Genomic DNA, 57,671 nt, shown 5'->3' with positions numbered 1-57,671 from the left:
CGTTGTAGGTTAAGGTGTCGCCCGCATCGGTATAGCCCAGGTTCTGGCCACCACCTTCATCCTGCGTATCTTCTACCTCGAAGCCCGACTGACCGCTGAAGTGCTCAGCTTCAATGCGTCCTGGAATGGCGGCATAAAAGATTTCAGTGGCAACTTCGTTGGAGGCGTAACTTTCTTCACCATTGTCGGCGGTTACCATGTAGTAGTAAGTCACGCCTTCCGTGGTGGTATCGTCGAGGTACATTTCCGATTCCAGGCCTTCTGCAAGCAATTGATAGTTGCTGCCTGACGAGGTAGTGCGGTACACGTTGTAGGTTGCATCGCTCACCCCCATCCAAACCAGACTCATTCCAGCGTCAGTTTTTTCCAACGTGAGGGCCTCGGGGGCATCGGGAAAGTTAAAAATATCAGCCGGCTCATCAGACACCAATGCCTCATACACGCCTTGATTAATTTCATATTCCACCGTCGACATGCCTGCAAAATAGGCCTCGATGGTTTCTTTGGAATCGTTATTTAAATCGATTTTTGCCATCGCTGCGGCGCTGATGTCCTCGCCATTTATTGGTGGTTCAGGAAGTAGATAGATTTCTGCCCACATATCAGAGGAATTCACATCGGCAAAGGTGCCGCTGAGTAAATACGACTCGCCACCTTTGAGTTCAACGGCTTGATAAACACCGCCGTTTGAAAAGCCATCTGTTGCAGAAAGGCGCAGTACGTTTTCATCACCATTGGCGAAACCGAGCTCTACCGACAAGTTATCATCCTGAGGACTGGTATTCGTACCACTCCATTCGGTCCAGCCTGCATCGGTATCGAATGCGCTGTTTGTGAGGATGTTTTCACCGCTTGATTGTGCGGTGAGTTGCAGGTTGTCGAACTGCACATCATGCTGTCCACCCAAAGCACCCGATTTCACAATAAGATAAAACGTTTGATCGGTGTCTGTTGGGTTCACTATTTTCGCTGGGGTTTCACAGGCTTCGGCGAGGGTTGAATCCCAACCATCACAACTCCACGTGGTGGCTTTTGCCAGCAGACGCTCTCCTTTGTTGGTGACATAGCCCCAGGTGCCATTCCCCTGACCGCCGTTAGTGCTTAGTACCTTGTAAGACCAAGCGGTTCCAGCCCAACTCAGCTCGTTGTATCGGTCGAAGGTGGCACGGGTGATGGGACCGCCAAGCTCGCCTAAACCCGCCCAAGGTTGCATTTCACCTATCAGGAACGGGGTATCCAATTCGCGAATGCGGGCGTCCCATTCGCACACACCCGTAGTGCCATTTTGTCCGCAAGTCAGCCAGTCGCGATGCACGTCGTAGCCAATTTCACCCCAGCCGAAAATGCCCGGATAAAAGTGCATTTCAAACGCAACATTGTTCATGCCGGCGTCTTCAGGATCGCCGTAAGCATCAATGCCGCTGTTGTGCCCAGGTAAAATAACCACGTGACTGGTATCGACTTCGCGAATGGCGGTATAGAGCTCGGTTACGTTTGCCGCCAGCGTTTCGGCATCCGTGCCCCAGGGTTCGTTCAGTACGCCGTAACCGGCAATGGCGGGCTCATCTTTGTAGCGCTCAGCAATCTGCTGCCATAGCCAGCGGGTGCGGGCCTGATTGTCTGCTGCATTGGGGCCATCCCAATATTCATTTTTACCTGCGCAACCGCTGTGATGTTCCCAGCCCTGGGCGCCCGCCGCACCGTGTAAATCCAGTACTACCCACATATTGCGGGATTTCGCTTCTTCGATGGCGTAATCCAGGTATTGCCATGCGTCATCGCGAAGCGTCATTGGGTTGTTGGCGTCTTCAATAAGCTGGTAAGGGAAAGGCAATCGGATGAGATTGAATCCAGCTTCCTGCATGATGTCCCAGTCTCGCGTAGTAATGAAATTGTCGCGGTACACGTCCATCAATCGGGCTTTTTCATCGGTACCGAAGCGTTCTTCCAGTTTTGCCTCAAAGGTACATTGGTCTTCAATGCCTTCACCCACAGGGTTATCGCCACTGTCGAGCATCCACATTTCCAGCATCAGCCAGTTGCCGAGATTCACCCCACGAAGAGAAACGATTTCGCCCTGGGCATTCATCCAGCGTTCGCGATCTTGCTTTAACAGGCTGTATTGCTCAGCGCCGGTTGTGGGTTTAGGTGGGGCAAAGTCGTATACCGTTACACCATTATTGCTGTCAGCATCACTGGCTTCGTCCAGGCCGCCACAGCCAACTAAATTGAGTGCCAGGCCACTCATAGCAATCAATTGTGCGAGTTTGGTAAGCGTAAACTTATTCTGTTTATGGGTTGTTTTCACCGGTTCTCTCCGAATAGCTCCATTGGGTTTGTCGATGCGCTTGATTCAACAAGTTTGCAACAATCAGTTAACCAAAATCTGTCGCAGGAAGATTCCGCATCGGCGCGAAAAGGCCAATCAGAACGTTCTGATTAAGGTCAGAACGCGATTTTCGAATGAAAAATAGGCAGAACCTTTTGTGGTTTGGGCGAAAAAGGTTAGCGGTTAAGGGATTGCATGAGCAGGCTGCGAAGTTGCCGTGCCTGGTTGTCATCGAGTTCTCCCAGCATGCCTTTGGCTGCGGTAGGAATATGTGAAAAACGCTCGCTGTCGTTGCTGAATATGTAGTGAGCGAACATGTTCTGCCAAATCCGCTTTTCGTGTTCTGGTAGGCTGGCGATGCTTAGCAACGCATGTTGCAGTGCATGAATGGGCGCATCTGCAAAAGCCGGTGTGGTGCGCCACCAATAATTTACTAACATATTGAACGGTGCCGTGGCTTCTACCTCATGCCACCACATACTGGGAATAAATAACGCGTCACCCGGTGTCAGCGTGGCAATTTGTGCTTGTGCGAGTGCTTCACTGAAAGCAGGGAAGCGCTGGTGGTCGATGTGGTGCAAGTCAACCAGGCTCACTGGCTGGCCTGAGGGAGTAAACTCCAGCGGACCGACATAAAGGTTGTTAGTTTGTGAGGGGGGAAAAAGGGTAAACTGTCGTGCTCCTGCCACACAGCAAGCAATGTTGAGGGGCAAATCCTGATGAATCGCTACCCGAGACTGATTGCCTACCCACAAACCATTGCGTACTTGAGAAGCCGGGATGGGAACAGGTAGATTTAGCGTACTGAAATTCGGCAAATAATGTTGCAAATGGGTGCCGCCGATGAACATGGCGGGCGGCGATGTGAGGTCCGCGGATTCAATGAGTTTTGTGAGGATGAGATCAAGACCGGCGGCCACCTTTTCGAAATTAAAGCCGCTCATATCGTGATTGTAAAAGAAACGACCTTTCACTTCGGGTTCGGCAAAGAAGAACCCCAATGGCTCGCCGGTGTAGTATTCAAGCAAGTGATCGCAGAGTGCCTGTGCACTTTGTTGTGCGAGGGTGACTGCAGGCCAATGACTGACATAGTTACTCAGTTTCACCGGCTGCTGGCTGGCAAGTAGCCAGTCTGGAAGTGGCGCGCCCGGGGCCAATGACACTTCCTGACAGTGCGGTAAATTGTGGCGATTACTCACTTTGTCGGGCCCGTTTTTTGTCGATAAGTTCGGCAAAATTAGCCTGACTGGCTAACACGAAATGAATTAACGCCAGCATGCCGGTTTTGTGTAAATGCAGCACTTGTGCGTCGGTTAGCGTGCGTAACTTATCTTCGTTTATCGTGTAATAACCATTGAGGCGGTGTTTACTGTCGTTACCCATGTCCACGTCGAGATAGAAACTTTCCAGTAATTCGTATTCGGTGAGCGTATTCATGAAAGCGCGGGTTTCCTGTTCTCTTTCTTGGATCGCCGACAGAATATCTGTCACTTTTTGTAAGTGAGCACTGTGTCCACCGTGGGCTAAGAACAGCGGTTCTCCTTCGGTGTGACTAAGTTTGGGACTATCGGTGTCGACCAATAAAACCGTTTGGCGCTCTCCATCGTCGTTGGCTGGGTGTTGACCAATTAAAAACGGCTGACGCTGTACCATAAGCGGAATATAGCTGGCGTCCCAACCAAACTGGTTTACATACAAGTTTTCGTTTTGCTCTAATCCTAGTAAAACAACAGCATGAAATTGTTGCTTATCGTCTTTATAAAACACAATCGGGTATTCATGCTGCAAGCTTCTAAATTCAAACGGCAGCGCTAACGCAATCATCAGCGACTCGGTGTTCTGGCTGTTATGAACCGGATTTATTTTTAGATCTTTGTGCGTAACGTTGTTCAGTACTACGGGGTTAGGCATGGTATTACCTCGTTAAACAGTAGGTTAAAACGCAAAAAAGCTGCACGAAGAGCGGGATGGTTGGGAATGCTCTTCGTGCAGCGCTGGGCTCATTGCTATGGCTTAAAAGGTGTAACGCATACCGAGGTTATAGCGCGGCGATGATTGTCTGAGGTTAATCAGCATTTGTTCATGTCGGCCGTGCTGGCGCTGGTACTCGTTGGTCAGGTTAATGCCTTCCGCAAAAACGGTAAGGTTTTCGGTAACGTCGTAACTCATGTTTACGTCCCACTGGCCGTATGCCTCGGTGTAAACTGGGTTGTCGCCAGAACCATCCCCAATCCAGGCAAGGAATTTGTCTCGCCAGTTATAGGCAACACGAATAGACAGCTTATCGTTCTCGTAAAAAGCGATGAAGTTTGCCGAGTCGCTCAAGCCGGTAAGGGCATATTGCGGCTCCATCGACGCGTTGTCGTAGTAGAGGTCGCCGTCAACCATGGTGCCGTTCACGTTCACGCCAAATCCAGAGTCCCAGAACATGTGCTGAATCGCTACTTCCCAGCCATTCACGTTGTTATCGCGCTGGTTAAAGGGAATATTGATTTCGAACTGAGCCAGGTCGTCTTCCGGGCTGGCGTCAATCACCACGTCGCCGTGCTCGTTTAGGTACACATTCGGATCGCTGTCGAGATAGTTATCCAGAATGTACTGACGAATTTCAGCGTTGCCAGTGAAGCCGGCGGCTCGTGCTGCATCAGCCCTTGGCCCTTGTGCCGGGTTGCGCAGATCAAACGCCGTTTCGGTTATGGTGCGACGGCCGACAAAGTTGGTTACGTCTTTATTGAACCAGCCCACTGCGGCGTAGCTGGCTTCGTCGTAATACCATTCCAGCGATAAGTCGTAGTTGGTGGATTCCAATGGCAATAGGGCGGGGTTGCCCCGTGAACCACTACCTTGAATGGTAGTAATTTGTCCGCCCAGGGTTTTACCACCCTGCATATCGCCGTAACTTGGGCGGGAAATGGTTTTACTGAATGAAGCCCGGGCAACCAAATCGTCTGTCAGATCAACTTTAAAGTCGATGCTAGGTAGCCAATTACTGTATTCACCGTATTCATCGGTAAAAACCGATTCGCCCGTGGGCTGCAGTACTAATTCATTGGTGCTGCTCCAGGAAATACCGTCGTAGCTAGGTACCAATGCTGATGCATGGGTTTTGGTTTTCTCGTACCGCACACCGGTGATGATTTCTGCCGGCATGTCGCCAATATCGAATACCAGATTAGCTTGCACATAAGCGGCCTGCATTTTTTCATCAGTATACCGGTCTGTGGTGTAATTGGTGCCGCCACAGAAGCGTGGGCCACAAGGCCACTCAATATCATTCTCGTTGTAAAAGTTGGCTGCGGTAAACTCGGCAATTTGTTCGAAGTCCCAATCGATATAGTAAGGTTCTAAATCGGGGTCACTATGCCCTGGAATATTGTCAAACATATCGCCAAGTGAGCGCTGGGTGAACCAGCTGTCTTCCCAGTCTTCGGGCTCGCCCACACCGCTCCAGGTGCCGCGTGTTGCGCTGGCATATTTAGAGTGATTATTGGTTTCTGTTTGTGAAATACCAAAATCAATACTCTCAATAATGCCGGCGTCAAAATAATACTTACCACTGGCCTGAATTTGCTCTAGATCGGTGCGCTCGTGGTTGTTTCCGAAGTTACTCCCTGCGCCAATCATGTCTTCTGGCTCAAATCCATCAACGCCTTCAGGATATTCGATGCTGAGCACAGGTAATACCTGAGAAAAATCCACCGTCGTACGGATACGGTTGTTGGAAATCATTGCCAGTGAACCCCAGCTACCGTATGGGCTGTTTGGTTCATGTTTAGCCGAGGCGTCGTGATAATCCAGTTCTACCATCAGGTTATCATTCACCTGATACTCAAGATTAAGACCCACTGAGTTATTGGTATTTTTAGTGGAGGAGAATCCTCTACCAGAGTTAATGCCAGTACCCGCACCACGAGCGGCATCCGCGCTGAAGTTATCGGTATCCTGATATTGGATGGGATAAGAGATACCTTCTTCATTGGGATCTGACCACACCATGGTCGCATTGTTGTAGTTGAACGAGAACCAGGTCGACATATCGGTGAGCTCTCGGTCGATACTGCGCTCTGAGTAGGTGTAGTCCAAACGGGTTTTCAGTTTGTCGGTAGCCTGATATTCCAACGTAAGCTGGCCATTCACCCGGGTGCGATACGCTTCATTAAACTGGTACACCAGGTTCTGAGGTACAGCGTAAGTCACGCCATCGGCAGGCTTATTCAGATACGAATTATCAGGGTCTTCTGCGGGAAGATTACCCCAGCCGCCTTCATCCTGACCGGATATAAACGAACGCCAACCCGAGGCAACCGAGGCATTGCTGTTGCCGCTGTCACGCTTTTGGTAGCTGCCGGTTAGTGCGATGCCGAATTTATCGTCCATGAAGGTTTCAGAGTATAGACCGGAAAGTTCCGGTGTCCACTTGTCGCCTTTCTGCGTGGAGTCGTCATTCACGGCTTTAAAGCCAAACGTTGCCTGCCGGCCTGGGTTTGCCAGCGGTCGGGGAGTGATAATGTTTACTGTGCCACCAAGGCCGCCAGTCGCGATAGAAGCGCGTCCGGTTTTATATACTTCTACTGTACTCACCCCTTCAGATGCCAAATCGGCAAAGTCAAAAGAGCGGGTTGGGGTTGGCATTTGTCTGCCGTTTAGCAGTACTAGGTTGCGGTCGGCACCGAATCCGCGAATGGTGACGCGGCTACCTTCACCGTCAGAACGGTCTATAGAAACACCGGTAATCCTTTGCAGTGACTCGGCCAGGTTGGTGTCGGGGAATTTCCCGATATCTTCTGCTGATATGGCTTCGACGATACCATCCGCTGAGCGTTTCAAATCCATGGCGCGAATCATACTGCCACGAATACCACTGACTTCAATAACCTCAACGGCATCGTCAGTGTCTGCTTCCTGAGCGTGTGTGCTGGTGATCATCGCCGAACCTAAAATCAGCGATACCGAAAGGGCAATCCTGTTTTTATTAAAGGGGCGAGTTTTCATTATTTTCTCCCTGCGTAAGCCTATGTGTTGTGCCCGTGTTGCACTCAATTTTTAAACCTTTCATTAACATTTTTGAAAAGCATGGCGGAGAGTACGCTTGCGCAAAAAATAAGTCGTTTTAATGGTGAAAAATCCGCGAATACGAACGTTCTGATCAGGGAATAGAACGTTCTTTTTTCAATATTGCTAAGCCCGGGTCTTTAAATACACATGGTGGGGAGGGAGGTGGTTGACTGTGCGATCAACGTTCCCTTTGATATGACTAAGAAATTCCTTGAGTTCCTGTTCACTCATCATATCTGCAATGGGATGATAGCCCTCGGGTAATAAACCCTGACCAATCATTACTTGTTGCCAGGAATCATCGAATAGCTCATTGGCTTTTCGGTGGATTTGACCGCTTTCTCGGAAAATTTGTAGGCGCTGAGCGAGCGTTTCCGGTATATCCATGTGTCGGCAATGTCGCCAGAATGCGGAATCAGTTCGCGCTGTCACGTGATAGTGAAGAATAATAAAATCGCGAATATGCTCGATTTCATCCACACTTTGACGGTTAAACTCATCCACGATGGCTGGCCTGATTTCGTCGTGGGGAAACATTCTGAGAAGCCGCACAATACCCTGCTGAATAAGGTGGATGCTGGTCGATTCAAGGGGCTCGATAAAACCGCTGGCCAGGCCTAACGATACGCAATTACGGTTCCATTGTTTTATGCGTCTGCCTGGCCGGAACTTAATCACCCGCGGCGGGTTAAGAGGTGCGCCATCAATATTGTCAGTAAGCCGCGTGATCGCATCGCGCTCAGAAAGATACTTACTACAAAATACTAAGCCGTTACCCACTCGTGTTTGTAGTGGTATGCGCCATTGCCAGCCATCTTTATGGGCGATACTGCGGGTATAGGGCAACGGTAAGCTAACACTTTCTGTTTGCACGGCAACGGCACTGTCGCAAAGCAACCAATGCGACCATTCTTCGTAGCCTGTGTGTAGGGTTTCTTCGATTAGTAAGCCACGAAACCCGGTGCAATCAATGAATAAGTCCCCTTCTATTTTTTCTCCATTATCCAATTGCAGATGACGGATGTAGCCATTGTCTTCTCGCGTTGCCACTTGTGCTATTCGGGCATCGAATCGTCTGATCCCAGCTTGCTCGGCGAGGTTGCGCAGGAACATCGCGTATTTACTGGCATCCAAGTGATAGGCGTAGTTAAGGCCGTTTTGAGGTAAATGCGCAAATTTTCCCTGTTCTGCAGCAACACGCTCTAAACAGTATGCGCCGAAGTCATCGCTTAGGCCCAGCTGCCTCCCTCTTGTCCAGAAATGTTGGAATCCGGCTGCCCAGCAATCTTTTCCCGTTGCGCCAAAGGCATGCAAGTAGGCGTCGCTGGTGGTTTTCCAGTTTTCAAAATTGATCCCAAGTTTGAAGGTGGCATTGGTGGCGGCCATAAAGGATTTTTCGTCAATTTTCAGCAGGCGATGAAAGAACGTTAGCGTTGGGATGGTGGCTTCGCCCACACCAACTGTACCAATGTCACTGCTTTCTATCAGGGTAACCTCTACCCGATTATGTAATAAGCGAGAAAGGGCTGCTGCTGCCATCCAGCCTGCAGTGCCTCCGCCGGCGATAACAACGCGCTGTTTCTTATTATTGTTCATGGTGTTTACCTGAAGTTACTGCAACTTGTGTTAATTGACTGAGAAGTGCCCGGTTGCCTGGCAATCCGGCCAGATACTGTTGAAGCAATTTATGCTGCTCTTGTTGTTTAAAGGTTTGCTGTTGGTGATGTTGAAGGGCGCCGACAGAATGCTGGAAATCCGTTGTAAACCCCATGCCATAAAGCACATAGAGGTAACTGGCTGCGGGAAATATTTCCTCTCGAAAGCTAAAGTCAGCAGCACTGGGCGAACGGGTTTTCCATAACGTCAGCCAGTCACACAGCTGTTCTGAGCAGTCACTCATGTTGGTTACTTTTCGCCAATATTCGCTGTCTCTGCGTTCGCTTAACACATAATGCAGCTTGAGGAAGTCGACTATACGCGGCCATTTAGTACTGAATTCCCGATTAAATTGTCGCGCTGCGGCCGGCAGTTGATAATGGTATCGGGGAAGACGTTCAGCGAGGTGCGAGGCGGCTAACTCTGTCATGACCAGCGCAGAGGCTTCAAGGGGTTCGAGAAAGCCCGAAGCGGTACCAATAGCAATACAGTTTTGTATCCAGGGGCGTTGGCGATAGCCAGGTTGAAAACGAAACAGGCGGGCTTGTTGCGCAATGTCATCCCTTGATTTAGGTGCTAAAGCGCTATCCGCTAAAATGTATTTTTGCAGCGCATTAATGGCGTCATCTTCAGAGCTGTATTCGCTACTAAAAACATGACCAACGCCGCGCCGGTTTGTTAGCGCAATGTCCCAAATCCAGCCGTTTGCTTGTGCCGTAGAGCGAGTAACCGATGGGATGTCTGTATTGCTTTGTGTATAGGCGCATTGCAAAGCGACAGCGCTATCGTTAGGCAGTTGTGCCTTACAAGATAAAAGCGGCTCTCCAAAATGCTCGCCAATTAATCGTGCTGAAAAGCCGCTGCAGTCTACAAATAAATCGCCTTTGATCTGTTTGCCAGATTTCAACGTCAGTCCCTGTATGGCGTTGCCTGGCGCAGCAATAATACGCTCGACATGATCAACAACATGGGTGACACCCAATTTTGAAATGGCGTGAATTTTCAGTAGTTGTGCAAACTGGCTGGCATCCAGGTGATAACCGTAATTCAATACACCGGCAAAAGGCGGCGTTTCTACCTGCTTGGGCGCCAGGAAATGATCGCAAACCGTACTTTGGGTGGTAACCGCATGGGCGAAACTGGACTGGCTCGCTTCTCGCTGCCACCATGCTGCGCAATCGGTGTCAAAGTAATTAAAAGGCAGGCTGAAAGGATGGTAATACTCGTCGTTGCTGTTGCCCGTCCGCCACTGGCGAAAGTGTGTTCCCTGTTTGAATGAGGCGTGACATGCGTGAAGAAAAGTGACCTCGTCGATGCCTATTTTTTGTAGGGTACCACGCATCGTGGGCCAGGTACCTTCGCCAACACCAAGTAAGGGGACATCCGGAGACTCAACGAGTGTAACTTGTATATCGGCGCTGTGTTGTGCGGCCAACAATGCGGCGGTAAGCCAGCCTGCACTGCCTCCGCCAACAATAACAACCGATGTAATTTGGGTGGTGTCCTGCATCTTACTTCCCTAAAACTGCTGCACAGTGTCAGGGGAGTGATTCAGTTACACTTATTCCTTAGCTATGCACTTTGCCTGGCCAGCCTGAGTTTGCATTCACTGCGATACTGACTCGGCGTTTTATTAAATTTTTTCTTAAACAGCGTGTTGTACACCGACTTGCTGTTGAATCCGGCATCGTAAAAAATATTGGTGATGCTTTTGTCATTTTCTGCCGGATCTTCAAGCATCCTGCGGGCTTCCTGGATGCGATAATTGTTGATGAACTCGTAAAAATTCACTTCGTAGTGCCGGTTTATGGCGTTTGAAAGTTCCTTCACCGGAATATCCAGCTTCTCTGCCAGCCGCTCAAAAGAGAGGTTCTGGTTCAGATAGGGCCGCTCCGTTTCCATGGTGCTTTCAAGGCGTTCAATAACGGCTTCACTTACCGGCTCTTTATTTACGGTTTTTACTTTTATTGGCTGTGTTCTCAGGAAATGAGACGCCGCCATAAAAATTACTGCGTTGAACAACACGAACTGCATGTAATACGATGCCAGCCCAATGAACTCCACCAGTTCGTAGTAAGGGAACCCGTACATAGCGTGATATACCTTGATACCGCTTAGCATGGTTTCCCAAGCCATGATGCCCGCAAGTACCATCAACACTTTTGGTAGCCAGTCTGGAATATTAAATCGCTCTTTTACTTGCTCATCGGCCCTGCTTACCACTGCCACGGCATAAAGACTAAAGCCGACCCGGGCGATTTTGGCGATTAAGTCCACAAACACGTAATCAAAGTCGGCAAAACTGTAATTTCTGATCAGTGTGACCTTGGTCTCGTGGGGCAGAGCGTAAAAATGCAGATAGATAAATATTCCAAATATCAGCACCGGTAATAGCAACGCACTGTGCCATCGCTGCAACGTAAATTTCTTTTGTGTGATGGCGCATGCAAAAAGAAACAGCAAAGGGCCATCGAGCCAGTATGCAAAGTTAAGCGTAAAAAAGTAGTTTGGTGAAGATTCAAGTACCCAGTACCTCACTGAGCTTCCCCAAAGCACAAGTTCATGCAGTGCAATACAGGCGTGCACAACAAAAAATGCGATTAGCAAACTGGTAGGGAAGCTGCCTTTGGCGCGATTAAATCCAATGTAAATCGCTACCGCCAGACATTCGAAAGCGATAAGGAGAAGCACCAAATCATGCAGGTTGAAGAGCGTTTTATCCATGACTCTCTGATTATGACTGTTGTAATAATATTGTTAATAAGTCATAGGGATAGTAACGAGTGCCTGTTACTAAATCAATCGATAAAAGTGCCTTCAGGCGTTTAACCGAACGTTCGGTTGCACGATGTGGCGAGTAGTTTCCCTGCTTTCAGACTTATGCCCCTGTCAGTTGTACTAACGTCTTGCCAGGTGAATAAAAAACGAGAATTCAGTTGGTTACAAGTTCGTACCGGGATCAGAACGTTCGGATAAGCGTTTAGGCGCAGAATGAAGCGAACCTTAAATCTGCAAATGCAATCGTATCAGTGAGTTACGGTAATAGGAGAGAATAAAGGGAGTGGTGATAAAAGTTACAATTATGTTGCATTTATTGTGTTTTTCGGTGAGGGCGTATGCAGGCCAGTGACGTTGTTGGCAACATCACCGGCCCAATTTCAATGCTATTTTAAGTGCATCAGAACTGATATTTCACGCTTACGCTGTAGTTAACTGGCGAGCCTGGCATGGTCCATAATGCATGATAAGAATTCTCGAAATATTCCTCATCAAACAGGTTGTTCACATCAAGCTTCACCGATAGCTGATTGGTGAGGTTTACCGAACCTGACAAATTCACCAACGTGTAAGACGGCAGAATGTAGTCTGGGTCGGTGGTTTGTCCAAGGCGGTCGCCCACGTAACGCACTGTTACACCAACGAAGGCGTCTTTCGCCATGACTTCGGTATAGTGGTTCAGCGAGATAAAGCCCGAGTGCTTAGCAATGTTTATTAGTCGGGAACCTTTTGGGATCGGCACGCCCCAGTCAAGATTGTTCACTTCGTTTGCGGTTTTTGCGTCGGTATACGCGTAGGACACATCAATACGAGTGGACGCGGTTAAATCGGTTGTCATCTGGAACTCGACGCCCTGACTTTCAACTTCACCCAAGGTGGCGGAGAAACCCGTATTCGGTTCTGCTGTTAGCATGTTAGTTTTTTCGGCGTTGAAGATTGCCAGACTACCGGAAAACATGTCGGCGACATTTTCCCATTTTGCCCCCACTTCATACGACGTGGTTTCTTCCGGGTCAAAGGCATTTCTGTCGGAATCCAGACCTGGATTCGGACGGAAGCCTTCGGCATAGCTGGTATACAAATTCAGATTTTCGGTAACTTCGTAGGTAAAGCCAAAACGTGGGGTAAACGCGGTCTGATCCTGCTTCTGCGGCTCTGGCGTTTCGGCGAGGAAGTTAGTAATTTCCTGCTCGAACTTATCTACACGGAAGCCTATCAATAAGGTAGCTTTTTCGGTGAGTTCAATTAAGTCTTGTGCATAAAAACCAAGACCTTGCTGCTCTTCAGCCGTAAGCGTGGTGGGAGATACTTCTGGCCGGAAAATAGTGTAATCCGGGTTGTTCGGATCAATGCTGTAAGTGGTATCGCCAGCACCCCAGGCCGTGCGCCATCTGCGATAGTCTGTGTCGATATCGTAGTTGTAATAGTCCAGACCGAACAGCACATTGTTCACTAAGCTACCGGTACTGAACTCGCCGCTTAGCTCCAATCGCAGAGATAAATCCTGCGCTTCGTAATCTCGGGTACGGCGTTGTCTGGATAAAATATTCGGATCAGTAAACAACAGCTGACGACCGCTAGACAGCTCGGTATCAGAAGACTGACCTTTCATCGAAGAGTCGCGGAATGCGACACCACTCAGCAGGTGCCAATCGGGATTCAGTTCATGGTTAAGTACTAACTGGTGTCCAAACGCTTTCACTTCATGGGCGCCGTCGCGGATGTCGCCATAGAAGCTTTCAGGTTCAACGGCATCAAAGTCGCCGTTAAATACAAAAACGCCTCGATCCAGTGGTTTTTCCTGGTCGAGAATCTCCATCTGATAGCTCATGCTGGTGGCTTCAGAGATATTCCAGATGAAAGACGGATTAATGTTCAGATTTTTGAAGAATACATGGTCTCTGTAGGTGTCCGAATCTTCATAGGAACCGTTCAGGCGGTACGCCATGTCGTTGTTAAGGGCATTGGTGTAATCGAACTCAACTTGCTTTTTATTGTAGTTTCCAACGGTACCTTGCACGTAACCTTGTTCTTCAAACTGCGGCTTTTTCGTGATCACGTTAATCGTGCCGCCGGGTTCTCCCTGGCCGTATAACGCAGAGCCAGGACCTTTCATCACTTCGATAGTTTGAATATTAACCGTGCTGCGATTGCCGCTGTAGCCGCGGGTATTAAATCCGTTGATCAGGTAGCCAGTAGGGTTGTTCTCATCACCAGAAAAACCGCGCACGGCAAAACTATCAAACAAACCGCCCGAAGCGTTTTGTCGAACGATAGTAGGGCTAAAATCAAGTGCGTCGAGAAATCGGGTAATACCTTCATTATTCAGCGTTTCCGCGCTTATGCGGTCGATTGCCTGTGGTGTGTCGATAAGCGGCACGTTACCGCGATAGGGCTGGTAGTGCTTTTTTACTTCAACGTGCTCGATGTCATCGTTTTTTTGTGAAGTGCTCTGTGAAGTGTTTTGTTGCGCCGCTACGCTGGTTGATACGGCGAGTAATGAAAGTAAAAACTGCTTTTTCATATATTAAGTTTATCTTAGCCAGGGAATGAACGGCGAAAGATGTTATAACATCACATAATTGGGGGCAAGTGCAAAACAAGTCTGGGTTTAGTGGTCGGCTCACAGCGCTAATTCGATTTCGATAAACAGTGAAAATCTCATCAAGTGTTCACTTAATCGTCATGGTCCGGTCATATTTTGCTCCCAACATGACTGTCGAAAAAATATTAAGGAGACAGAGCATGGGCGTGAATATGTGGCAACTGCTGTTGGTATTGCTAGTGGTTATTTTGCTGTTCGGTCGGGGTCGCATTCCTACACTGATGGGCGATGTCGCGGCAGGCATTCGCAACTTCAAGCAGGGCATAAAAGACGAAGAAAACGCTACGCTGGCAACCAATCAGAATGCGGAAAAAGCCACAGCCGGTATCGATGAAATAAACACGCAACCCGCTTCGGTAGAGCAAAAAAATGCTTGATTTGAGTTGGACCGAACTGTTCTTCGTGGCTGTGTTGGCCCTTATTATCATTGGGCCAAAAGACTTACCTGAAATGTTCCAGTTGTTCGGTCGATTCACTGCCAAGATCAAGCGGATGTATGCTGACATGCAAGGCAGCATGAACCAGCTCACAAAAGAAGTGAACATTGTGAACGGAAAAGCGCAGCCTGGTGATGAAAGCTGGAAAGCCTTTCTGCCCGAGGAAATAAGAAACTTACCGACGGATTACACGCCGGGTTCAATGACCGCAGAGCAACATGCAGAGCGTCGTAGCAGAATTGACGATGCACGCAGGCAGGCTGAAGAAGCGCGCGCTGCGAAGGAGTCGGGCAATGAATGACGAACAGATCAATAAGTCTACGGCTCCCTTACTCAACCACCTCATCGAGCTTCGCACGCGACTGCTTTATTGTCTGGCGTTTTTTATGGTGATGTTCGGTTTGGGTTACTATTTCTCTGCTGACATTTATCACTTCTTGCAGCAGCCTCTACTTGAGCAATTCGGTGCAAACAGCCAACGCCGTATGATCTATACGGGGCTACAAGAAGCCTTTTTCACCTATCTGAAGCTGGCCTTTTTTACTGCTCTATTTTTCTCCATACCGCTTATTCTCATTCAGATATGGCGATTTCTTGCGCCTGGTATGTATGCCCACGAGAAAAAGAGCTTTATGCCGCTTTTCCTGATGACACCTGTATTATTTATTGCCGGTGCAGCGCTCGCCTTTTACGTGGTTATGCCCATGGCGTGGCAGTTCTTTATGAGTTTTGAAACTGCCGGCGGCAATGAGGCAATCAGAGTCGAACTTGAAGCGAAAGTGAGCGAATACCTTTCACTGGTGATTAAACTGATTCTGGCATTCGGATTGAGCTTTGAACTACCTGTATTTCTACTCATTTTGGCAAAAACTGGCATTGTGACTGCGCAGACGCTGCGGCACTACCGACGTCATGCCATCGTGATGATTTTCCTGGTGGCCGCGTTTATAACGCCGCCGGATTTAATATCGCAAATAGCACTGGGCACACCCATCGTGCTGCTTTATGAAATCTCAGTTTATCTGGTGTCGCTCACCGAGAAAAAAGCCGCAGAAAATGAAACAGTAACTGCGTAGCTAACTCCCTAACACATTTTTTATTCGGTGTTTTTTTCTGAAGGTTGCGCTGTGTAAGCAAGTAAATCATCTGTCATTATTTGTTCTTTTAATCGTCAATAAAATGACGACGAAGTGTCATTTTTCCACCTTACCTTATTGGCTGGCAAGACCGGGAAGTTGTCCCCGTAGAGGTTCGGGGTTCCAAACATTAAAAACCAAATTATACAGGTGCAAAAAATGTCTAAAGATACAACCGGGATGAATGCTATCCAGCCGGCGGTCAATCGTCGTGATTTTGTTAAAGGTGGTTCAGTGGTCGCAGCAAGTACGGCGCTGGCGTCGTTATCTGCAAAGGCGGCAACGCTGCCGTTTTCTTCATCGTATGGGCCGCTCACGCCAAAGGCATGTAAAGCAACAGGTTTAGAGCTGTTGGCTCTGCCTGAAGGCTTCGAATACACCTCTTATGGTTGGACAGGTCAAATCCAATCTGACCGCAACCCTACACCCACTGATCACGATGGCATGGCTGTTGTGGCTGCAAAGCAGAACATTGTGTGTCTGGTACGCAACCATGAATTGAGCGAAGGCGAAGGCCACAAATGTGACCCATTACGTGGTCGTGGTATCTACAACTCAGCGCAGTACGGCGGCACCACAAACGTACTTTTCGACGTAGTAAACGGTCAATTCTTATCGTCTTACAACAGCCTTGGCGGCACAATTCGTAACTGTGCTGGCGGTGCAACGCCTTGGGGCACCTGGTTATCTTGTGAAGAAACCTATCAGTTTGCGCAGGATATTCCTCACGGCTACATCTTCGAAGTACCAGGATTCGGTATTTCAGACGGTCAACCTATTCGTGAAATGGGTCGCTTTACTCACGAAGCGGTTGCGGTAGACCCTGCCACAGCCTTCGTTTACATGACTGAAGACACAGGTAGCTCCGCTTTTTATAAATTTGAACCTGCTGGCGCATGGGGCGATCTGAAGTCTGGCGGCACACTGTACGCCATGGTTGTGAACAACACACCTCGGGTTGATTTGCGTGGTGGTTTGGTTGAAGGCGCTACTTACGATGTAACTTGGCAGGAAATTCCTGATCCTGACGCTTTCAATGAAAGCTGTTTCAGCCAGGCAACCGACGCTGCGATTATTCTTCGCGGTGAAGGTTGCTGGTATGACGATGGCAAAATCTATTTTGTATCCACCTCTGGCGGTGCCGCAGGTCTGGGTCAGATTTTCTGCTTCGACCCCCGCCGTCAGTTACTTACCGTGGTATTTGAATCTACCAGCACCTCCGAAGTTGATGGTCCAGACAACATTGCCGTTAGCCCTCGCGGTAGCATTCTGATGTGTGAAGACGGTGGTTCTGATCCTAAGCGTCTGGTGGGTTTAACGCAGGGCGGCGAAACCTTCACCTTCTGTGAAAACCGTATCGCGTTGGACCAAGGCGACTTAGCGGTAATTGACGAAGTGTATCCGGGCGTTGCATCTGGTTTTACCGACAGCGTAGGTGAGTCATTTGATGGTTCTGCACGTCGCAGCTTTACCAGCCGTGAATGGTGTGGTGCATGTTTTTATGGTCGCTGGTTGTTTGTAAACATCCAGTCGCCGGGCGTGACGTTTGCCATTACCGGCCCGTGGGAAAACGGCGCGTTATAAGCTTTTTAGCAAATTAAAAATCCGGGGGCAGAGTCAGCCCCCTTTTACACTTAAGGAATAGTCATGAAAGTTTTAGTATTACTCGCGTCTTTGCTGGTAGCTGTACAAGCCAACGCCGCCATTTTGTCTCTTGACGTACCAGGAACGGCAACCGGCTCTTTTTCTGACGAAAGTGGCTGGTTAAACGGCGATACCGCAGAAATTGATTTTTACACCTTCGAGCTTACTGCAGATACCGATGTGAGCTTCTCGCTGGAAACCGTTTTCACGTCGATGGGAATGAGCTTATATACCGGCGAGATTATGATGGATCCGGGCTTTCTTTTTGATAACAGCGGTGACTTCTTCGATTTTGCCGGTACCGCGTTAACCTATGTAACCGGAACGGACGCGTTACTGCCTGGCGCTGGTGACAACGAACTGGCAGCGGGTTTATTGGATGCAGGCTGGTATACGTTGGCAGTAGGTGGAAATGAAGGTTTCAGCTTTGGTGCGTTTGATTATACGCTGACTGCAACAGCAGTTGCGACTACGGTGTCTGAGCCTTCTACCTTTGGTGTTGTGCTAATGATGTTAGCCGGTCTGGCGTACAGCCGCCGCGCGCAACGATAAGCAACAGCTTAAAATTATAGAAGAGGGCCGTGCAGGCCCTTTTTTGTTTGCATCAGCAACCCGACAAATCCACAATAATTTCAGGCGCTTTGTAAGCATCAACATATGTTTCGTAAGACACGTAGCATCCACTTCCTGCAATTTGCGTGTGCCCCGCACCACTGGCCATGCGATTTCTGGTGGTGATATACATTTCCCGGGTTAATTCGCCGCTGATTGACTGGCCGTTGAAGTTTTCGGCAATGGTAAAATCGTTGGAGCCATATTCAACCAGCTCCAGAATTTCAGGCACGCCGTCACTGTCTCCAAAGGATGTGCCAAGAGGATAGCCTTTATCGAAGTACACGCCGTCAAAATCAAATCCATTGGTAAAGCCGCCATTTCGACGGGCAATAATGGCTTTGGTGTGAGCAATGTTAGCGGTTGAGCGAAGGGTGCCTGCCATTGTTTTCAATACGGCAGCATTGGCTTCACCCGAAAGATCGACAAATCTTGGCAGGGCTGTCACAGACAGCACACCCAGCAGGATGATCACCAGAATAAGTTCGATAAGCGTGAAACCCGATTGCTTCGTCATCGCCGAATTTATTACCTTCTCTCGAAAAGTTTCCCTGAACACATCTATTTAACCCGTTCAGTCTAAAACAAACCCAGCACTGTGTGGTTATGCTTACACATACTCAGTTAGTCTGCTTTTTACCCGATTTGTAGTTAAGCTTTCTTCATCATTAACGGCTGCAGCGCGGGAAACCTGAAGCGAATAGGCAAAATAGACTGGAATATCTGTAGGTTGATGACGGAATTTTAATCGAATTAATAGTGACAAAGTCCAGGGTTCTCGCTATTTTTTAATTAATTGTTAATAAAGTGGGAGACGAACAATGAAGTTTGTAATTGCTGGGCTTTTAGCCATAAGCACATCAGCTTATGGAAGCTACACCACTGATGAAGCAGAAATCATCGCTTTACTTGAAAAGGAGTCGACGAGTTGGCGGCTAGGCGATTTAGAGGCGCATGCCGAGTGCTGGAACATTCAACCCTATAGCCGAATTCTTGTGTCGGAAGTGAATGGTGCCGTCAGAGATATTCCTCCGCAGATAATGGTTTCGCCGCCCCCGGGTGCGGCAGGACAGGGAGGCACGTTTGAACATTCAGATTATCGCTTTAGTGTGGTGGGCGATTCTGCGTGGGTAAGCCACAACGAGGTATCTACTGCGGCCGATGGCGACAAAACCTATACCTATGAAATTCGACTGCTCGAGCGTTTCGACAATGAATGGAAACTGGTGGGGCAGTCCATCCACGTTTATGACTATGACTGGGATGAAGATTTGATGATGCCGGACTGATTTTTTTTCTGTAGATTAATGATGATGCATTATTAATTCAGGGAAAATCGTGAAATCTACTCTTAAAGTTATTATTACAGCACTTTGTTTATCTGTGGCATCTGTAGCGGCAAGTGCATCGTCCGGGCCTGTATACTTTCCAAAATCAACAGGCGCACCTTATTCGAAAGCCGTTCAGGTGAACAATACGCTATATATTTCTGGCCTGCTGGGGATGGGGAAAGGCGGCCTTTCTGATGATTTTGGTACTCAGATGACGCAGTTGATGACGAACCTGTCGTCTACACTGTCTGAATTTAATCTGACCAGCGCCGATGTGTTTAAATGTACGGTGATGATTGACGACATGGCTAACTGGCCTGCGTTCAACAAAATCTATGTTTCATTCTTTGAGTCTGATCGTTTGCCAGCGCGTAGCGCTTTTGCTTCAAATGGTTTACCTGCAAATGCGCTTGTTGAACTGGAATGTCTGGCGTATATGCCGAAGAGGGAAGAATAGCCCGATAAAGCGATGAAAGGATGTGTGAGCCGAAGGGGAGACGTATAGCTCACACATCAAACTAGCAGAAGAATTTACTAAGGCGTAGTACGCAGGTACTCCCGGTATTCCGGTTTCCAGAAGTTGGCTTCGATGACAGCACGCAAGTCATCATCGGAAATCGGCGAACACAGGTTTTGCATCTGTGCGACTTTCGCCACATTAAATGCCATTTCTTTACTCAGTGCTTGCAGCTCCGTTAATGGCGGCAGCAGTGCTGACTTATCCTTGATGGTGCGGTTAGACCATTCTGCCAGCGTATCGGCAGCGGTAAGTAGCATTTCATCAGAGATACGATTAATGCGTGCAGACACCACACCCAAACCAATGCCCGGGAAAATGTAGGCGTTGTTACACTGGCTTACTGTGCGTTTCTCACCATCATATTCTACTGCTGCGAACGGGCTGCCGGTGGCAACAATGGCGCGGCCTTCAGACCATTCGTAGATGTTTTCTGGCGTCGCTTCTACCTGAGAAACCGGGTTACTCAGCGGGAAGATTATAGGGCGTTCGTTCACGGTGCTCATGGCGTGAATAACTTGCTCAGGGAACAGGTTAGGCTGACCAGAAACCCCAATCAAAATGGTAGGTTTCGCACAGTTAATGACATCCAGCAGCGTTGGGTATTCGCCGCTATAGCTCCACTCGGTAAGACCTGCTTCTTTACGCGCCAAGGGCAATTGGAAGTCACGTAAGTCAGGGGTGGATTCGGTAACAAGACCAAAGCGGTCTACCATGTAGAGGCGATCCCGAGCTTCTTCTTCGCTTAAGCCGTTCGACACCATGTAGCTGATGATTTGTTCTGCAATACCACAGCCAGCACTTCCGGCCCCGGTGATCACCACGCGCTGGTTCTGCAGAATTTCTTCTTTACTGTAACAGGCAGCAATCAGTGTGCCCAGCGCCACAGATGCGGTGCCTTGAATGTCGTCGTTGAAACAGCGATAGGTGTCACGGTAACGTTTCAGCAGTGGCATGGCGTTTGGCTGTGCAAAATCTTCAAACTGGATCAATGCGTCAGGCCAGCGACGGGCAATGGCTTTCATCGCCAGATCCACGAAGTCGTCATAGGGTGCCTGATCGATACGCTCATGACGATTACCCATGTAGAAGGGGTCGTCCAGCAGCTTCTGGTTATTGGTACCCACGTCCAGCGTGATAGGCAGCGTGTAAGCCGGGCTGATACCACCACAGGCGGTGTACAGTGAGAGCTTACCGATAGGAATGCCCATACCGCCAATACCCTGATCGCCAAGACCAAGAATGCGCTCGCCGTCGGTGATAACGATCACTTTTACGTTTCGTTTTGGCGCATTGCGCAGTACTTCGTCAAGGCGGTCTTTGTCGCGATAGGCGAGGAACAGGCCGCGGTTATGGCGGTAAATATCAGAGAAACGCTCACAGGCTGCGCCCACGGTAGGCGTGTAGATGATAGGCATCATCTCGTCCAAATACTGGTTCAGCAGCGAGTAAAACAAGGTTTCGTTACGATCCTGAATAGCACGCAAGTAAATGTGCTTGTTAATCGGGTCGCTGAAACTGGAGTATTGCATGTAGGCCCGACGTGTCTGTTCTTCAATCGACTCGAAACGGGGCGGGATAAGGCCGGTGAGGTTGAAGTCCCAACGTTCTTTTTCAGAAAACGCCGTGCCCTTGTTCAGCAACGGGATTTCCAGCAGATTAAAACCCGCGTAATGGGTAAACAGTCTTTTTTTACTGTTTGATTTGGTAGTCATGATATTTCCAACAGAATGAGTGACGAGAAGGGGGTCGAAAGACCCCCATTAACGATTTATCAGTGCAGCATCTCAGGCAGGAAGAGTGAGATGGCCGGAATGTAGGTGATCATGGCCAGGAAGATAAGCATCAGACCTAACCACGGCGCACAGGCCTTGATGGTCCACAGCATACTCTTTCCGGTAATACCTGACGTTACGAACAGGTTCAGACCCACCGGCGGTGTTAGCATGCCCAGCTCCATGTTCACCACCATGATGATACCAAAGTGGATTGGGTCGATACCCAGTTGCATGGCAATCGGGAACAGAATTGGTGCCATGATCATAATGATCGCACTTGGCTCCATGAAGTTACCGGCAACCAGCAGCAGAATGTTCACTAAAATCAGGAACGCCCAGGCTGGCAGACCCCATTCAACCAATGTAGAGGCGATACCGTGAGGAATTTGCTCGGTGGTCAGTACGTAAGCGAACAGCATCGCGTTAGCAATTACGAACAGCAGAACCACACTTACACGGGCAGATTCTTTAATCATCTTGCCCACTTCCTGATCGAACGCAGATTTCACGATGGCAACCGGCAGAGCGATAATGTTGCGCACCAGGGCTACGCCCAGGTTTTCACCTTCGTTGCGCCACTTCACGCCTTTCAGCGGGCCCACATCACGGTAAACCCATACGCACACCAGGTAAGCGTACACGGCAGCAACCGCAGCGGCTTCAGTTGGACTAGCAACACCGCCATAGATAGAACCCAGTACCAGGATGATGAGCATTAATCCACCCATTGCGCGGGCACCGGTGCTCATTAGCGTGCGAACACCTGGGAACGGCTGAGAAGGCAGGTTCTTTTTAATCGCTACGATGTAAATAACCACCATCAGGCTCAGGCCCATCAACAGACCAGGAATAACACCGGCTTCGAACATACGTGCTGCAGATACTTCAGTGGCAGACGCGTACACCAGCATTACGATAGAAGGAGGAATAAGAATACCCAGCGTACCAGCGGTAGAAATAGTACCGGCGGCAAAATCCAGAGGATATCCGCTACGCGCCATACCCACCAGTACGATTGAACCGATAGCTGCTACCGTTGCTGGTGAAGAACCCGATACCGCAGCAAACAGCATACAAGCCAGAACCGATGCCATTGCCAGGCCACCGCGAACGTGACCAACAGAAGCGATGGCGAAGTCGATAAGACGACGGGCTACACCACCGGTTGAAAGGAACGAAGAAGATAAAATGAAGAACGGAATAGCAAGCAGTGTGTAGTGCTCGGAAACCGACTCAAACATCTTCAGGGCCACAGAGGCCAGTGAATCGTTAGTGAAAAATAAAATAGTGAGTAGTGACGACAAACCCAGCGAAATTGCAACAGGTACGCCAATGAACATCAAAATAAATAAACAGGCAAACAGGGCGAGGGCAGTCATTACTTCATCTCCTCAGATTCGTTGAATGCTTTGCTGACATCATTAGCTTGATGCACATGGAAGGTGTCTTCTTTGCCGCGGATGATGTTGAACAGGATTTCCAGAATACGGTAACCCAGTAACACGAAGCCGATGACCATGACTGAGTAGGCAATCCACTTTGGTACCGGAAGGTCGTCGAGTTCCAGCCCAATTAACTTCATCTTGCTTAAGTACACGTAGCCGCCGTAGCCAATTAGTACGCAGTAAGTCAGGCTCGCCAGACAGCCGATAGCGACTATCCAAGGACGAACTTTCTCAGAGAATTTTTCCAGCAGAAAATCAACGCCGATGTGAGCACGTTCACGCAGCGCCCATGAGGCACCTAGCAGAACCATCCAACCCACTAATATGGAAGTCACTTCCTGCGACCAGTGTAAACCTGTGTCAAAGCCGAATCGCAATACGACTTCGATAAACACTAACAATGTTGTCAGTACAAGCAGGATGCCGATGAGTGCATCTTCCGCTTTGTTTATAAATTGCCTCATGTTGTTATCTCATTAACGAAACGTAACCTCCTATGGCAAAGAGGATGCCAGAATGTTAAATGATGTTAACGCAATGAAAGATATGGACTTTATTTTAAAGGGTGAAAATTGAGCAATTGAAATGGGTGGACAACCACACGTTTAAAAAGGCAAATGTGTGGTTGTCGGTACATACGTTGAGCCGGTGACCCGGCGCAATGCATGGAAAATGTTACTTAAACTGGCTTTTATCGATGTCGAATTTTTTCATCTTTTCGTACAGGGTTTTACGTCCAATGCCGAGACTGGCTTGAACATCTTTAAGTACACCATTATGGCTATTGAGGGAGTTTCGGATCACTGATTCTTCAAAATGGTCCATTTGTTCGGTAAGTGTTAAATGCCCACCCGAAAAATCGCTGCTGTCCGCCATTTCACCAAAAGCCCTTGATTCGCCTAACAGAGTAAAGCAGTCGGCCACGTTGCGCAGTTCACGCACGTTACCGGGCCAGTCGTTATTCTGAAGGGCATGAGCATGGGCTTCCGATAAACTCGGCATCTCCGCGCCATAACGGTATGCGGCCATGGCCATGAAGTGTTCGAACAGCAAGGGTATGTCAGATTTGCGGTTGCGCAGGGCTGGAATATCTACCTGAATCACGTTCAGACGATAATACAAGTCAGAACGGAACTCACCTTTATCGGAAAGCTCACGCAAATCTTCTTTGGTGGCCGCAATAATGCGGATATCCAGCGGAATTTGCTTATTCGAACCTAGCGGCTCGACTTTACGTTCTTCCAGCACCCGCAACAGTTTGGTTTGCAGGTTCAGTGGCATGCTCTCGATTTCATCCAGCATCAAGGTGCCGCCGTTGGCGTACTCAAATTTCCCTACACGCTTCTTATTCGCGCCGGTGAATGCGCCAGGTTCGTGTCCGAACAGCTCACTTTCAATAATCGTTTCCGGCAGAGCACCACAGTTAATCGCCACGAAAGGCTTCTGACGACGTTTGCTGTGATGGTGAAGATAACGGGCGACCAACTCTTTACCGGTGCCGGTTTCGCCGTTAATGAGTACGTCTGCCGGGGTGTCTTTTACTTTATCCAGCAACGCCCGCATTTTTACCACGCCGGAACTACGGCCAATAATTCGCGGGCCAGGTAATTCCGAGGCTTCCAGTTCCCGGCGCAGGCTACGGTTTTCCAGGGTCAGAGTGCGCTTTTCCACTGCCCGGTGAACCGTTTCCAGTAGAATGTCGACAGAAAAAGGCTTCTCAAGAAAATCGTAAGCGCCCAGTCTCATGGCTTCTACGGCCAGCGACACATTGCCGTGACCGGTTAGCACAATCACCGGAATATCGCTGTCGATGGCCTGAATGCGCTCAAGTAACTCTACGCCATTCATGTGCGGCATGTTAATGTCGGTAATGACAATGCCTTCCCAGTTCGCTTCAATAATTTTTAGTGCTTCCTGCGCGCTTTCGCAGGCTTCAATATCAAAATCTTCCAGGGTAAGTGTTTGTTGAAGTGATTCACGAACGTGCTTTTCATCGTCAACAATCATTACTTTTAACGCACTCACGTATTATCTCCATGCAGCTCTTTGAGAAGTGTGATGGTAAAGGCGGTGCCGTTTGGCTCTACCGCTTTTACAGTAAGGGTACCATTTTGTGACTCAACAATACGCCTTGATATAGTTAACCCTAAACCGAGACCTTTCTCTTTGGTGGTAAAAAAAGGTTCGAACAGGTTTGCCATTACATCGCTGTCCATACCGGGCCCGTTGTCAGTAACCGTGATCAGCATCCATTCGTCACAGTCTGAAATGTTAACGACAATGCGTGCATCAGGTGCTTCTTCCAATGCTTGCGCCGCATTCGATATCAGATTAACCAATACCTGACCAATCATTACGGGCTCGCAGTTTATCATCTGGTCAGTGGCTTGATTATCGATCTGGTAATCAATCTGTTGTTTCTGAATTTGCGGCATGATGATCGCCGATACGTTATCCAGAATTTCGCCAATGAACGCTTTGCGGCTGTCTGGCTTGGCGCGGCGGGAAAAAATCTTAAATTTGGCTACGGTTTCTGCCATCGTAGCGGCAATGTTGGCAATTTCTTCTAAATTTTTCTCTGCCAGCTCAATTTTATCGCGCTCGATGAACTTCTTACCATTCTGAGAATAGGCGATGAGCGCTTGTAGCGGCTGGTTCAATTCGTGGTTTATCCCTGCGGCCATTTCACCTAATACCGCCAGTTTGGCGGTTTGAATCAGTTCAGACTGGGTGTTCTCCAGCTCAGTCTGGGTGCGTTTATAGTGATCAAGCGACAGCTCCAGCTCTTCATTTTTACGGGTAAGGTTAGCCGCCAGCTGCTGAACCCGGATCTCCAGAGAATTATTCAGTGCAGCAATTTCCTGATGATGACGTCGTCGCCCGCGGTACACCATTAAGAAAGCCGCGATGGCGAAGTAGGTCAGCATGGTTATGCCGGTCATCTGAGCGACAAACATCACGCGGTATTTATAGTCTGAGATACTCATCACCGACCAGGACAGCCCCGGAATGGGCAATTTGTATCCACTAAAATAGGCCTGAGTTTTACCTGACTTCAGCAGCATGCCTTCGCTTAAGCCGGTATTTAAAACCGGTTGATTATGGATAACTTCGATAGGTTTATCGTTAAATCGCTGTTCATAATCAAGCTGCGTTATATCTTCATCGCTAAGCGTTGATAACCCTTTTTCTTCAAAGCGCCCAGACCCAGAATAGAAAACGATGTTTTTCTCGTCGAGGAACAGTAAGTCGGTGGTTTTCTCTACCTGTATGGTAGACAGGAAATCGATATTTACCTTCAGTGCCACACCACCGATGATATTGCCGTTCTCTCTGACGGGGGCAGAAAAATAAAAGCCCCGTTTGCGGGTTTTTATTCCCACCGCCATGAAGCTCCCGTTGTCACCTTTAATGGCGCTTAATACATAAGGCCGGAAGCTGTAGTCGTCATCAATAAAATTTAATTCGTTATAAAAATTGCTCGCCGCCAGTACTGTGCCATTTTCATCGAACACGTAGGCAAAATTCACGCCCAGCGTGTCGGTTAACTGCAGAAGAAAGAAGTTAGCCGCATCCTGTTTTTTCTGATCGGGTGCCGTGAGTAACTCCCGAACAATAGGATACTGGCCAATAACCTGTGGCAACCCCTGGAAGTGGCTACTCCAAAGATAGACCTCCCGCTGTATACGGTTAGTTTGCGTGTTCAGCAGGTCTCGCTGGCGTTCGGCGGAATATAACCAGAATCCGCTGAGGGCCAGTGAAAGGACAACCACACCCATAATGATGAGATTGCGCCTGTTAATGTTAGCAACCAAAAGCGTTTCAATGTCGCGATGTGTCAGTTTCAACCCATTTCCCGTTTATCTATGTTTCACAATCCACTCATAGAGGGATTGGTTAAGGGTGATAGTTTGTATATCTCACTGTTTTACTTGATTTAAATCAAGTTGGCACACGCTGTGCCTATAGAGTGTTGTAAATGAATCATTTCATTTCGGTTAATTGCCAGTTTTATTTTAACCAGTAATTAAAACATATAACGAAAACCTTCTGAGCGTTAAAGGAAATAGATAAATGTTTAACAAAATGATCGCTTCACTCTTGCTGACTGCCGCTGCCCTTACACCGGTAACCAGTATAGCCCGTCCGGTTGAAATTAAGTTTTCACACGTTGTAGCAGAAAATACGCCAAAGGGACTGATGGCTGAAAAATTTAAGGAACTTGTTGAAGAACGTATGCCAGGGAAAGTAAAAGTCAGCGTTTACCCTAACTCACAGTTGTTCAACGATAACAAAGTTCTGGAAGCGATGCTTCTAGGTGACGTGCAAATGGCTGCACCTTCACTGTCTAAGTTCCAGAGCTTCACTAAGAAACTGCAAGTTTTCGATCTGCCGTTCCTGTTTAAAGATATCGACGCGGTAGACCGTTTCCAGCAAAGCGAAACAGGTCAGGAACTGCTGGGTTCACTGAAAAAGCGTGGCCTGGTAGGTTTAGGTTACCTGCACAATGGTATGAAGCAACTGTCTTCTAACGAGAAAATCGTTACCCCTGATCAAATCGCCGGTAAGAAATTCCGCATCATGACTTCTGACGTACTGCAGGCGCAGTTTGAACAAGTCGATGCGATTCCACTGAAAAAGCCGTTCTCTGAAGTATTTACCCTGCTGCAAACCCGCGCTATCGACGGTCAGGAAAACACTTGGTCAAACACTTACTCGAAGAAGTTCTACGAGGTTCAGCCTTTCATTACTGCTTCTAACCACGGTGTACTGGACTACATGGTTGTGACTTCTGCAGAGTTCTGGATGACCCTGCCAGATGACCTGCGCACTGAAATTAAACGTGCGATGGACGATGCCATTGCTTACGGCAACGCTATCTCTAAAAAGAAAGCAGACGAAGACCGTCAGTTAATCGCCGAATCAGGCGTTACTGAAATCATCGATCTGACAGACGCACAGCGCCAGGCATGGGTAGCTGCGATGAAACCAGTATGGAAAAAATTCGAAAGACAAGTTGGTAAAGACGTTATTCAAGCCGCTGAAGCTAGCAACGAATAATTCCTACAACCGTCGTAGCAAATAAGAAGATTAATTATGAAAAATAGCACACTGAAACTTGCCTTAATGAGTGCTGGCTTATTTTCAGCAGCCAATGTAACTGCCGCCGCCATTCCAGATGCCTACGTACCCAATGTTGATGTGTACGGCTCTATTCGCCTCGGTGCCGACTATATCGACGCCGGTGTAGAAGATGATGGCGCGAACGGTCGTGACTTTCTTAGCCGAATTGGCGTGAAAGTAAGTGGCGAAGTCAGTCCGGGCCTGACAGCTGTGGGCGTGGTGGAATACGGTATTCGTGAAGAGAATATTGTTGATTTCGTCCAGAACAAAGGCCCTACGCTTCGTCTGGCTTTCATTGGTCTAAAAGGTAACTTCGGTGAAGTGTACTTTGGATCGCAAACCAATGTGTTCCACAAGTACCTGCGTACTTCTTATTTCTCCGACGGTCTGGATACTATCCGTCAGGGATCGGTTCGTGATGACGACTTACTGCAGTACTATTACAACGAAGGAAAGTTCTCCTTCGGTGCGAGTGTAATGATGGAAGGACAAGATGGCGATTCCTTCGATCAATATCAGTTAGGTGGTCAGTATAATGATGGTCCCATAAAGCTTCAGGTTGCCTGGTCTAAAGACAATCGTGGCGAGAACAAAGGAAACCTTTACGGTATCCGTGGTTGGTGGAAGGTTACTGATAAAATTACGTTGTCAGCTTTCCATCACTATGCGGACGACCAGTACGATATCTACGGCGGAAGTCTGACAGGTACTGTACGTTTACGAGACGCGGAATTTGAAGGGAATAAAAATGCCCTGAATCCGTGCCGCACTGAGTCTCGTACCAGTTCTGCCATTTACGCAGGCTACCGCACTGGTCCTCACCAAATCCACGCTAAATACGCGCTGGATGCCTGTGATGTATCGGGTGACGTTAAAGCTGTGAAAGTGGAATACGCTCACCACTTCAGCAAGCGTTTCCGTATGTGGACAGCGGTTGAAGCCTTCAATAACGACGAAGGCCGTGCACCGACTACCGCATCAGGTAAAGACTTCACTCAGGTTCAGGCGGGTGCCCGTTTCGATTTCTAATCGAACAACACACACATTCCTCAACACTTAAGCAAAAACCCACCTAAAAAGGTGGGTTTTTTATTTAGATCCCTTTTTTGTCCTGTGTGCTATTCGATGGAAAACTCATCAAAAAGCATAACTTCAGAATCTAGGTCGCTCGGGTCGAAAACATAGCTTTTCACTGTTCCAGAGCCAGTATCAAGCACAGAGAACACGGATAACACATTGCTCGCTACAAATGGCAGGTTCGGATAGTCTTCATTCTCAGCACTCATAGGGCTGAAATTGGTAGGGAAGGCCATCACACGACCTTGTGGATCGCCATTAGGCGGGTAATCCGTTTCGGACCAACGTGGGTTGGCAGAATACACGTCTTCCCAAAAGTCGGCTGTTGCCGGTCTGCGGTTATCTTCGTATGCACCGGATGCATCATCATAGTAAGCGCCGTAACTGTTGCCTACATTAGAACTCTCCAGGTAGTGGAGGTTTTCAACCTGTGCGCGGTTCCACAAATGTGAATGGCCGATATGAACCAGGTCCACACCGTTTTCCAGCAGCAGTGGTTCAATATCATTTAACCAAACATCTTGGTCTAATGGGTACTGATAGCGTATTTCAGTGGCCGTTTCCAGCAGAGGCGCTATGGTTTCTGACCATGTAGCAGGCTCAATAGGGAAGGTATATTCTGAAACGGTTTCAGCGCCTGAGCCATTATCCTGCACTACTTGCAACACAGGCTGTGACAATACAGGAACCGTGTTGTCACCCAATCCAAACACGCCCTGATGGGCCATAACCACTTTATATTTGGCATTTTGGAATGCTTCAGACTGCATCACCTCTGTAAGCCAGGCATATTGCTCTGACTCGGCATCGAAGCGTTCAAACAGAAACTCACCAAAGCCCCATTGTGTTGGGTCGGTATAGTTTTCTGCGTTTTCGACGAACTTGGTTTTGTTGTTCGGCGTGACGCTCCATGAGCGCCAGATACGAGAAACGTTCATTGAAATCAGGAATACGTCACCAAAAGACACGGCGAAATATTCTTCACCACGAGGACCATCATTTGGGAAGGAGAAGATATCCAGGAAGCTCATCTGGTTGTGTGAATGGTCGGCAATCCACTGCGCTTTTACTGTTTCGTCGTCAGAAGGATTTACCTCGGCTTTCACTTCTTCGTACGCCACTTCTGCAAACCAGGCTGGTTGAGGATCACCAAAGCCACCGTTCAGGGTGTAGCTTTCGCTATCAGGGGTATAACGCCCCATGACTTCGTGATTTCCGATAGTGCCGAAAACCGGCGCGTGCTGGAGTATTTCCCCGCCATTGTATGCAAAGCCGGGCATGTATTTCTGATAGTGGCCCTGCAGCGCAGGGAAAAAGGCTGGGGCACTGTCTTTCGCCTGATCGAACCATTCAGATGCACGGTCGGGAACGTTAACAAAATCACCCGCAAAAAAGACGGCGTCAGGAATACCGACGGTCTCTACCACTTTCTGATAATTCGCCACCACGTTTTTCTTCGACTGAAGATCGGATGTAAGCAGGATCATGAGCGGTTGGTCTGCTGCCGGAGAAGGTGCCAGCGTGAACGTCTCGCTGGTAAAGGCGAAACCATCCTCATCGGTACTGGAAACTGAGTAATTGACCCTTTCACCCTGCGTTAGGCCAGTTGCCGTTGCTTCGTGACGATATACATCACGGTAGGTGATACCTTCATAAGTCTGCCCTGTTACTGCGGAACTGGCATCTTCCATCATCCGGTCAAGTTTGGTTGTCATTACGTCGGTCACAGTTTGATCGGCAAAAGTCAGGGAATGACTACTGCCTTCAAAATTTGTGAACCAGACAACGTTAACGGTAGATTCGGTGGGTAATTGTAAGAATGGGTCGGTGAGCATAGTATGCTCAGGATTAACGGTGACGGGGACTTCTACGGGTACTTCGACTTCAATGGTTTCATCGTCGTCACAGGCCGTAAGAGTAAGTATTAGTCCGGCAACACCTGCAACACGTAACTTCCACAACATGGATACATTCCTTTTTAGAATAGAGAAAATGGGAAAAGAGGGTACTGCAAAATCCACTTTCTCAGCTTCGTGTGACGGGAATGAGTTTAAAAAATGACAGTGTTGTGAATACTTTCGAACGACGCTCTAACTACTTATTAGAGCGTCGGTTTTGTACCGTAGAAAAAGCCTATTTTGTTAAAGCATTTACCAGTTCACCCAAATCCTTCACGATGTAATCCGGCTTTTGTGCTAATGGATACAAGGCTTTGCCTGGTCTGGCGACAAATGCGGTTTGCATACCGGCTGCTTTTGCACCGGCGACATCCCAACCGTGGGCGGCCACCATCAGGGCCTCTTCGGGTTTCACGCCGAGTTTGGCAAGAGCCCACTCATAAGCGCGGAGGTCGGGCTTATAAATTTGAATATCTTCGATACTGTATCTGGCTTCAAAAAAATCTGTTAACTGCGCGTTCTCGAACTGCGTTTTAACGCCGTAATTGGATGAGTTTGTCAGGCTAACCAGCTTATAGCCCTGCTTCTTCAGGGCAGTTAATCCGGATTTTACATCGGCATGAGGCGGCAGGCTGAGGAGCGGTGTAACAATGGCTTCTTTGGCTTGCTCTTCAGTAATATCGATATTGTTATTCTGCGCAACCATCATCAGTGCTGCGACACCAATTTTACCGAAATCCTGATATTCGCCCGAAACGGTTGAAACTAAGGAATAGTGCAACATGGTGGAAAACCATAACGGTAACAGTTCTTCCTGGCCGTTTAATGCTTCGCCCACGGAGTCACGCATATTTTCCAGGTCGAGTAGGGTTTCATTAACGTCAAACACAATGACTTTCGGTTTCACGGGCATGGTTTCTGCCTCCACATTATTCAGTCCGGTAGCGATAAGGACTATCGCGGTCAAACACAGATTTCGAAAATTCATAAATTACCTACGTTCTAAATGATGAGTTGATCTTATTTGTTTTGATTTTTTAAATGAAGTGGCGGATATTGAAACCTGTGTTTAAGTTTCTTAAATGATGTTATGTACAACCTAAGCGATCTTGAAACCTATATTGCGGTAGTGGAAAACCGGGGGATTAACGCCGCTGCGCAAATGCTAAAAGTATCCCCTGCCACTGTCAGCTTGCGCTTAAGTAAGTTAGAGCAAGCGCTATCAACGGTATTGGTGTTCCGTGATAGTCGAAAGCTGAAATTGTCGGCAGAGGGTGAAGTTTTCTATCAGCAGGTAAACACTATTCTTGAGGCACTACGGGACGCAGAATTTCAGATTGGTGCTAGACGCTCATCGGTGAGCGGCGTATTACGAGTCACCATGCCGCCTTGGGTGTTTTCTAAATTTGTATTGCCGGCATTAATGACATTCGAGCAACAATATCCAGATCTCAAACTGGAATTCCTGGTAAACGATCAGTTCGTTAACGTGGTCGAAGATAAGCAAGACGTCGCTATTCGGGTGGGCAAGCTGCCAGACTCCGGATTGCTGGGGCGCAAATTAGTGAGCAACCACCGCTTGTTGTGCGCTTCCCCCGACTACCTTGAACGCTTCGGCACGCCTGAAAACTTAACAGCATTACGCCAGCACCGTTGGGTAGTGCTACCTTGGCAGCGTCAGTTAAAAATTCGCGAAGCTAATAAGGTGGTAACCTTTCATACTGATGCCCGGTTTACGGTGTCTAACTCTGACAACATGACGCAGGCCGTGCTTGCTGGTCATGGTTTGGGGATCAAGTCGTTCATTGCGATTAGGGAAGAGCTGGAAAGTGGCAAGCTCGTGGAGGTTTTGCCCGGTGTGTTAGCCGATGACGGTGCGCCGGTGTGGTTTCTAAAACCGCAAAACAGCCTCACCACCCGTAAAACCGAAGTATTTTTCGGGTTTATGAAATCACTGTTTGCCCAATAAAAAAGGCAGAAGTACATCTCTTCTGCCTGATGGTGTGTTTCCGGTTAGATTACGAATTACCGAAAGAAATACCACATTATGCTGTGCTCTGAACCCATGCTCCACAGCGCTACAGTAATGATCAGTAAGGCTTCGAGGATCAACACGCCCATACACAGAGTAGAGGTGGAGAGAATGAATCCTTCTTTGTCATTAATGCCTAAAAAGCTCGGTGTGCCTGTATACAGTAAGAAAGCGGTGTAAACCACGCCTGCGCATACCGCAGCAACACATAGCCAGAACACCGGATAGATGGCAAACACGCCGCTTAAAAACAGTGGTGTGGCGGTATAGCCGGCAAATACGATGCATTCTGCTCGTGATGGGCGCTCTGGGTATCGCCGTGCCATCCAATGGATAACGCTCCCCACTGCAGCGACTGCTAATAGGATTAATCCGTAAAAGGCTGCGCCTAATATTAATCCGCTAGTTGGTGAAACCTGAAATACTTCTTCGCCACCGAACGTCCAGCCTACGCGGGTAGTGCCGATATACGAACAGACGACGGGAATTAATGCGTACCAGAGCACATGGTGTGTATACAGATGACTTACTGTTTCATGCTCTTCGTTAATAGAACGCCACTCTTTATCCGGGTGATGGATCAAACCCCAAATGTGATTGCTCATAAACAACACTCCTGCTGGTCAAAGAACGAACACTTTCATTATTAACATAAAATAAACATTTGGCTATAACTTTTAACATATAAGCAAGTGGGCTGTAGTAGCTTTATGGAATAAAGCCGCGTTGAGGGCAAAAAAATAGCAGCTCAAAGGCTGCTATTTGCATTGTGGATTGAAACTTCGTATCGGTTAGTCTTCGAAGAAACCTTCATTAGCGCGCACGGTCATCGGGTGATAACCGGGCTTCGCTTCTTCAAACGCTTGCTTCGCAAATGCTTTACCTTCCGGTGTTTTCACCAATTCACGATAAAGTGGTCTCACCAACTTATTGCGGCCGATGGAAACCAGATAATCATGTAAACGGTTATAAGCAGGCTTGTATTCGTTCTGCACTGCAATCATCAGCCAGCTATGCGCGATTTCGTTGTTGTGGCTTTCGGTTAGGCCAAAGGCACTGTCTAGTTCAGCCAACTGTTCGTCAGACAACGACGACGGCATGTTGTTGAGGAAATACAGCCACTCATGGGTGGTCCATGCGGATGTATCGATGTCTGCGGCCGCCTCTTTACCGTTTAGCCATGCAGTGCGAGATGCATCGACTTTATCGAAGGCATCAGACTCAGGCTTAGGTGCGCCTTCAGGCAGACCCGGCTCAAACACCCACTCATTGATACGTTCTTTGCTTAATTTTTCCGGATACTGCTTCAGCAGCGTTTCATCCAGGTAAGTCAGGAAGGTATCGGTGGTAATGCTCTGGAAGCTGAACTTTTTGAAGTAGCTCATAAGGAACGCGTCAAAGTTTTCACGTCCCACTTTCTGTTCCAGCTCGCGCAGGAACAGCGCCCCTTTTTCGTAAGGAATATCGCTGAACACGTCGTCTGCACCGCGACCACGCAGGTCAATGGCGAGGATTTGATCGTTTTCAGGCAAGGCGGCAATATCTGCTTCCAGACTTTGGTAACCCAGCACGGCTTCCATATTGAAGCGGTCTGTACCGTACAGCATTTCCATAATGCGGTAGGTCAGATAAGTGGTGAAACCTTCGTTTAGCCATAAATCCCGCCAGGTAGCATTGGTTACCGTATTACCCGACCAGCTATGCGCCAGCTCGTGGGCGATCAATGAAACCAGGCTCTTATCACCAGCAATAACCGTTGGCGTGATGAATGAAAGACGAGGGTTTTCCATACCACCGAACGGGAATGAAGGTGGCAGGATCAATAAATCATAGCGATCCCAGCTGTACGGGCCGTAGGTTTTCTCGGTCAGTTCCAGCATGCTTTCAGTATCTTCAAACTCTGCCGCAGCTGCATCGAGAATTTCTGGTTCTGCGTACACGCCGGTGCGCTCACCCATGGCTTTAAATTCTAAATGCCCAATGGCCAGCGCAATAAGGTAAGAAGGAATAGGTTGTGGCATCTTGAAGCTGTAGTCGCCATCACGAGCGGTGTCAGGATCGTTCGACGCACTCATTACCGCCAGCAAGTCGGCTGGGGTTTTAATATGGGCGTCGTAGGTTACGCGAACTTGTGGAGAATCCTGCAGGGGAATAAAGCTACGGGCGTGAATGGCCTGCGCTTGGGTAAATAAGAAAGGATATTCTTTACCCTGAGTTTGTGCCGGTGTTAACCATTGTACGCCGGAAGCGTCTTCAGAGGTGGCGTATTCAATAGTTACGGAGGAAGCGGCGTCGGGTAACGAAATCGATAGCGCGGAACCCAGGTTCTCATCTTCTGCAGCCAGCTTAAATTCAACCGGCTTACCTTCTGCAGTCACCTGTTTGATATCCAGATCGCGGGTATCAACAACCAAGGTATCAGCACCGTCTTTAATGCGGTCGAAGTCCAGCGTCACAGAACCAATCAATTGATGCTTATCGAAATCGGCGGTGAGATCGAGTTCAAGGTGAGTAACGCGCACTTCATCCGGATTAGACAGTGAATGATAGTCGGTTCCTGAAACAATCGTGGCTGGTTTTCCAGCCGCAACTGCTGGTTTTTCTGTCGTAGGTTTGTTGTTTTCTGCCGGCTGAGAACAGGCGAACAACAAGGGTGCTGATACGAGCACCAATGAGAGTTTATTCATTGATTTCCTTCACTCTTCAAATTAGTCTGGGCCGGGAAAGTCATCTGTTTAACCCGGGTGACGTACACAATAGCAGGCAGTCGTCGCGTGGAAAACCCAAACGCCGTAAATCGGTGGTGGCAGGCGTTCAGAAGCAGTAGTGTGAAAAAGCATTACGTCTGTAGGCGCAATACGTAACGACTTCATTCATCGTTTCAGGGAGCAAGTTATGAAGAAAGTTCTGGTTATTTTGTTGCTGGTAGTCGTGGTTATTGCTGGCGCAGTGGTTTATTTGGCGAGTGGCGCAAACGACTTTATTCGAGCGCAAATAGAGTCGCAGGGAAGTAAATACCTCGATACACCGGTAACAGTAAGCGCGGTTGATTTGTCCTTCACCGAAGGCCGTATGACCATTACTGATATTGATGTGGAAAACCCAGATGGGTTCAGCGATGAAGATGCGTTTAGCCTGGAAGGTGTAACACTGGATTTAGCTGGTGCAACTGAAGAACCTTATCGCATTCAAGAAATTACCATCAACGCACCGGAAATTCTGTATGAAGTAAATGCGGCTGGTGAGGGTAATTTGCTGGCGCTAAAAAATAACCTGATGGCCAACCTGCCTCAAGGCAATGAACAACCTAGCGAAAGCTCAGGTGCAAGCCCTAAGCTGATTGTAGATAAAGTGACGGTGAGCAATGCCAAACTGATGCTGAACTTTGAGCAATTAAACACCGGCGAGTTGCAAATCGACAAGAAAGCGTACGAGGTTACGTTGCCAACGTTCAACGCGGGCTCTATAGGCCAGCCTGACGGACTTCCAGCAGACCAGGTAGGTGCTGCTATTGTGCAACAAATGTTGGACAACGCTATTAAGCAAGCAAAAGCTGAAGCGAAAAAAGTACTGGCTGATAAAGCCAAAGAAAAAGTACAGGAAAAGATCGATGAAGAGAAAGAAAAGCTGATGGAAAAAGGCAAAGACAAACTCAAAGATCTTTTCAATAAAGACTAATTTTTTACAAGGAACATGGCAATGAGTATGGCTGATGTATCGACCCATACCGCGGCAGAAGATGCCCGTAACGACGACATTCTGATTTACGTAAACGGTGACATTGTTCACCGTGACGAGGCTAAGGTCTCGGTTTACGATAGTGGCTTTATGCTGGGCGACGGGATCTGGGAAGGCATGCGTTTGTATGATGGCAAATGGGCATTCCTAGAAGAGCATATGGATCGCTTATTTGAAGCTGCCAAAGTGGTTGATATGGATTTAGGTATGAGCCGTGAAGAAGTGATAGCCGCGCTGGAAGCCACCCGTAAAGCGAATGACATGCATACCGACGTCCATGCCCGTCTGATGTTCACTCGTGGCAAGAAAAAGAAGCCATTTCAGCATCCGGCGCTGTCGGTTCATGGCCCTACGCTGGTGATTATCTGCGAACATTCTAAGCCTGCCATTGCCCGTCCAATTAAGCTTGCCACTGTGCCCCATTTACGCGGGCTGCCGATGACGCAAGATCCTAAGCTTAACTCTCATTCTAAGCTGAACTGTATTCTCGCGTGTATCGCCGCTGAAAAAGCAGGTGCTGATGAAGCCTTGATGTTGGATGTTCACGGTTTTGTAAACACCACCAATGCATGTAACTTCTTTATCGTGCGCAAGGGGGAAGTATGGACTTCCACCGGCGACTACTGCATGAATGGCATTACCCGTCAGAAGGTCATTGAAGTGTGTAAGCGTCTTGGCTTAACCGTACACGAACGCAACTATTCGCTGGTAGAAACCTTTGGTGCAGACGAAGCGTTCTTAACCGGCACTTTTGGGGCGCAAACGCCGGTGTCACACATCGATGGTCGCGCCATCGGCACCGAGCATCCAGGTCCGGTGACGCAAAAAATTCGAGAAGCCTACTATCAATTAGTTAAAGAGAGCCAGATGATTAAGGAGGCGCAATAATGCGTATCGCAATGTGGTCTGGCCCAAGAAACCTCTCCACTGCAATGATGTACGCATTTGCTGCAAGACAAGACTGTGGGGTAGTGGATGAACCTTTCTACGCGGCATTTCTAAAAGCCAGCGGCGAAGTGCATCCGATGCAGGAAGAAATTCTTGCATCGCAGCCCCAAAGCGCCGATGACGTTATTGCGCAATGCCTGGGTGAGGCACCGAATGGAAAGTCCGTGTTCTATCAAAAACACATGACACACCATATGATGCCCGATTTTCCGATGGCGTGGACAGATAACGTCATCAATGTGTTTCTGCTACGCCACCCAGCACGGGTTATCGCCAGTTACCATGAAAAGCGCGAGAAGCCGGTGCTAGACGATATTGGTATTCGTCAGCAGGCGGTGCTGTTTCAGCGCCAGTTAGACAAAACCGGCACGCCGCCGGTGGTTATCGACAGCGATGACCTATTAGTGAATCCCGCAGCAGGCTTGCAGGCGCTGTGCGAGGCAATTGGCATTCCTTACGATGAAGGTATGTTGCATTGGCCTGCTGGTGGCAACGAAGCCGATGGTGTTTGGGCCAGTCACTGGTATAACGCGGTGTGGGCAAGTACCGGCCTGAAAGCTTCGCCAATGAAGCCACTACCTGAACTAGACGACGAGTTGCAGCTAGTGTGTGAGCAAGCGCTTACTTACTTCCGAAAGCTTGAGCCCTTTAAGCTTAAATTCTGAGCTTGCGTATAGTATCAGTGTGGACTTGTATCGCAATTAGCGGTACAAGTGTTCTATCAGATAGTCTATGAGAAGCCGCACCTTCGTCGACACATGGCGGGTTTGCGGATACACCGCCCAGATCCCGTCATCATCAACCTGCTCGCCAGGTAACACGGTTTTCAGGGTGCCGTTTTCGATGTCTTCCGCCACGTAATAATCCGGCAGCTGAATAATGCCGAGGTGCTTAAGCGCGGCATCACGGATGCCAATACCGCTGTTACAACGAATACGCGGATTAGATATGCGATGGGTGGTTACTCGCCCAGACACCTTGAACTGCCAGTGCGCCGAAGTACCGGCAATACACTGATGCTGGTTCAGGTCCGCAACAGTTTCCGGTATGCCGTTTTCTGCGAAGTATTCCGGCGAAGCACAGGTATAAAGGGTGCGGTAACCCAGACGCCGTGCAATCAGCGATGAGCTTTCCAGATGCCCCAGACGTATAGCTAAGTCATAGTTATCCTGCACCAGATCCAGGATTTGGTTGGTAAGATTCAGTCTTACTTCAATGCGGGGGTGTTCTGCAAGGAAGTCGTTAATCACTGGCGCAATGATGCGTTCACCATAGGTAACCGGCGCAGTGACCATCAGTTTTCCTGAAGGTGCCAGTTGCTGGTCGGAAACAAAACGCTCGGCATCTTCCAGCTGATCAAGAATATGACGACACTGATGATAGAACTGCTGACCCACGTCAGTAGGGGTGACAACCCGGGTCGTGCGATTAAGTAATTTCGACGACAGGCGGGTTTCAACAAGGTTAACCTGGCGGCTGACTTTGGCGGTGGAGATCCCCAGCTTTTTCGCTGCCAGTGTGAAGCTGCGCTGTTCAACCACGGCGACAAATTCAGTGATACCTTCCCAGTTCATGGTCATGCTCCGGTGTTTAGCTTTATTATTGCAAATATGAAAAAGTGATTTTCAATTTGCCTGTATTGTTTCATAACTGTAACTGGTTAGAATAGTAAAAACATACATAGAATTAAGGATTACACTCATGGCAGATGTTATTACCTGTAAAGCGGCAGTTGCGTGGGAAGCGAAAGCGCCACTGTCCATCGAAGAAGTTCAGGTTGCTCCACCTAAAGCGGGCGAAGTTCGTGTAAAAATCATGGCGACCGGCGTATGTCATACTGATGCCTTCACCCTGTCAGGTGAAGATCCTGAGGGTGTATTCCCGGCTATTATGGGTCACGAAGGTGGTGGTATTGTTGAGTCTGTGGGCGAAGGCGTTACGTCGCTGAAAGTGGGCGATCATGTTATTCCGCTTTACACCGCAGAGTGTGGCAAGTGTAAATTCTGTCTGTCCGGTAAAACTAACCTGTGTAGCGCAGTACGTGAAACTCAGGGTAAAGGTCTGATGCCTGACGGCACTACCCGTTTTACCTGTAACGGTAAGCCAATCTATCACTACATGGGCTGTTCAACGTTTTCTGAGTACACTGTGCTGCCTGAAATTTCACTGGCAAAAGTAAACCCGGAAGCACCGCTTGAAGAAGTGTGTCTGTTAGGTTGTGGTGTTACCACCGGTATGGGCGCAGTAACCAAAACGGCAAAGGTTCAGAAAGGCGACACTGTGGCTATCTTTGGTCTGGGTGGTATTGGTCTGTCTGCAATCATCGGTGCGACTATGGCAGGCGCGGGCCGTATCATCGGTATCGACCTGAACGAGTCTAAGTTTGAACTGGCGAAAAAACTGGGTGCCACAGACTGTATCAACCCGAAAGACTACGACAAGCCAATCCAGGAAGTGATTGTTGAAATGACTGACGGCGGCGTGGATTTCTCCTTCGAGTGTATCGGTAACGTGAATGTAATGCGTTCTGCACTGGAATGCTGCCACAAAGGCTGGGGTGAGTCGGTTATCATCGGCGTAGCTGGTGCTGGCCAGGAAATCTCTACCCGTCCGTTCCAGCTGGTAACCGGTCGTGTATGGCGTGGTTCTGCGTTCGGTGGCGTAAAAGGCCGTTCTGAGCTGCCTGGCATTGTTGAAGACTATCTGGCAGGTAAATTCCCGCTGACTGACTTCATCACGCACACGATGCCGCTGGAAGAAATTAACGAAGCCTTCGACCTCATGCACGAAGGTAAGAGTATCCGCTCTGTTATCCACATGTAATGTGCTGAATATGAAAAGCCCCGAATTATCGGTAATGCCGATCAGTTAAGCGATTGACATTTGGCGTAAGAGGATCAAAATCCGATGATCGTAAGGTCATCGGTTTTTTTATGGAACTCAGCGAAGCACTCGCCCGCACATCTATCAATCGACTTACCGAGTTTCGGTGTTTAGCCGATATATTAGAGCCTGAAATCATTGAGTCTTGTCTGGGTAACTGCTCAGCAGGACCCTAATGACAGGCTGCTTTAAAGTTGTTGAGCAGAGGATAGGTAGTTTTGTTCTGTGTAGCTTCGAGAATAGCGCGGATCCAATTCAGAGGATTCAGCTTTTGCTTCCGGCACCTTAAGTGAACGGCATTAGGCTTAAGTGCCGCTTTTTTATTACCTTAAAAACGTAGCAGACCTATCTTCTATCATATAGTTTCTTCCAAAAAAGCGTTTGTTTGAAAGCATATAACACTCATTAAAAATAATGTCATATCTAATAACAAGGGCTGACTCAGGTTTACCGTTATAAGCGACCAAGCTGCTTTAAGATTTTACCGTTATCAAACTCTGACACATCTCTACAGAATTGATATTTTTTATAGGAAGGTAAAGTTTTATCGAATACAGCTAGTTTCTGCGCTACTTGTTTGTGACCTAAAGATTTAATCGAGCCGATATTTCCTGATGCAAAGTCAGCGAGAGCTTTAAGTGAATCGTCAAGCTGTCCGCCCATAATTTCGTGAGAAGCATCTTGATAATCTAATGACCAAATGAGAAATTCATTTTGGCAAAAATAATCAACACCTCCATCGATTATTGTAAATCCGGACTCATTAGATATTCCCTCTAGCGCGGCCGACATACCTCTGCTGTAAACATTCATGAGTGAACGATCTCGCCCACTTACAGACAGAAAATGAAAATCTTTTTGTATTAATAAACCGGAAAATTGGCTTTTCAATTTTGCCAAGTCTGCACAATCTGGAAAGCATTCGAACAACAACTTTCTCGTACGTTGAATTGATACTTCTAACTTCTTAAGATCTACTGCTTTAGCAAACACTCCAGAGGCCGCAGCTCCAGCTTGCGCACCCATACCGGAAAATACATATTCTTTTGGCGTAAGTAACCGATATTTAAAGCTATTATGTGACGAGACTGTAGGCGAACTCGGGGTGCTTTGCGTTTTGTCTAACGAATCCAAAAGACTGCGCGATGTTGCACTTGGTAACTCGAATGCTCTTTCAAAAATTAAATAGGTTTTATCTGATAAGTTCCTATAAACACTTTTATAGGGGGAGCGATCTTCTCGAAGCTCGTTCTTCTCTCCACCGTAATAATCACGTACGGAGTTATCTTTCGCTTTGGAAAAAGCTAGTTCATAAAGTTGCTGCCACATCTTTATTTCAAATCGGAGTGCAAACGCTTTTTTGTTATACCAATCGTTAAATAATTCGCTTGTTATAGCAGAGTTTTCACTAAGGTCTGTTATCAATTCATCGCTAAGCTTAGTTAAAATAGGAGGAATAATGTCTTTAGCAAAATAGCCAATCTCAGATACTAATTTATCATACTCCTTTTTCGATGATATCTCGTTTGAATTAAGCCTTTGTATGAGTTTTATTCTTTGAAGCGCTACGTCATCTATAGTTTTCATAGAATTTTTGCTTTCAATAACGTTTTCATCAATCTTTAATTCATCTTCTATAAGTTTTTGCCTTAAATTCCCAAGCATAGCCATTAATGGGTGCGATTGATATTTACCTTCAAATTGTCTTATAACCTCTAGCGCTTTGTCGTTCTGCTTTAACTGCGTATATATTGCCGCAAGTCCAAACATTACATCAGGCGCGCGTCGTTCATTCGGAAAGTGCTTAAGAAAGTACTCATAAATTAATCTTTTCTGCTCCCAATCTTGAGTCTTCTTCGCTAAATCAAGTAAGTCGCTCGCACTAAGGTCTTCCATCTTTGGTGTTGCTGCTTCTTGGGGCTTCTCGTTTTGACTTAATGTTCTACTCTCGGAATTAGGTGCTTGTGTTAATGCTTGTGAGTTTCTTTCGTTTTCAGAGGGCTTATATAGAGGTTTGCTGCCTTCTATAGTGTTTACGTGACGCGCCGTAATTTGTCTTTGTGTTGTTTTATTCTCTGCAATTATCGCCGCATTATCGTTTGATAACATATCTACGGGGGGCATGGAATAAAGCAAGGAAGCACCATCGAATCTGGAGCTTTTGTTTGTTTGAAGTTTTTTGATAAGAACTAGCATAGTATTTCGGTGCTTATTGTTCCTGTCATTTATTATATTTTTCACATCACTTTTTATTCCCCAGTAAATTGGTACTCCTTCTTCTCTATTTAAAGTAAGAAAACGCAGCACTGCATAGGGTAAATATTCTGAACTTTTATGTTCCTTGATAAGCTCGTGAAGAATCACTCTTTCTCTTTTCGCCAGCTTTTGTTTTTGTCTAAAATTACTGGTTGTTAGGCTTTCTTTTGACACTAACTCACTGAGAATTTCTTGACTGGCGAGCGCTTTCTCGTAAAGTTTATTAGCCTCTGTATTTTCATCAGATAAAGCAATGTTGCAAGAGAAACTCAGAACGATGAAGCAAAGAAGCATTTTAGAAAGGGGAAGTGCTTTAGTTTGGTGCATATAGAATTTCCAATGTCCGTATTGTATAGCCTCAAATAGGCATAGCTACGCATCCAATATCTTTACTGAGCTGCGCTTTAAATAGCATTCAAAGTCAACGAATGATGCTATCTGCGAAATTTGATCCACTAACTAGTGCTGATACTGTCTCGCTTTATATAGTCAATAAAAGTTAGATTTAACTTAAGCCTACCCCATATTGAACAAATATTAACCTTAAATATGGATAAATTAGCTCACTAAATAACAAATCTTTGTCTAATCAGTTAAATACGAACAAGAAAAGGTTCGACGAAAAAGTTGGATATTAATGGCTCATTTGTTAAAAGGCGTATTTCCGAACCAGCTAAGCTTACGTGATCAGGGCGAGAGCATGAACGTTCAAATATCGTTCAGCGCTACCAACCCCGCCGCTAAAACCTTTTCCAAATAATCAGTGCTACCGTGCGCACGTTTCTGTTTCCGTGGCACTCTCACTTTTCTGGTTGTCTTTGCTCGAAGCATGTTCAAGGCAAGCTTCCGTGCCCCTGATAGTATTTCGGCGGCATTGCCACGATATATCTGGCATTCATCTTCTTTCATCGAGACATCAAGGACCCAATGAAGACTGTTTTCTACTGCCCAATGACTTCGCACGGCATTGGCGAAGCGGGCTTTAGTCAAAGCGGCTGAGCTAATGTAGTACCGGTATTCCAATGATGCTTTACCGTTTTTGGGCTGCCGATAGCTTAACGTAACGCCTATCGTTTTCAGCCCTTTCTCGCGGAACCAGTTGAAGTGTAAATCACCAAAATCTTCGATGTCTTCCCAGCCTCTTGCTCCAGCGATGGAAGAACACACAACAAGGAATAAAATATCAGTGAATAAATGCGCCACCTTAGCTGATTGACGAGGATCTTCTAACTCACTAAAAAGCTGTTCAAATGCGCCTGTGCCCATGACTCTCTCCGCAAAAGAAAGTAGAAGATCACAGTCACTATATTTCGTCCAGTTGTAATATCTACTGTTAACTCAACTGTTCAATAAATGTCCCCAGAATTATACTAGATATCAAAAGAAATGCTGCACAGTTCAAGCTTGAAGGAAGGTGTGAAAGAAGTTATCCAAGGTGTTTAAAGGCGTCGAAGAATCGGTATCCAATCGCTAGAAAAAGAAATGCCGCTCACCTTAAGTGAACGGCATTACCGAATTATCGGGGCTTTTAGTTATGGTCATGAAAGGCGGAGCATCCGTGCTCCTAGTCGATTGGACTTACTGGGTCATGATGCGGGCAACGTTTTCTGACACGCTAACCGCACCTTGATATATCTCATCCATCACGGCTTGTACGCTCTGGATCTGTTCTGCATTGGCATCTACGTCATTTTTCACTTCAGACATTTTGTCTCTGGCGCGTTGAGCAAGACCTTTGTTTTCGCCTACCACGTTTTCAATCTCGATGGTGGAGTCGCTGGTACGTTTTGCTAACTGGCGAACCTCGTCAGCAACAACCGCAAATCCACGCCCTTGATCGCCCGCTCGGGCCGCTTCAATCGCTGCGTTAAGTGCGAGTAGGTTGGTCTGATCAGCAATGCCGCGAATGGTAGATACGATCTGTTCGATATTGGCCGATTGCGTGGTGAGTCGCTCGATTAACTCGTTGGCGTCGTCAACTTCTTGCAACGTGGCGTTAAAGAAGTTCACTGAGTTCGCCAGTGACTCGGTGCCACGCAATGCAATCTGCGAGGTCTCTTCTGAAATAGCCACAGCATGCTCAGACGCTCTGGCTATATTGTTTTGCTCGTTGACCCGTTTGGTAATGTCAGCAGCAAACTTGATGATTTTTATTACCCGGCCATCTGGTGAGTAAATCGGGTTATATGTGGCTTCAAGCCATAGCATTTCACCGGCAGCATTTTTACGTTTGAATTGCCCAGACTCGAACTTACCGTTAGCAAGTTTATCCCAGAAATTAGGATTGTCGATGTAGAAGTCGTCGTAGCAGAACATACGGTGGTGCTTGCCGCGGATTTCGTCGAGGGTATAGCCTACAGTTGATAAGAAGTTATTGTTTGCTGTCAGAATAGTGCCGTCTGGCTCAAATTCGATAACAGCCGTGGACCGGTCTAGGGCATCGGAAATGGCTTTATTCGCTTCAGCGGTTTCAATCTGTTTTGTAATATCAGCACAAATTTTCAGTACACTGGTAATGACCCCGTTGTCATCAACGATAGGGTCATACGATGCTTCCAGCCAAACAGCAGTGCCGCTACGATGGCGACGACGAAACTGACCAGTGCTGGCGCGCCCGCTGTGCAAATCGCGCCACATTTGAGCGTATTCAGGAGAATTCTTATATTCGTCGAAACACAAGCTGCTGTGATGCTGACCAATAAGTTCGTTGGCAGAGAAGCCGAAGATAGCAGCAAACTTATCGTTGGTTTCAGTGACGATACCATCAGGCGTGAAAATAACATACGCGTTATGACGTTTTACGGTATCTGAGAATGCTTTGTACTGATTCGCATCTTGAGAAAGTTTCGCGATATGATTTTCGTAGGTTTTTTTCAGGGCAAACATTAGAAGTCTCGCGCTTTATTATTAATTATCATAACCATACTACTTTCATTGGTTTGAATTGTGAGTTAGTCAAAAGGATAAAGTTTGTCTACCCAATTGAATTTATTACTAAAATAAATCTGACTTTATGAAGTCATGACAAATTTTAATAAATTGGTGTAATCAGTTTGTACTTAAATGTTAGGACAGAATGTTAAGGCAAACTAATTTTACCCATCGTGGTTTCAGGAATGCCGTAGCGGTTATCTTTGAAGCAAGGGCCCCCAGCAAGCGTTTCATTCGCCAGTATGGCGAATAACAGCGCTTCTTTTGCATCAGGGTCGATACCCAGCTCAGCGAGGTTTTTCAACGTAATGTTGGCTGGTAAGTCCGCTTGGATTGCCGAGGTTAACATTGGATTATGCACGCCTCCGCCACTTAGATACACGGTGGTATCCATACTCGTTTGAACGGCATCAACAATGCCATTGGCAATCGCTTTGGCAGTGAATGCCGTTAGCGTAGCCACAACATCCTCTTTGGGTAGTGTCAGTGTTTGGCTGTGTAAACGAGACTGATGCAAATACTCAAGGTTAAACACTTCCGGCCCGGTCGTTTTAGGCACGGGCGCATCAAAAAATTCGAAGCGTAGTAACTCGTTCAGCAGAGCTTCGTTAACCGTGCCACGCTTCGCGATTTCGCCGTTTTTGTCGTAGCGCAAATGAGAAAAGTGTTTCGACACAAAAGCATCGAGAATCGTATTACCCGGTCCAATGTCGGTACTGAAAACGTCCATGGCTTGCTGACCAGCGGGTAACCAGGTGAAATTAGCGATGCCTCCAATATTTAGTAACACTCGGTTTTCGGTTTCGCTGCCAAACACCAGGTAGTCGCCATACACTGCCAGCGGCGCACCTTCCCCCCCCGCAGCAATATGCTTTTGACGAAAATCTGAAAGGGTAATTATGCCGGTAGCCGTGGCAAGGCGGTCACCGTCGCCAATTTGCAAGGTGCCGTTGCCGTAGTCTGGTAAACCGTGTTGTTCTTTCGGACAGTGGAATATGGTTTGACCATGACTGGCAATACAGTCAATGGTTTCAGGCTCGACCTGCCATTTGCTCAGGGTTTGATTAATAAGCGCGGCGTGACAGTCGGCCACCCAGCCATTCAATAGGGTGACTTCCTGTAAATCCACATCCCGGCGGGCAAAAACTTGCTGAATGGCAAGACGGAATTCAACATCATAGTTAACCGTGGTGAAGCGCTCTACCCGCACTATCGTTTGCTGGCCGTGGTATTGAATGTCGCATAGCGCGATATCCAGACCATCCAACGAAGTTCCACTCATCAAACCGAGAATTTTTCGGCTGGATTTGTTACCACTGTTATAAAGGCGTTCTATATATTTGTTCATGCTCTCTGGCCGGTTAGCAATCCGTATTGCAAAAGCAGTAGAATGGCGCAAGATACTACAACGCACTGCGAAACAGAACTCGAATGCTGTTAGTAAGTCCAAACTAGCACAGACTATGTGTATAGTCGTGAACAAAGATTCAGGGTGAGATTACCCGTGATAAAAGTGCGACCGGCTTCGGTTCGCCAGTAGAAGAAGAAGGTAATGAGTAACGATGTTGTCAAACAAGGTTTTTCGCCGTATCGGATTTCGTATTCTGATAGTATTACTGGGCGTGCCGATGCAGGTGAATCTCGCCATGAGTGCTGAATTTTCTAAATCACAAATTCGGCAGAATATTGCTCAAAAGCTCATGCTCGACATGCGCTATTTTTGTCACGACGACAATGACAAATGCCGTGAGCCTATGACGGTTTTGCCAGAGTCGTTAGCTGATTTAATTGAAGATACTGGGCTTGGTGGTGTGATTTTGTTCAGTGAGAATCTGCGCTATCCCAATCAAATTGCGGCCCTTACAAGTGATATGCAGAAAGCGGCACTCAGTAGCAAAGCTGGACAGCCCTTATTTATCGCTATCGATCAGGAAGGGGGGCGCGTGTTCCGCACGCCGAGAGTATTCACCACCGATTTTGCGGGCAATATGGCGATTGGTGCAACAGAAGCGAAGCACGGTACCCGGTTCGCATCAGAAAGTGGACAGATCTTAGCGCAGGAACTTAAATCGTTAGGGATTAATACCAATTTCGCGCCCAATGTGGATGTGAATGCCAATCTCGAAAACCCAGTGATCAATGTGCGATCTTTCGGTCAGGACCCAAAACTCGTTGCAGAGATGGGGGAGGCACAGGTGAGGGCCATGCAAGGTGAAGGTGTGCTAGCAACGTTGAAGCATTTCCCTGGTCACGGCGACACGCATACTGACAGTCATCTGGCCTTACCGGTTGTCGACCATACCAAAGCGGTAATCGATGCCGTTGATGTATATCCGTTTAAACAAATTATCGCCAAAGCCAATCCCGCCATGGTGATGACAGCGCACATTCAGTATCCACAGCTCGACGACAGCACCCTGCTAGACCGTGATGGCAATCCGCAAATTAAACCGGCTACGTTATCCCATAAAATCCTTACCGGCATTCTACGCGACGAACTTAATTTCGATGGCATTATTGTGTCAGACGCTATGAACATGGCGGGTATTGCTAAATTTTTCGACCAGACCGATGCGGTTGCGGCTTCTTTTGCAGCAGGGACTGATGTGGTGGTTATGCCATTGCCCATGCATAACAAACAAGACATCAAACGGTTCAATAAGCTGCTTGATGCGTTAGTGAAAAAAGTGCAGAAAGGTGAGCTCGACGCGAAGCAAATTGCCCGTTCTGCTGAACGCATCCGCGCCACGAAGCAGCGCTTTGGGTTAGCCAAGTGGCCAGCACCCTCGCCAGAACAATTGGCCGCGAATTTGTCTGCTAACAAACAAGAAGCCCAAAAACTGGCTGATGCCGCAGTGGCTGCTTTGTCTGGCATGGCGAAGGATTATGTTATCCCGGAAAGCGACAAAGTACTGGTTTTGATGCCGGAAATGAATGTGTGCAGTGCCCTTGAGTATCACATCACGTTGTACCGCCCGAAGCAGCAAATTATGTGCATGAGTTTGCAGCAAATTAACGCAGCGTCACTGAAATCAGCGCTGCAACAAGTAGACAGCGTGGTGGTTGGCAGTATGACACCAACACCAAGCCTGGTTGAGCTTGGTGGTATGGAAGATATGGCGGCGAATCAGCAACAACTGATGGGGTTTGATGAAGCGCAGGCCATGCTACCGGGTTTGTTTGATCAGGTTCAGGCCAGCGGCAAGCGCAGCATTCTGGTTTACCTGCGAATGCCTTACGACAAAGCGCGATTGGACACCCGTGCTGGTGCGGTTCTGGCCACCTACAATGCGAATGTGTATGCCCTGTCTGAAGACGAAGATGCCCGCTTTACCGGCGGCACGATGGACAGCCTGGCAAGGGTGTTAATCGGCCTGCTTAGCCCATCAGGTGGATTACCTGTGTCGCTGACAAACTCTGTTCATACTGAAGCGGCACCTCATCCCGCGCGATTTGAATGGGCCAATGATTAGGCGCTTTCGTCGCTACGCCACATTGACACTGGCGACCCTTATCGGCGTGACACCCGTGCTCGCCGATGGGCTCTCGGGCCAACTGGTATTGCAATCAAAAAATCGGGGACAACGTGTTTCCGGTGTGTTTACTACGCCGGGTGAACGCGCCCGGCTGCGTATTTTTCCCATGCAGTACAGTCAGGTCATCATTGAAATTAACCATCAGATTGTCTACCAAGGCGAACTTAGCCCTACATCGAAAGAGCCGCTGATCTTAAATGACAAATCCGCAGTGCACGCCGGAGAAAACACGCTTACGCTCACGCTCACTGAGGGTGATGTTGCCGTGGCGGTGGATTATCCGCAGCTTGAGATGGCAGGCGAAGACGCAGCGCTGACAGAACCCCAGAAGCGTGAACTCAGGCAAATCATAAGTCGCTATTCAGGCACAGACCCCAATACCAGTCTGTACCCTGGTGCGGCTTTACTGGTGGCCCGGGGCGGAAAAATCCTCTTTGCTGAAGGGCAAGGCATGGCGCAATATCAAGGGGCAACAGACGGCGAGCTTTACCCGTTTACTGCCCCTCGTAAGGTGCACGCTGACACTGTGTTCGATTTAGCCTCGGTGACCAAGGTGGTGAGTACCACTGCTGCGATAATGCATCTTGTGAGTAAACGAAGTTTGTCACTCACCGATACCCTGGGCGAATTGTTACCCGGCATGTCCGGCACAGATAAAGCGCAAATCACATTGCAGCAACTTTTAACGCATCGAGCGGGCCTGTGGGAGTGGCAGCCTACCTGGCTGCATAAAAAGCGCAGTCGAAGTTCTGTTTATGCTTATCTGGCAGCGTTACCTCTGCGCTATTCGCCGGGAGAAAAGCGTGCTTATTCTGATATTGGGTTTATGTTACTCGGTGAAATTGTGGAGCATACAACGGGCTCCCGTCTTGATGACTATGTGCAAAACACCGTATTTGGTCCACTAGGCATGAATCACACCCGCTATCTGCCGCCTCCAGAATGGCGAAGCAATATCGCCGCGACGTCATTAGGTAATAGTTATGAACAGCATATGGTCTCGTCGGGTAAGCCTTATCCGATTCTAGATAATCCACCGTTCTCCAATACGTTCCCTGGTTACCGTAATGATGTGCTTAATGGCGAGGTTAACGATGGTAACGCCTGGTACGGACTGGAAGGTGTGGCGGGTCATGCGGGATTGTTTTCTACCGTGCAGGACCTGGCTGTTTTCTGCCAGACATTGTTAAATGGCGGTGGTTACGGCAACACCATGCTGGCCGATCCGGAAACCCTGCATCAGTTTTTGCAAACGCCTTACGATACCAATCAGGCGCTGGGGTTCTGGCGATTTGAAAATGGTGAAGGGCGAGAAAGCTTCGGGCATTCTGGGTTTACCGGCAGTGAAATCATGTTTAGGCCAGACGACCAGCTCATCGTGATCATGTTGACCAATCGGCAACATAATAGACGCTCTGCCGATGGTACATACCCTTCTGTTAAACCTGCCTGGAATGCGCTACTCAGAGCGCTTGACGGGTTTTGGTAGCGGTATTATCCCGGTTTTGTGATTGCTTGTAGCAGTGGTAAAGATACACACTGAGTAGCGCCGAAGCACCTACTAACATCACACTTAGCGCTATTTTCCAGCCAGATTGAACAACTACCCCTTTGCCCATTAATGAGAAAATTATCATTTGCGGAATATAGCCAATGGCCGAACCAAGGATAAATGACTGCGGTTTCACGGCAGTTACGCCAGCAGCAAGATTGGTCAGTAAATTGTTACCAATGGGCAGCAGCCTGATGACAATGGTTTTGAGAAAGCACCGCTCCAGAAGGAAGTCGTTAATCTTGGTAATTTTTTCTGGGAAACGCTTGTTTACCCAGCGACGGGCCCACAGTCGAGACACGGTAAAGCACAATGCGCAACTTGTTGTCGCTGCTAATGTGGCATAGATAAATCCTTCGGTGAATCCAAACGCATATCCAGCTAAAAATGCCACGACCTGACGGGGTATACCTACCGATAAAAGGCCCGTTGCCAGAGCAAGAAACAGCACAACGCCATTGATACCCTGGTTTCGCGCATGCGCATCAATCCAAGCCTGATCAAAGCCGATCAAAGCTGGAAGCTGGCTAAGCAATTCACTGGCAGCAAACAGCACTAACAACAGTAGTATCAACTTTATTATGAGGTTTTTCAGCATGGAGCCAGAAATGAGATTGCTATTTTTCATCGACTGAAAGCGCGGAGGCTGAATAACGCTTAAGAGAAAGGAAGGAAACTAACATACGCCTGATAGGTCAGGCGTATGTTAGAAGAAGGCCAGCTTATTTAGCTTTACCTTGCTTAGCTACGGCATCCATCATCGCTTTGATGGCTTCCGGGTCGCCCAGGTATTCTTTTGAAATCGGCTTCAGATCTGCATCCAGTTCGTAAACCAGTGGAACACCAGTAGGAATGTTCAGTTCCAGCACTTCTTCTTCAGACATGCCATCCAGATACTTAACCAGGGCACGCAGGCTGTTACCGTGAGCAGCAATAACCACTTTCTTGCCGCTCTGAATTGAAGGGCGAATCACATCGTGCCAGTAAGGCAGTACGCGATCGATGGTCAGTGCAAGGCTTTCTGCGCGAGGCAGGATGCTAGGATCAACATGGCTGTAACGACGGTCATGGCCAGGGAAATGTTCACTGCTTTCTTCAACCGCCGGAGGTGGTACGTCGAAGCTACGACGCCAAATTTTAACCTGATCTTCACCGTGCTTCGCAGCAGTTTCGGCTTTATCAAGGCCAGTTAGCGCACCGTAGTGACGCTCGTTCAAGCGCCAGTGGCGCTCAACTGGCAGATAATGCTGACCCATTTCTTCCAGCGCCAGATTCAGGGTTTTAATCGCACGCAACAACACAGAGGTATAAGCGATATCAAACTCGAAGCCAGCATCTTTCATCAGTGTACCTGCGTTTTTCGCTTGCGCGACGCCGGTTTCTGTCAAATCCACATCTTTCCAGCCGGTAAAACGGTTTTCCAGATTCCACTGACTTTCGCCGTGACGGATTAGTACCAATTTATACATATAGGTTCCCTAAGACTTGGTGTTGGATAGAAAGTGGTAAAGGCATTCAGACTGCTATGCCAAATTTACAATCGAAATTGCAGTAATCATCCTTTATTCACGGTTAAAAATCCAGTTTAGCTGGTCGGGCTACCACAACTTATTGGTATTAGTTATTGAAATAAAGGCACTTTTTAAGACGGTATTTAGAGAATAAACCGGGTTTGGTGTGTTTTATGCTTCGTCAAAGGGGGAAAGAAACTTTTTAGCTGGTCTGAAGAGCGCATTCAAACCTGAATGGTTACGTCGGGCAGGTATTTAAATTGTGCAGGGAGTAACGACAATGTGTCTTGATTCTATCAAAATTCAAAAAAAACGCGGTAAAGCAATAAAATTAGGCGCTGACGACGCGGCTGATATTAAGGGTGCTGGTAAGCAGTATCGTTACAAGGCGCGAGGTACGCGCAGTTCACAACTGGTGAATAAATCGATTTCTTCTACGTCTCACGCCAGCTATTAATTCGCACTCGTTTACCGCTCATTCAGGCCGGTTGCATCGGCCTGAATGACAAAAAATCTTTCGCAGTTAAATTTCTGCAAACGCCTCTTGCAGAATTTGCACTGCAGCCAGAGTTTTTACAGGTGTAGCGTCGTGTTTAGGGCCAATGGCATATACGCTGTAAGACGCTTTTTTCCATTCCGGCATCACATTCACTAGTTTACCTGACGCGATATACTCGCGAATTTCTGGTTCTGGCAGAATGGCGTAACCCACGCCATCAAGTGTAAGGCGCACCAGTGCCTGCACAGAATTAACAAGCATGCGAGGTACGGCCGGCACCAGATTTCGAATTGCGTCTGACGTTTCAACGGTATCTTGCAGGCCGCGATGAGCCATGTAGGTGTACTCTGATAATGCCTCAGAAGTAAGTTCTGACTGACTCGCGAGGGGATGATCGCCAGCTACACAGAGCATCAGATTCCAGGTTGCCAAGTGACGACAATGTAAATTCACATCGTGAACTTCTTCCACTGAAATAGCCAAATCGGCACCAGATGCGATGACATCCACGTGATCATCGGTGAGATCCAACGATACTTTTATCTTGGGAAATTCATTGAGTAGGGCTTGTAACGGACCACTTAACAAACCACCACCAAACCCTTCAGGAGCAATTATCTTCAGTTTTCCAGACGGCGTCTCCTGAAGTTGTTCCATTTGTTGCTGGGCTTTTTCGGCCACATCGATCAGCTCTAAACTGGTTTTGTAATAGATGTGACCGGCTTCAGTCAGGCTGATGTGGCGGGTATTACGATTAAACAGGCTAAGGCCAATTTCATGTTCCAGTTTTCTTAACTGCTGACTAATGGCTGAAACGGTCATGTGGAGTTTTTTGGCTGCAACACTCATGTTGCTGGTTTCAGCAACTTCAACAAAAATCTGCAGCGAACGGAGAAGCTTGGTGTTCATATAACGAGTTGTTCCTTTGAAATCTCAGAAATGAGTTGAGAAATCGTACGAGTCAGTTTAGTCTAAATAAAAATAATTCTCATTTCTTGATAGTTCACACTTTGCCAGAATAGAGTGGTTAGAAATAAGAGTCGAACCCATAGCGCTCAATTCGTGGGGCAATGGGATAAACGGCTGATAAGCCCGATTTATCTGGGGATTGTGAGTTTTTAAGACGTTTTCAGTAACATGAATTTAATAACCCAACTACGGGTTCAGATATTTTTTATAGGAGTTAGTTCATGGAATTTACTTTTCGGAAGCCAACGGGGGTCGCCAGAAAGGCGCTCTTTTCTCTTGCGGTGGCTTCCGTAGCTCTGATGTCCGGTGCTAGTCAGGCGGATGAACTCAAAGTCACGTTGCCGAGAATGTCAGTGGCTGAGTATCACGCGCCTTACGTGGCGGTCTGGCTGGCTGATGGCAAGAACAAACGCGTAAAAGACATCGCCGTGTGGTACGACATGGAAATGGAAAACGCCAAAGGTGAGAAGTGGCTGAAGGATTTGCGCTTGTGGTGGCGTCGCAGCGGTCGTAGTGCAGATATGCCTCTTGATGGGGTGAGCGGTGCAACACGTCGCCCTGGTGAACACAGTATTGATCTCGGTAACACGTTTGCGGATATCCCTGCTGGTGAGTATACGCTGAATGTAGAAGCAGCCCGTGAGCTTGGTGGCCGTGAAGTTGTAAGTGTACCAGTAACATTGCCTGTAACGTCCGCCCAGCATCAATCTGCTGATGGCGAAAGTGAAATTGAAAAAATTGAATTAACCCTGGAACGGTAAAAATGAAATTAAAAACTCTATTAGGAACCGGCGTTGTTGCCTTGTCTTTAATCGCAACGCCAGCCATGGCACACCGTGCATGGATCAAGCCTTCTACCACTGTAGTATCTGGTGAGAACGAATGGATTACGTTTGATGCCGCTGTCGCCAACGGTATCTTTATGCCTGACCACTTTGCACTGGGCACAGACGCTATTTCTGTTACTTCCCCTTCTGGCAAAGCCGTTGAGAAACAAAATGCGCAGAAGCTGCATTATCGCAGCGTGTTCGATATCAACCTTACTGAGGAAGGGACCTACAAAGTTGAGATTGCGAATCAGTCTTTGATGGCATTCTGGAAAGATGCCGACGGCAAGCGTCAAATGTGGCCTGGTCGCGGTAAAACCGGCACGCTGGCAGAATTTAACAGTGCTGTACCTAAGCAAGCCGATGGCCTGCAGGTCGTTGAGTCTTCGCGCCGTATTGATGTTTTCGTTACCTCTGGTGAGCCAAGTGAAGCGTCTGTTGCACCGTCGGGTAAGGGTCTTGAGTTAGACGGTAAAACTCATCCAAACGACCTGTACACCGGTGAGGAAATCAGCCTGGGCTTCCTGATGGATGGTGAAGCAGCAGCAAACACCCACGTCACTATTGTTAAAGACGGTGAGAAGTACCGTGATACCGATGACGCCATGAAACTGACTACCGACGCCAGTGGCGCTATTGCTGTGACCTTTGACGAGCCGGGTATGTACTGGCTGGAAGCAGAGTTTGAAGACGACAATGCGAAAGCACCAGCACAGAAGCGTCGTGGCGCGTTCGTACTGGTTATGGAAGTACTTTCTCTGTAATCGCAATGCCTGGTTAAACACCTTGCTTAAAGCCCCGAAAGTTAACCTGTCGGGGCTTTTCTATTTGTAACGGACATTTACCCTAATTCACTGGCATCGACTCGCGCTTATATGTCTACTTTTGCGCCCCAAAGTGATAGTCTTAACCCATAAATATTAATTCCTGATGATTCTCACCACGCATCGGCAACGCCGCTCTGGCCGTATCAGCACGGCGAGGTAGATATCATCTTCAATTCAGGCTTACATCCATGTTCCGCGCTGGTTTTACTTTCCGCTCCGCCATGTTGTTAGTGACGGTTTTACTTTTTGTTGGTGGTTGCTCCTCTACGCTTCAATCTGAACTTCCCCGCGTAGAAAGCGCAGAAGCTGGAATCGGTTTTGGACCTAAACAGTTTGAACAAGCCGGTTTCACGGCGATTGCTGTGGCCTATGGCCCGGAAATGAAAGGTATTCTGGGCCGCATTGAAGCCGACCCGGCGGCAGAAATAACCGACGTGGTGCAATACAAGGGCGTAACTTATCGTATGGGCAGCTATCACGATGAGCCCATACTGATTTTTGCTACCGGCATGAGTATCGCTAATGCGTCTTTGACCATGCAAATGGCCATCGATTATTTTCCAGTAAAGCAGGTTGTGTTTATGGGGATTGCCGGTGCGGTGAACCCTGCCTGGCAACCGGGCGATGTAATTGTGCCGGAGCGTTGGTACTATCATGACGAAAGTGTTTATGCCAATCCTGATAAAGCCAACCCGGGCAGCTATGTTCTGCCAGAGTATTACGCCAAATTTGTTGATGAACAAGAGGCCCGCCGGCGTGTAGACCCGCACTTACCCAAATATAAAAACTTCCGCTTTATTCACCCTGATGAAGTGCTCATTGTGAAAGACGGCATGACAGTGCCTCAGGACACGGCATATTTTTCTGCAACACCACGTCTGCTGGATGCCGCCAGGGAAGCGATGATGACCATGCCAGAACAGCGCATCTTAGGTGAACGTAAGGCGCAACTGACAGTGGGCGGCAACGGGGTAACCGGTTCGGTATTCTTAGATAATCGGGAATATCGAAAATGGACCAGAGAAGTGTTTGATGCCGAAGTAACGGAAATGGAATCGGCTGCGGTGGGACAAGTGTGTACCATCAACAATATTGACTGGGTGGTAATACGTGCTATTAGTGATCTAGCAGGAGGCCAGGAAGGCGTAAACGTTGAGCATCTATATGATCAGGAAGTGTCGCGAGTTGGTGCAAATGTGCTGTTTGCGGTATTAAACTCTCTGGTAAATGCAGAGAAATCACGCTAAGCCTTATACATCCGTATAACTTTGGTATTTTGGTGGCGCATAATTATAATTTATTAGGTAAGCTAGTCTGACCAGAAGTTCAGGTTGTAACTATGTTTAAAATTCTTGTTGTCGAAGACAGTCAGATTGTTCGTAAAATTCTGAATAAACTTGTTGAAGACAATCCTCATTTTCAAAGTGTGCTGTGTTCCGACTATGCGCAAGCAAAGGCGAAGATAGAAAGTGACGAGGAATACCTCGCGGCCATTGTCGACCTGAATCTGCCAGACGCACCACGTGGTGAAATTGTAGAGCTGATGCTGTCTCACAATGTTCCTACTGCGGTGCTCACCGGTAACTTTGATGAAACACTTCGCAACGTACTCATTGATAAAGGTGTGTTGGATTACATTACCAAGGAATCCCGCTATTCCTATATGCAGGTAATCAAACTCATCGACCGCTTGCGAAAAAATCTCACTACCAAAGTGCTGGTGGTGGATGACTCCACAAC

45 protein-coding genes and 4 pseudogenes (2 of these 49 running past the window's edge) are annotated in these 57,671 nt (G+C 47.8%); 21 read left to right on the top strand and 28 right to left on the bottom strand.

Annotated elements, in window-relative coordinates:
* The 8 genes from ACXAGX_RS02935 to ACXAGX_RS02900 form a co-directional block, all read right to left on the bottom strand.
* A protein-coding gene (locus ACXAGX_RS02935; protein WP_474836482.1) for a carbohydrate-binding protein crosses the window boundary here: on the bottom strand, window positions 1–2,308 show its 5' portion. 248 nt of this gene lie to the left of the window's left edge; the window shows 2,308 of its 2,556 coding nt (coding positions 1–2,308); the start codon lies at window positions 2,306–2,308; the stop codon falls past the left edge of the window.
* Window positions 2,309–2,505: 197 nt separating this feature from the next.
* On the bottom strand, window positions 2,506–3,528 hold the full coding sequence (locus ACXAGX_RS02930; protein WP_474836481.1) for a cupin-like domain-containing protein: 1,023 nt from the start codon (window positions 3,526–3,528) through the stop codon (window positions 2,506–2,508).
* Window positions 3,521–4,240, bottom strand: coding sequence for a SapC family protein (locus tag ACXAGX_RS02925; RefSeq protein ID WP_474836479.1), 720 nt, complete (start codon window positions 4,238–4,240; stop codon window positions 3,521–3,523). Before ACXAGX_RS02925 ends, ACXAGX_RS02930 begins: the two co-directional genes overlap by 8 nt.
* Window positions 4,241–4,342: 102 nt before the next feature.
* Window positions 4,343–7,321: a TonB-dependent receptor gene (locus tag ACXAGX_RS02920; RefSeq protein WP_474836477.1), complete on the bottom strand. Its 2,979-nt coding sequence runs from the start codon at window positions 7,319–7,321 to the stop codon at window positions 4,343–4,345.
* 186 nt (window positions 7,322–7,507) lie between these two features.
* A complete protein-coding gene (locus ACXAGX_RS02915; protein WP_474818800.1) occupies window positions 7,508–8,980 on the bottom strand; it encodes a tryptophan halogenase family protein in 1,473 nt (490 codons plus the stop codon).
* Complete coding sequence (locus tag ACXAGX_RS02910) at window positions 8,970–10,550, bottom strand: tryptophan halogenase family protein (protein WP_474836475.1); 1,581 nt, start codon at window positions 10,548–10,550, stop codon at window positions 8,970–8,972. The genes ACXAGX_RS02915 and ACXAGX_RS02910 overlap by 11 nt, the downstream gene beginning before the upstream one ends.
* Before the next feature lie 62 nt (window positions 10,551–10,612).
* Complete coding sequence (locus ACXAGX_RS02905) at window positions 10,613–11,764, bottom strand: helix-turn-helix domain-containing protein (protein ID WP_474836473.1); 1,152 nt, start codon at window positions 11,762–11,764, stop codon at window positions 10,613–10,615.
* A 454-nt stretch (window positions 11,765–12,218) separates the two neighbouring features.
* A complete protein-coding gene (locus tag ACXAGX_RS02900) occupies window positions 12,219–14,342 on the bottom strand; it encodes a TonB-dependent siderophore receptor (protein WP_474836471.1) in 2,124 nt (707 codons plus the stop codon).
* A 221-nt stretch (window positions 14,343–14,563) separates the two neighbouring features.
* On the opposite strand from ACXAGX_RS02900, the gene tatA reads away from it, so the two are divergent.
* The 5 genes from tatA (at window position 14,564) to ACXAGX_RS02875 (ending at window position 18,192) form a co-directional block, all read left to right on the top strand.
* Entirely contained in the window at window positions 14,564–14,800 is a 237-nt protein-coding gene (tatA, locus tag ACXAGX_RS02895; protein WP_474818804.1) for a twin-arginine translocase TatA/TatE family subunit, read from the top strand.
* Complete coding sequence (locus tag ACXAGX_RS02890) at window positions 14,793–15,161, top strand: Sec-independent protein translocase subunit TatA/TatB (protein WP_474818805.1); 369 nt, start codon at window positions 14,793–14,795, stop codon at window positions 15,159–15,161. Before tatA ends, ACXAGX_RS02890 begins: the two co-directional genes overlap by 8 nt.
* Window positions 15,154–15,936, top strand: coding sequence for a twin-arginine translocase subunit TatC (tatC, locus tag ACXAGX_RS02885; RefSeq protein WP_474818806.1), 783 nt, complete (start codon window positions 15,154–15,156; stop codon window positions 15,934–15,936). The genes ACXAGX_RS02890 and tatC overlap by 8 nt, the downstream gene beginning before the upstream one ends.
* Window positions 15,937–16,155: 219 nt before the next feature.
* Window positions 16,156–17,580, top strand: a complete 1,425-nt coding sequence (locus ACXAGX_RS02880; RefSeq protein WP_474818807.1) for an alkaline phosphatase PhoX — start codon at window positions 16,156–16,158, stop codon at window positions 17,578–17,580.
* 63 nt (window positions 17,581–17,643) lie between these two features.
* Complete coding sequence (locus ACXAGX_RS02875) at window positions 17,644–18,192, top strand: hypothetical protein (RefSeq protein ID WP_474818808.1); 549 nt, start codon at window positions 17,644–17,646, stop codon at window positions 18,190–18,192.
* 52 nt (window positions 18,193–18,244) lie between these two features.
* Here ACXAGX_RS02875 and ACXAGX_RS02870 read toward each other — a convergent pair whose 3' ends face one another.
* A complete protein-coding gene (locus ACXAGX_RS02870; protein WP_474818809.1) occupies window positions 18,245–18,769 on the bottom strand; it encodes a prepilin-type N-terminal cleavage/methylation domain-containing protein in 525 nt (174 codons plus the stop codon).
* Between the two features lie 304 nt (window positions 18,770–19,073).
* Here ACXAGX_RS02870 and ACXAGX_RS02865 point away from each other — a divergent pair, with 304 nt between their 5' ends.
* Together ACXAGX_RS02865 and ACXAGX_RS02860 are read left to right on the top strand one after the other, a co-directional pair.
* Window positions 19,074–19,541 carry a hypothetical protein gene (locus tag ACXAGX_RS02865; RefSeq protein WP_474818810.1) on the top strand — a complete coding sequence of 156 codons (468 nt, stop codon included), beginning with the start codon at window positions 19,074–19,076 and terminating at the stop codon, window positions 19,539–19,541.
* 49 nt (window positions 19,542–19,590) lie between these two features.
* A complete protein-coding gene (locus tag ACXAGX_RS02860; RefSeq protein ID WP_474818811.1) occupies window positions 19,591–20,040 on the top strand; it encodes a RidA family protein in 450 nt (149 codons plus the stop codon).
* Between the two features lie 77 nt (window positions 20,041–20,117).
* Here the strand turns inward: ACXAGX_RS02860 and ACXAGX_RS02855 are convergent, their stop codons facing one another.
* From ACXAGX_RS02855 to ACXAGX_RS02835, 5 genes are all read right to left on the bottom strand, one after another.
* Window positions 20,118–21,815, bottom strand: coding sequence for an NAD-dependent malic enzyme (locus ACXAGX_RS02855; protein ID WP_474836468.1), 1,698 nt, complete (start codon window positions 21,813–21,815; stop codon window positions 20,118–20,120).
* 59 nt (window positions 21,816–21,874) lie between these two features.
* Window positions 21,875–23,257 (bottom strand): TRAP transporter large permease, encoded by a 1,383-nt coding sequence (locus ACXAGX_RS02850; RefSeq protein ID WP_474836466.1) that lies wholly within the window; start codon window positions 23,255–23,257, stop codon window positions 21,875–21,877.
* Window positions 23,257–23,787 carry a TRAP transporter small permease gene (locus tag ACXAGX_RS02845; protein WP_474836464.1) on the bottom strand — a complete coding sequence of 177 codons (531 nt, stop codon included), beginning with the start codon at window positions 23,785–23,787 and terminating at the stop codon, window positions 23,257–23,259. The genes ACXAGX_RS02850 and ACXAGX_RS02845 overlap by 1 nt, the downstream gene beginning before the upstream one ends.
* Before the next feature lie 211 nt (window positions 23,788–23,998).
* Window positions 23,999–25,330 carry a sigma-54-dependent transcriptional regulator gene (locus ACXAGX_RS02840; protein ID WP_474819274.1) on the bottom strand — a complete coding sequence of 444 codons (1,332 nt, stop codon included), beginning with the start codon at window positions 25,328–25,330 and terminating at the stop codon, window positions 23,999–24,001.
* Window positions 25,331–25,344: 14 nt separating this feature from the next.
* Complete coding sequence (locus ACXAGX_RS02835; RefSeq protein WP_474836462.1) at window positions 25,345–27,171, bottom strand: sensor histidine kinase; 1,827 nt, start codon at window positions 27,169–27,171, stop codon at window positions 25,345–25,347.
* Between the two features lie 238 nt (window positions 27,172–27,409).
* On the opposite strand from ACXAGX_RS02835, the gene ACXAGX_RS02830 reads away from it, so the two are divergent.
* Both ACXAGX_RS02830 and ACXAGX_RS02825 read left to right on the top strand, forming a co-directional pair.
* Entirely contained in the window at window positions 27,410–28,384 is a 975-nt protein-coding gene (locus ACXAGX_RS02830) for a TRAP transporter substrate-binding protein (RefSeq protein ID WP_474819276.1), read from the top strand.
* Window positions 28,385–28,420: 36 nt separating this feature from the next.
* A complete protein-coding gene (locus ACXAGX_RS02825) occupies window positions 28,421–29,476 on the top strand; it encodes a porin (RefSeq protein ID WP_474836460.1) in 1,056 nt (351 codons plus the stop codon).
* Window positions 29,477–29,565: 89 nt separating this feature from the next.
* On the opposite strand, the gene ACXAGX_RS02820 is transcribed toward ACXAGX_RS02825, so the two are convergent.
* Both ACXAGX_RS02820 and ACXAGX_RS02815 read right to left on the bottom strand, forming a co-directional pair.
* Complete coding sequence (locus tag ACXAGX_RS02820; RefSeq protein ID WP_474836458.1) at window positions 29,566–31,488, bottom strand: metallophosphoesterase; 1,923 nt, start codon at window positions 31,486–31,488, stop codon at window positions 29,566–29,568.
* Window positions 31,489–31,657: 169 nt separating this feature from the next.
* Window positions 31,658–32,335 (bottom strand): haloacid dehalogenase type II, encoded by a 678-nt coding sequence (locus tag ACXAGX_RS02815; protein ID WP_474836813.1) that lies wholly within the window; start codon window positions 32,333–32,335, stop codon window positions 31,658–31,660.
* Between the two features lie 177 nt (window positions 32,336–32,512).
* Here ACXAGX_RS02815 and ACXAGX_RS02810 point away from each other — a divergent pair, with 177 nt between their 5' ends.
* Entirely contained in the window at window positions 32,513–33,391 is an 879-nt protein-coding gene (locus ACXAGX_RS02810; RefSeq protein WP_474836456.1) for a LysR family transcriptional regulator, read from the top strand.
* Window positions 33,392–33,447: 56 nt separating this feature from the next.
* On the opposite strand, the gene ACXAGX_RS02805 is transcribed toward ACXAGX_RS02810, so the two are convergent.
* A complete protein-coding gene (locus tag ACXAGX_RS02805) occupies window positions 33,448–34,059 on the bottom strand; it encodes a Yip1 family protein (protein ID WP_474836454.1) in 612 nt (203 codons plus the stop codon).
* A gap of 186 nt (window positions 34,060–34,245) precedes the next feature.
* The gene (locus ACXAGX_RS02800; protein ID WP_474818821.1) at window positions 34,246–36,141 is read right to left on the bottom strand and encodes a M1 family metallopeptidase; all 1,896 of its coding nucleotides are present in this window, start codon (window positions 36,139–36,141) and stop codon (window positions 34,246–34,248) included.
* Between the two features lie 208 nt (window positions 36,142–36,349).
* Between ACXAGX_RS02800 and ACXAGX_RS02795 the strand changes: the two genes are divergently transcribed.
* From ACXAGX_RS02795 to ACXAGX_RS02785, 3 genes are read left to right on the top strand one after another with little or no spacing between them, the layout of a single operon-like run.
* Window positions 36,350–37,132, top strand: a complete 783-nt coding sequence (locus tag ACXAGX_RS02795) for a hypothetical protein (RefSeq protein WP_070123427.1) — start codon at window positions 36,350–36,352, stop codon at window positions 37,130–37,132.
* Window positions 37,133–37,153: 21 nt separating this feature from the next.
* Complete coding sequence (locus ACXAGX_RS02790; protein WP_474818822.1) at window positions 37,154–38,080, top strand: D-amino acid aminotransferase; 927 nt, start codon at window positions 37,154–37,156, stop codon at window positions 38,078–38,080.
* On the top strand, window positions 38,080–38,805 hold the full coding sequence (locus ACXAGX_RS02785; protein WP_474836452.1) for a sulfotransferase-like domain-containing protein: 726 nt from the start codon (window positions 38,080–38,082) through the stop codon (window positions 38,803–38,805). The genes ACXAGX_RS02790 and ACXAGX_RS02785 overlap by 1 nt, the downstream gene beginning before the upstream one ends.
* Before the next feature lie 36 nt (window positions 38,806–38,841).
* Here the strand turns inward: ACXAGX_RS02785 and ACXAGX_RS02780 are convergent, their stop codons facing one another.
* Window positions 38,842–39,714 (bottom strand): LysR substrate-binding domain-containing protein, encoded by an 873-nt coding sequence (locus ACXAGX_RS02780; RefSeq protein WP_474836450.1) that lies wholly within the window; start codon window positions 39,712–39,714, stop codon window positions 38,842–38,844.
* 127 nt (window positions 39,715–39,841) lie between these two features.
* Here ACXAGX_RS02780 and ACXAGX_RS02775 point away from each other — a divergent pair, with 127 nt between their 5' ends.
* On the top strand, window positions 39,842–40,963 hold the full coding sequence (locus ACXAGX_RS02775; RefSeq protein WP_474836448.1) for an S-(hydroxymethyl)glutathione dehydrogenase/class III alcohol dehydrogenase: 1,122 nt from the start codon (window positions 39,842–39,844) through the stop codon (window positions 40,961–40,963).
* Window positions 40,964–41,476: 513 nt separating this feature from the next.
* Here the strand turns inward: ACXAGX_RS02775 and ACXAGX_RS02770 are convergent.
* The 6 genes and pseudogenes from ACXAGX_RS02770 to ACXAGX_RS02745 form a co-directional block, all read right to left on the bottom strand.
* Window positions 41,477–43,606, bottom strand: coding sequence for a tetratricopeptide repeat protein (locus tag ACXAGX_RS02770; protein WP_474836446.1), 2,130 nt, complete (start codon window positions 43,604–43,606; stop codon window positions 41,477–41,479).
* A 381-nt stretch (window positions 43,607–43,987) separates the two neighbouring features.
* Window positions 43,988–44,365, bottom strand: a pseudogene (locus tag ACXAGX_RS02765) (ISAs1 family transposase); the annotation flags it as partial.
* A 9-nt stretch (window positions 44,366–44,374) separates the two neighbouring features.
* Window positions 44,375–44,545: pseudogene (locus tag ACXAGX_RS02760) on the bottom strand (transposase family protein); the annotation flags it as partial.
* 312 nt (window positions 44,546–44,857) lie between these two features.
* A pseudogene (locus tag ACXAGX_RS02755) lies at window positions 44,858–45,217 on the bottom strand (methyl-accepting chemotaxis protein); the annotation flags it as partial.
* Window positions 45,218–45,388: 171 nt separating this feature from the next.
* Window positions 45,389–46,165: pseudogene (locus tag ACXAGX_RS02750) on the bottom strand (PAS domain-containing protein); the annotation flags it as partial.
* 193 nt (window positions 46,166–46,358) lie between these two features.
* Window positions 46,359–47,558 carry an anhydro-N-acetylmuramic acid kinase gene (locus ACXAGX_RS02745; protein WP_474836444.1) on the bottom strand — a complete coding sequence of 400 codons (1,200 nt, stop codon included), beginning with the start codon at window positions 47,556–47,558 and terminating at the stop codon, window positions 46,359–46,361.
* A gap of 214 nt (window positions 47,559–47,772) precedes the next feature.
* On the opposite strand from ACXAGX_RS02745, the gene ACXAGX_RS02740 reads away from it, so the two are divergent.
* Window positions 47,773–49,683, top strand: a complete 1,911-nt coding sequence (locus ACXAGX_RS02740; protein WP_474836442.1) for a glycoside hydrolase family 3 protein — start codon at window positions 47,773–47,775, stop codon at window positions 49,681–49,683.
* Window positions 49,676–51,235, top strand: a complete 1,560-nt coding sequence (locus tag ACXAGX_RS02735; protein ID WP_474836440.1) for a serine hydrolase domain-containing protein — start codon at window positions 49,676–49,678, stop codon at window positions 51,233–51,235. The genes ACXAGX_RS02740 and ACXAGX_RS02735 overlap by 8 nt, the downstream gene beginning before the upstream one ends.
* On the opposite strand, the gene ACXAGX_RS02730 is transcribed toward ACXAGX_RS02735, so the two are convergent.
* A complete protein-coding gene (locus ACXAGX_RS02730) occupies window positions 51,210–51,926 on the bottom strand; it encodes a TVP38/TMEM64 family protein (protein ID WP_474818831.1) in 717 nt (238 codons plus the stop codon). The two genes, ACXAGX_RS02735 and ACXAGX_RS02730, sit on opposite strands and share 26 nt — an antisense overlap.
* A gap of 94 nt (window positions 51,927–52,020) precedes the next feature.
* Window positions 52,021–52,767, bottom strand: coding sequence for a 2,3-diphosphoglycerate-dependent phosphoglycerate mutase (gpmA, locus tag ACXAGX_RS02725; RefSeq protein ID WP_474818832.1), 747 nt, complete (start codon window positions 52,765–52,767; stop codon window positions 52,021–52,023).
* A gap of 322 nt (window positions 52,768–53,089) precedes the next feature.
* Here gpmA and ACXAGX_RS02720 point away from each other — a divergent pair, with 322 nt between their 5' ends.
* A complete protein-coding gene (locus tag ACXAGX_RS02720; protein ID WP_474818833.1) occupies window positions 53,090–53,266 on the top strand; it encodes a hypothetical protein in 177 nt (58 codons plus the stop codon).
* 66 nt (window positions 53,267–53,332) lie between these two features.
* On the opposite strand, the gene ACXAGX_RS02715 is transcribed toward ACXAGX_RS02720, so the two are convergent.
* Window positions 53,333–54,217 carry a LysR family transcriptional regulator gene (locus ACXAGX_RS02715; protein ID WP_474836438.1) on the bottom strand — a complete coding sequence of 295 codons (885 nt, stop codon included), beginning with the start codon at window positions 54,215–54,217 and terminating at the stop codon, window positions 53,333–53,335.
* 281 nt (window positions 54,218–54,498) lie between these two features.
* Between ACXAGX_RS02715 and ACXAGX_RS02710 the strand changes: the two genes are divergently transcribed.
* The 4 genes from ACXAGX_RS02710 to ACXAGX_RS02695 form a co-directional block, all read left to right on the top strand.
* Window positions 54,499–55,038, top strand: coding sequence for a DUF2271 domain-containing protein (locus ACXAGX_RS02710; protein WP_083272858.1), 540 nt, complete (start codon window positions 54,499–54,501; stop codon window positions 55,036–55,038).
* A 2-nt stretch (window positions 55,039–55,040) separates the two neighbouring features.
* The gene (locus tag ACXAGX_RS02705; RefSeq protein ID WP_474818835.1) at window positions 55,041–55,868 is read left to right on the top strand and encodes a DUF4198 domain-containing protein; all 828 of its coding nucleotides are present in this window, start codon (window positions 55,041–55,043) and stop codon (window positions 55,866–55,868) included.
* 251 nt (window positions 55,869–56,119) lie between these two features.
* Window positions 56,120–57,178 carry a 5'-methylthioadenosine/S-adenosylhomocysteine nucleosidase family protein gene (locus tag ACXAGX_RS02700; protein ID WP_474818836.1) on the top strand — a complete coding sequence of 353 codons (1,059 nt, stop codon included), beginning with the start codon at window positions 56,120–56,122 and terminating at the stop codon, window positions 57,176–57,178.
* Between the two features lie 92 nt (window positions 57,179–57,270).
* Window positions 57,271–57,671: the 5' portion of a diguanylate cyclase gene (locus tag ACXAGX_RS02695; RefSeq protein WP_474818837.1), read on the top strand. Its footprint extends 832 nt past the window's final position; the window shows 401 of its 1,233 coding nt (coding positions 1–401); the start codon lies at window positions 57,271–57,273; its stop codon lies off the right edge, out of view.

The organism is Alteromonas sp. ABV4_515, from assembly GCF_056160345.1.
This window is presented reverse-complemented; position numbering and strand designations above follow the sequence as displayed.

Coding starts and splice junctions, on each gene's coding strand:
- ACXAGX_RS02925 (WP_474836479.1), bottom strand. CDS start 4,240: ATGCCTAACCCCGTAGTACTGAACAACGTTACGCACAAAGATCTAAAA.
- ACXAGX_RS02920 (WP_474836477.1), bottom strand. CDS start 7,321: ATGAAAACTCGCCCCTTTAATAAAAACAGGATTGCCCTTTCGGTATCG.
- ACXAGX_RS02915 (WP_474818800.1), bottom strand. CDS start 8,980: ATGAACAATAATAAGAAACAGCGCGTTGTTATCGCCGGCGGAGGCACT.
- ACXAGX_RS02910 (WP_474836475.1), bottom strand. CDS start 10,550: ATGCAGGACACCACCCAAATTACATCGGTTGTTATTGTTGGCGGAGGC.
- ACXAGX_RS02905 (WP_474836473.1), bottom strand. CDS start 11,764: ATGGATAAAACGCTCTTCAACCTGCATGATTTGGTGCTTCTCCTTATC.
- ACXAGX_RS02900 (WP_474836471.1), bottom strand. CDS start 14,342: ATGAAAAAGCAGTTTTTACTTTCATTACTCGCCGTATCAACCAGCGTA.
- tatA (WP_474818804.1), top strand. CDS start 14,564: ATGGGCGTGAATATGTGGCAACTGCTGTTGGTATTGCTAGTGGTTATT.
- ACXAGX_RS02890 (WP_474818805.1), top strand. CDS start 14,793: ATGCTTGATTTGAGTTGGACCGAACTGTTCTTCGTGGCTGTGTTGGCC.
- tatC (WP_474818806.1), top strand. CDS start 15,154: ATGAATGACGAACAGATCAATAAGTCTACGGCTCCCTTACTCAACCAC.
- ACXAGX_RS02880 (WP_474818807.1), top strand. CDS start 16,156: ATGTCTAAAGATACAACCGGGATGAATGCTATCCAGCCGGCGGTCAAT.
- ACXAGX_RS02875 (WP_474818808.1), top strand. CDS start 17,644: ATGAAAGTTTTAGTATTACTCGCGTCTTTGCTGGTAGCTGTACAAGCC.
- ACXAGX_RS02870 (WP_474818809.1), bottom strand. CDS start 18,769: ATGACGAAGCAATCGGGTTTCACGCTTATCGAACTTATTCTGGTGATC.
- ACXAGX_RS02865 (WP_474818810.1), top strand. CDS start 19,074: ATGAAGTTTGTAATTGCTGGGCTTTTAGCCATAAGCACATCAGCTTAT.
- ACXAGX_RS02855 (WP_474836468.1), bottom strand. CDS start 21,815: ATGACTACCAAATCAAACAGTAAAAAAAGACTGTTTACCCATTACGCG.
- ACXAGX_RS02850 (WP_474836466.1), bottom strand. CDS start 23,257: ATGACTGCCCTCGCCCTGTTTGCCTGTTTATTTATTTTGATGTTCATT.
- ACXAGX_RS02845 (WP_474836464.1), bottom strand. CDS start 23,787: ATGAGGCAATTTATAAACAAAGCGGAAGATGCACTCATCGGCATCCTG.
- ACXAGX_RS02840 (WP_474819274.1), bottom strand. CDS start 25,330: ATGATTGTTGACGATGAAAAGCACGTTCGTGAATCACTTCAACAAACA.
- ACXAGX_RS02830 (WP_474819276.1), top strand. CDS start 27,410: ATGATCGCTTCACTCTTGCTGACTGCCGCTGCCCTTACACCGGTAACC.
- ACXAGX_RS02825 (WP_474836460.1), top strand. CDS start 28,421: ATGAAAAATAGCACACTGAAACTTGCCTTAATGAGTGCTGGCTTATTT.
- ACXAGX_RS02820 (WP_474836458.1), bottom strand. CDS start 31,488: ATGTTGTGGAAGTTACGTGTTGCAGGTGTTGCCGGACTAATACTTACT.
- ACXAGX_RS02815 (WP_474836813.1), bottom strand. CDS start 32,335: ATGCCCGTGAAACCGAAAGTCATTGTGTTTGACGTTAATGAAACCCTA.
- ACXAGX_RS02810 (WP_474836456.1), top strand. CDS start 32,513: ATGTACAACCTAAGCGATCTTGAAACCTATATTGCGGTAGTGGAAAAC.
- ACXAGX_RS02805 (WP_474836454.1), bottom strand. CDS start 34,059: ATGAGCAATCACATTTGGGGTTTGATCCATCACCCGGATAAAGAGTGG.
- ACXAGX_RS02800 (WP_474818821.1), bottom strand. CDS start 36,141: ATGAATAAACTCTCATTGGTGCTCGTATCAGCACCCTTGTTGTTCGCC.
- ACXAGX_RS02795 (WP_070123427.1), top strand. CDS start 36,350: ATGAAGAAAGTTCTGGTTATTTTGTTGCTGGTAGTCGTGGTTATTGCT.
- ACXAGX_RS02790 (WP_474818822.1), top strand. CDS start 37,154: ATGAGTATGGCTGATGTATCGACCCATACCGCGGCAGAAGATGCCCGT.
- ACXAGX_RS02785 (WP_474836452.1), top strand. CDS start 38,080: ATGCGTATCGCAATGTGGTCTGGCCCAAGAAACCTCTCCACTGCAATG.
- ACXAGX_RS02780 (WP_474836450.1), bottom strand. CDS start 39,714: ATGAACTGGGAAGGTATCACTGAATTTGTCGCCGTGGTTGAACAGCGC.
- ACXAGX_RS02775 (WP_474836448.1), top strand. CDS start 39,842: ATGGCAGATGTTATTACCTGTAAAGCGGCAGTTGCGTGGGAAGCGAAA.
- ACXAGX_RS02770 (WP_474836446.1), bottom strand. CDS start 43,606: ATGCACCAAACTAAAGCACTTCCCCTTTCTAAAATGCTTCTTTGCTTC.
- ACXAGX_RS02745 (WP_474836444.1), bottom strand. CDS start 47,558: ATGAACAAATATATAGAACGCCTTTATAACAGTGGTAACAAATCCAGC.
- ACXAGX_RS02740 (WP_474836442.1), top strand. CDS start 47,773: ATGTTGTCAAACAAGGTTTTTCGCCGTATCGGATTTCGTATTCTGATA.
- ACXAGX_RS02735 (WP_474836440.1), top strand. CDS start 49,676: ATGATTAGGCGCTTTCGTCGCTACGCCACATTGACACTGGCGACCCTT.
- ACXAGX_RS02730 (WP_474818831.1), bottom strand. CDS start 51,926: ATGAAAAATAGCAATCTCATTTCTGGCTCCATGCTGAAAAACCTCATA.
- gpmA (WP_474818832.1), bottom strand. CDS start 52,767: ATGTATAAATTGGTACTAATCCGTCACGGCGAAAGTCAGTGGAATCTG.
- ACXAGX_RS02720 (WP_474818833.1), top strand. CDS start 53,090: ATGTGTCTTGATTCTATCAAAATTCAAAAAAAACGCGGTAAAGCAATA.
- ACXAGX_RS02715 (WP_474836438.1), bottom strand. CDS start 54,217: ATGAACACCAAGCTTCTCCGTTCGCTGCAGATTTTTGTTGAAGTTGCT.
- ACXAGX_RS02710 (WP_083272858.1), top strand. CDS start 54,499: ATGGAATTTACTTTTCGGAAGCCAACGGGGGTCGCCAGAAAGGCGCTC.
- ACXAGX_RS02705 (WP_474818835.1), top strand. CDS start 55,041: ATGAAATTAAAAACTCTATTAGGAACCGGCGTTGTTGCCTTGTCTTTA.
- ACXAGX_RS02700 (WP_474818836.1), top strand. CDS start 56,120: ATGTTCCGCGCTGGTTTTACTTTCCGCTCCGCCATGTTGTTAGTGACG.